47 protein-coding genes, 1 pseudogene and 1 other annotated feature (2 of these 49 cut by a window edge) are annotated in these 57,671 nt (G+C 51.2%); of the genes and pseudogenes, 12 read left to right on the plus strand and 36 right to left on the minus strand.

Annotated features, from left to right (window positions below; genetic code table 11):
* Positions 1–643, minus strand: partial view of a tagaturonate reductase gene (locus AC50YG_RS28920; protein ID WP_494832055.1) — the 5' end (the start) only. Its footprint begins 869 nt before the window's first position; the window shows 643 of its 1,512 coding nt (coding positions 1–643); its start codon is at positions 641–643; its stop codon lies off the left edge, out of view.
* On the minus strand, positions 640–1,470 hold the full coding sequence (locus AC50YG_RS28925) for an amidohydrolase family protein (RefSeq protein WP_494832057.1): 831 nt from the start codon (positions 1,468–1,470) through the stop codon (positions 640–642). The genes AC50YG_RS28920 and AC50YG_RS28925 overlap by 4 nt, the downstream gene beginning before the upstream one ends.
* A 357-nt stretch (positions 1,471–1,827) precedes the next feature.
* On the opposite strand from AC50YG_RS28925, the gene AC50YG_RS28930 reads away from it, so the two are divergent.
* Both AC50YG_RS28930 and AC50YG_RS28935 read left to right on the plus strand, forming a co-directional pair.
* Positions 1,828–2,709 carry a helix-turn-helix domain-containing protein gene (locus AC50YG_RS28930; protein ID WP_473759108.1) on the plus strand — a complete coding sequence of 294 codons (882 nt, stop codon included), beginning with the start codon at positions 1,828–1,830 and terminating at the stop codon, positions 2,707–2,709.
* A gap of 268 nt (positions 2,710–2,977) precedes the next feature.
* Positions 2,978–4,333, plus strand: coding sequence for a dicarboxylate/amino acid:cation symporter (locus AC50YG_RS28935; protein WP_494832059.1), 1,356 nt, complete (start codon positions 2,978–2,980; stop codon positions 4,331–4,333).
* Positions 4,334–4,505: 172 nt separating this feature from the next.
* On the opposite strand, the gene AC50YG_RS28940 is transcribed toward AC50YG_RS28935, so the two are convergent.
* The 3 genes from AC50YG_RS28940 to AC50YG_RS28950 all read right to left on the minus strand — a co-directional run bounded on the left by AC50YG_RS28940 (position 4,506) and on the right by AC50YG_RS28950 (position 6,189).
* A complete protein-coding gene (locus AC50YG_RS28940; RefSeq protein WP_473759112.1) occupies positions 4,506–4,955 on the minus strand; it encodes a MarR family winged helix-turn-helix transcriptional regulator in 450 nt (149 codons plus the stop codon).
* Between the two features lie 37 nt (positions 4,956–4,992).
* On the minus strand, positions 4,993–5,763 hold the full coding sequence (locus AC50YG_RS28945) for a pirin family protein (protein WP_494832061.1): 771 nt from the start codon (positions 5,761–5,763) through the stop codon (positions 4,993–4,995).
* 69 nt (positions 5,764–5,832) lie between these two features.
* Entirely contained in the window at positions 5,833–6,189 is a 357-nt protein-coding gene (locus AC50YG_RS28950; RefSeq protein WP_494832063.1) for a DoxX family protein, read from the minus strand.
* A 984-nt stretch (positions 6,190–7,173) separates the two neighbouring features.
* On the opposite strand from AC50YG_RS28950, the gene AC50YG_RS28955 reads away from it, so the two are divergent.
* The gene (locus tag AC50YG_RS28955; protein ID WP_494832065.1) at positions 7,174–7,716 is read left to right on the plus strand and encodes a hypothetical protein; all 543 of its coding nucleotides are present in this window, start codon (positions 7,174–7,176) and stop codon (positions 7,714–7,716) included.
* A 189-nt stretch (positions 7,717–7,905) separates the two neighbouring features.
* On the opposite strand, the gene AC50YG_RS28960 is transcribed toward AC50YG_RS28955, so the two are convergent.
* Positions 7,906–9,516 (minus strand): SMI1/KNR4 family protein, encoded by a 1,611-nt coding sequence (locus AC50YG_RS28960; protein WP_494832067.1) that lies wholly within the window; start codon positions 9,514–9,516, stop codon positions 7,906–7,908.
* 83 nt (positions 9,517–9,599) lie between these two features.
* Positions 9,600–10,715 carry a hypothetical protein gene (locus AC50YG_RS28965; RefSeq protein WP_494832069.1) on the minus strand — a complete coding sequence of 372 codons (1,116 nt, stop codon included), beginning with the start codon at positions 10,713–10,715 and terminating at the stop codon, positions 9,600–9,602.
* A 193-nt stretch (positions 10,716–10,908) separates the two neighbouring features.
* On the opposite strand from AC50YG_RS28965, the gene AC50YG_RS28970 reads away from it, so the two are divergent.
* Complete coding sequence (locus AC50YG_RS28970; protein ID WP_494832071.1) at positions 10,909–11,808, plus strand: YwqG family protein; 900 nt, start codon at positions 10,909–10,911, stop codon at positions 11,806–11,808.
* Positions 11,809–11,956: 148 nt separating this feature from the next.
* Here the strand turns inward: AC50YG_RS28970 and AC50YG_RS28975 are convergent, their stop codons facing one another.
* The 3 genes from AC50YG_RS28975 to AC50YG_RS28985 all read right to left on the minus strand — a co-directional run bounded on the left by AC50YG_RS28975 (position 11,957) and on the right by AC50YG_RS28985 (position 15,733).
* Entirely contained in the window at positions 11,957–13,186 is a 1,230-nt protein-coding gene (locus AC50YG_RS28975; RefSeq protein WP_494832073.1) for an aminotransferase-like domain-containing protein, read from the minus strand.
* 226 nt (positions 13,187–13,412) lie between these two features.
* Positions 13,413–14,576, minus strand: coding sequence for an iron-containing alcohol dehydrogenase (locus tag AC50YG_RS28980; protein ID WP_473759125.1), 1,164 nt, complete (start codon positions 14,574–14,576; stop codon positions 13,413–13,415).
* Between the two features lie 125 nt (positions 14,577–14,701).
* Positions 14,702–15,733: an EamA family transporter gene (locus AC50YG_RS28985; protein WP_494832076.1), complete on the minus strand. Its 1,032-nt coding sequence runs from the start codon at positions 15,731–15,733 to the stop codon at positions 14,702–14,704.
* Between the two features lie 401 nt (positions 15,734–16,134).
* On the opposite strand from AC50YG_RS28985, the gene AC50YG_RS28990 reads away from it, so the two are divergent.
* Positions 16,135–17,100, plus strand: coding sequence for an L-lactate dehydrogenase (locus tag AC50YG_RS28990; protein ID WP_494832078.1), 966 nt, complete (start codon positions 16,135–16,137; stop codon positions 17,098–17,100).
* A 53-nt stretch (positions 17,101–17,153) separates the two neighbouring features.
* Positions 17,154–17,391, plus strand: a binding site (T-box leader).
* Between the two features lie 76 nt (positions 17,392–17,467).
* Entirely contained in the window at positions 17,468–19,159 is a 1,692-nt protein-coding gene (argS, locus tag AC50YG_RS28995) for an arginine--tRNA ligase (RefSeq protein WP_494832158.1), read from the plus strand.
* Positions 19,160–19,235: 76 nt separating this feature from the next.
* On the opposite strand, the gene AC50YG_RS29000 is transcribed toward argS, so the two are convergent.
* The 5 genes from AC50YG_RS29000 to AC50YG_RS29020 form a co-directional block, all read right to left on the minus strand.
* Positions 19,236–19,514: a hypothetical protein gene (locus AC50YG_RS29000; protein ID WP_046233598.1), complete on the minus strand. Its 279-nt coding sequence runs from the start codon at positions 19,512–19,514 to the stop codon at positions 19,236–19,238.
* Between the two features lie 490 nt (positions 19,515–20,004).
* On the minus strand, positions 20,005–20,823 hold the full coding sequence (locus tag AC50YG_RS29005; RefSeq protein ID WP_494832080.1) for a hypothetical protein: 819 nt from the start codon (positions 20,821–20,823) through the stop codon (positions 20,005–20,007).
* 59 nt (positions 20,824–20,882) lie between these two features.
* Positions 20,883–21,977, minus strand: coding sequence for a TolB-like translocation protein (locus AC50YG_RS29010; protein ID WP_494832082.1), 1,095 nt, complete (start codon positions 21,975–21,977; stop codon positions 20,883–20,885).
* A 102-nt stretch (positions 21,978–22,079) separates the two neighbouring features.
* Positions 22,080–23,549, minus strand: coding sequence for a sensor histidine kinase (locus AC50YG_RS29015; RefSeq protein WP_494832084.1), 1,470 nt, complete (start codon positions 23,547–23,549; stop codon positions 22,080–22,082).
* A complete protein-coding gene (locus AC50YG_RS29020; RefSeq protein ID WP_494832160.1) occupies positions 23,546–24,280 on the minus strand; it encodes a response regulator transcription factor in 735 nt (244 codons plus the stop codon). The genes AC50YG_RS29015 and AC50YG_RS29020 overlap by 4 nt, the downstream gene beginning before the upstream one ends.
* 267 nt (positions 24,281–24,547) lie before the next feature.
* Here AC50YG_RS29020 and AC50YG_RS29025 point away from each other — a divergent pair, with 267 nt between their 5' ends.
* Positions 24,548–25,360, plus strand: coding sequence for an SDR family oxidoreductase (locus tag AC50YG_RS29025; protein WP_494832086.1), 813 nt, complete (start codon positions 24,548–24,550; stop codon positions 25,358–25,360).
* Between the two features lie 40 nt (positions 25,361–25,400).
* The gene (locus tag AC50YG_RS29030) at positions 25,401–27,146 is read left to right on the plus strand and encodes an alpha-glycosidase (RefSeq protein WP_473759138.1); all 1,746 of its coding nucleotides are present in this window, start codon (positions 25,401–25,403) and stop codon (positions 27,144–27,146) included.
* A gap of 90 nt (positions 27,147–27,236) precedes the next feature.
* On the opposite strand, the gene AC50YG_RS29035 is transcribed toward AC50YG_RS29030, so the two are convergent.
* From AC50YG_RS29035 to glgB, 3 genes are read right to left on the minus strand one after another with little or no spacing between them, the layout of a single operon-like run.
* Positions 27,237–28,118, minus strand: a complete 882-nt coding sequence (locus tag AC50YG_RS29035) for a hypothetical protein (RefSeq protein ID WP_494832089.1) — start codon at positions 28,116–28,118, stop codon at positions 27,237–27,239.
* A gap of 30 nt (positions 28,119–28,148) precedes the next feature.
* Complete coding sequence (gene glgA / locus AC50YG_RS29040; RefSeq protein ID WP_494832091.1) at positions 28,149–29,579, minus strand: glycogen synthase GlgA; 1,431 nt, start codon at positions 29,577–29,579, stop codon at positions 28,149–28,151.
* 48 nt (positions 29,580–29,627) lie between these two features.
* Complete coding sequence (glgB, locus tag AC50YG_RS29045; protein ID WP_494832093.1) at positions 29,628–31,541, minus strand: 1,4-alpha-glucan branching protein GlgB; 1,914 nt, start codon at positions 31,539–31,541, stop codon at positions 29,628–29,630.
* A gap of 163 nt (positions 31,542–31,704) precedes the next feature.
* Here glgB and AC50YG_RS29050 point away from each other — a divergent pair, with 163 nt between their 5' ends.
* Positions 31,705–32,967, plus strand: a complete 1,263-nt coding sequence (locus AC50YG_RS29050; protein WP_494832095.1) for a glucose-1-phosphate adenylyltransferase — start codon at positions 31,705–31,707, stop codon at positions 32,965–32,967.
* A gap of 524 nt (positions 32,968–33,491) precedes the next feature.
* A complete protein-coding gene (locus tag AC50YG_RS29055; RefSeq protein WP_494832097.1) occupies positions 33,492–33,896 on the plus strand; it encodes a GNAT family N-acetyltransferase in 405 nt (134 codons plus the stop codon).
* A gap of 191 nt (positions 33,897–34,087) precedes the next feature.
* Here AC50YG_RS29055 and AC50YG_RS29060 read toward each other — a convergent pair whose 3' ends face one another.
* The 7 genes and pseudogenes from AC50YG_RS29060 to AC50YG_RS29090 all read right to left on the minus strand — a co-directional run.
* Positions 34,088–35,611 (minus strand): stalk domain-containing protein, encoded by a 1,524-nt coding sequence (locus AC50YG_RS29060; RefSeq protein ID WP_494832099.1) that lies wholly within the window; start codon positions 35,609–35,611, stop codon positions 34,088–34,090.
* Between the two features lie 129 nt (positions 35,612–35,740).
* Positions 35,741–36,487 carry a UMP kinase gene (pyrH, locus tag AC50YG_RS29065; RefSeq protein ID WP_494832101.1) on the minus strand — a complete coding sequence of 249 codons (747 nt, stop codon included), beginning with the start codon at positions 36,485–36,487 and terminating at the stop codon, positions 35,741–35,743.
* 325 nt (positions 36,488–36,812) lie between these two features.
* Positions 36,813–37,559 carry an SDR family NAD(P)-dependent oxidoreductase gene (locus tag AC50YG_RS29070; protein ID WP_494832103.1) on the minus strand — a complete coding sequence of 249 codons (747 nt, stop codon included), beginning with the start codon at positions 37,557–37,559 and terminating at the stop codon, positions 36,813–36,815.
* A 96-nt stretch (positions 37,560–37,655) separates the two neighbouring features.
* Entirely contained in the window at positions 37,656–39,050 is a 1,395-nt protein-coding gene (gene thrC / locus AC50YG_RS29075) for a threonine synthase (RefSeq protein WP_494832105.1), read from the minus strand.
* A 128-nt stretch (positions 39,051–39,178) separates the two neighbouring features.
* Entirely contained in the window at positions 39,179–40,492 is a 1,314-nt protein-coding gene (locus tag AC50YG_RS29080) for a glycosyltransferase (protein WP_494832107.1), read from the minus strand.
* Between the two features lie 167 nt (positions 40,493–40,659).
* Positions 40,660–41,070 (minus strand): ArsR/SmtB family transcription factor, encoded by a 411-nt coding sequence (locus tag AC50YG_RS29085; RefSeq protein WP_494832109.1) that lies wholly within the window; start codon positions 41,068–41,070, stop codon positions 40,660–40,662.
* Between the two features lie 22 nt (positions 41,071–41,092).
* A pseudogene (locus AC50YG_RS29090) lies at positions 41,093–41,332 on the minus strand (SRPBCC family protein); the annotation flags it as partial.
* Between the two features lie 538 nt (positions 41,333–41,870).
* Between AC50YG_RS29090 and AC50YG_RS29095 the strand changes: the two are divergent.
* Positions 41,871–42,125, plus strand: coding sequence for a GlsB/YeaQ/YmgE family stress response membrane protein (locus AC50YG_RS29095; RefSeq protein ID WP_473759158.1), 255 nt, complete (start codon positions 41,871–41,873; stop codon positions 42,123–42,125).
* Between the two features lie 408 nt (positions 42,126–42,533).
* A complete protein-coding gene (locus AC50YG_RS29100; RefSeq protein ID WP_341279554.1) occupies positions 42,534–42,902 on the plus strand; it encodes a helix-turn-helix domain-containing protein in 369 nt (122 codons plus the stop codon).
* A 10-nt stretch (positions 42,903–42,912) separates the two neighbouring features.
* On the opposite strand, the gene AC50YG_RS29105 is transcribed toward AC50YG_RS29100, so the two are convergent.
* From AC50YG_RS29105 to AC50YG_RS29155, 11 genes are all read right to left on the minus strand, one after another.
* Positions 42,913–44,001: a hypothetical protein gene (locus tag AC50YG_RS29105; protein WP_494832112.1), complete on the minus strand. Its 1,089-nt coding sequence runs from the start codon at positions 43,999–44,001 to the stop codon at positions 42,913–42,915.
* A 108-nt stretch (positions 44,002–44,109) separates the two neighbouring features.
* Positions 44,110–46,287 carry an S-layer homology domain-containing protein gene (locus AC50YG_RS29110; RefSeq protein WP_494832114.1) on the minus strand — a complete coding sequence of 726 codons (2,178 nt, stop codon included), beginning with the start codon at positions 46,285–46,287 and terminating at the stop codon, positions 44,110–44,112.
* 342 nt (positions 46,288–46,629) lie between these two features.
* Positions 46,630–47,961 (minus strand): UDP-glucose dehydrogenase family protein, encoded by a 1,332-nt coding sequence (locus AC50YG_RS29115; protein ID WP_473759163.1) that lies wholly within the window; start codon positions 47,959–47,961, stop codon positions 46,630–46,632.
* Positions 47,962–48,014: 53 nt separating this feature from the next.
* Positions 48,015–49,769, minus strand: a complete 1,755-nt coding sequence (locus AC50YG_RS29120) for a phospho-sugar mutase (protein ID WP_494832117.1) — start codon at positions 49,767–49,769, stop codon at positions 48,015–48,017.
* Between the two features lie 13 nt (positions 49,770–49,782).
* Positions 49,783–51,216 carry a sugar phosphate nucleotidyltransferase gene (locus AC50YG_RS29125; protein WP_494832119.1) on the minus strand — a complete coding sequence of 478 codons (1,434 nt, stop codon included), beginning with the start codon at positions 51,214–51,216 and terminating at the stop codon, positions 49,783–49,785.
* A gap of 113 nt (positions 51,217–51,329) precedes the next feature.
* A complete protein-coding gene (locus AC50YG_RS29130; protein WP_494832121.1) occupies positions 51,330–52,319 on the minus strand; it encodes a glycosyltransferase in 990 nt (329 codons plus the stop codon).
* A gap of 27 nt (positions 52,320–52,346) precedes the next feature.
* A complete protein-coding gene (locus tag AC50YG_RS29135; RefSeq protein WP_494832123.1) occupies positions 52,347–53,654 on the minus strand; it encodes an oligosaccharide flippase family protein in 1,308 nt (435 codons plus the stop codon).
* Between the two features lies 1 nt (position 53,655).
* On the minus strand, positions 53,656–54,993 hold the full coding sequence (locus AC50YG_RS29140) for a UDP-N-acetylglucosamine 1-carboxyvinyltransferase (protein WP_473759168.1): 1,338 nt from the start codon (positions 54,991–54,993) through the stop codon (positions 53,656–53,658).
* Between the two features lie 198 nt (positions 54,994–55,191).
* A complete protein-coding gene (murB, locus tag AC50YG_RS29145; protein WP_341279563.1) occupies positions 55,192–56,067 on the minus strand; it encodes a UDP-N-acetylmuramate dehydrogenase in 876 nt (291 codons plus the stop codon).
* Between the two features lie 103 nt (positions 56,068–56,170).
* Complete coding sequence (locus AC50YG_RS29150; protein ID WP_494832126.1) at positions 56,171–57,472, minus strand: glycosyltransferase; 1,302 nt, start codon at positions 57,470–57,472, stop codon at positions 56,171–56,173.
* Positions 57,465–57,671 carry the 3' end of a glycosyltransferase gene (locus tag AC50YG_RS29155; protein ID WP_494832127.1) on the minus strand. Its footprint extends 951 nt past the window's final position, so the window shows 207 of its 1,158 coding nt (coding positions 952–1,158); its start codon lies off the right edge, out of view; its stop codon occupies positions 57,465–57,467. Before AC50YG_RS29155 ends, AC50YG_RS29150 begins: the two co-directional genes overlap by 8 nt.

Genomic DNA, 57,671 nt, shown 5'->3' on the forward strand with positions numbered 1-57,671 from the left:
TATCCTGCTCTACCCATTCATTGAACGCCTGCGGGAAGCCCCAATCCTCGCTATAGCGCAGCACACAAGCCTTCAGCTCGTCGCCATTGCGTTCCAGCAGCTCGCAAGGCAGGCAGATCAACCCGCTGGCCGCAGCGCCTTCGAAAGCGAGAAAACGGCGATACAGCAAATAAGCAAGCTTGCCCGGGTAAGACTGAATCGGTTGGCCTTCCAGCAGCGGCTCCGGCCTGTAGGCAAGTCCCGCCTCTGTCGTGTTGGAGACGACGAAACGCAAATCCTTGCTTTCCGCAAGCTTCACTAGCGACTCCCATTCCGAATAGGGATCAAATGCCTTTGCAAAAACGGTGACCACTTCCTTGCGCTCAACAGCAGCACCATTTTCCAATCCGCGAATGACCAGCGTATAAAGGCCGTCCTGCTTGGCCAAAGCGTCAATTTTCGGCTTGCCGCCTGGACGCGGCTGCGTCACCGCGACTCCGCCGTCGAACAGCCCCTGCTTATGGCATTCCTGAAGCATCCAATCCGCAAAGCCGCGCAAAAAGTTGCCTTCGCCGATTTGCAGCACCGTTATTTTGCCTGCTTGAACCGCCTCATAGCGTTCATGGTCTTCCTGTCCCAAAAGCGTCTTATTTAACTGGCTCATAGTTTATAAAACTCCTTTGCATTTAGTCCAAACAGCTTGCTTCGCTCCGCATCTCCCCACGAGGCTGGCAGCGCCTGCTCCAGCACATCCACAACCTCATCATAGCCCGCCGCCAGCAGACACACCGGCCAATCACTGCCAAACATGACTCGGTCAGGTCCGAAAGCCTCCAGCACATGGCGAATATACGCGATAAAATGCTCCGGCCGCCAGCTGTCGTGGCTCGCCTCTGTGACCATTCCCGATAGCTTGCAATACAGCTTCGGATAACGCGCCAGCTCCGTCAGCTGGCTGCGCCAAGGGTCAAGCTCGCCCGCAGCGATCCGCGGCTTCGCCAAATGATCAATAACACCGCGCAAATTCGGCACCTGCTTCATAACCTGAACGAGCGAATCAAGCTGATGCGAGGTGAGGAGCAGATCAATAGGCGTATCCCGCTGCTCATACTCCTTCAGCGCCTCAACGAACGTCTGCTGTAAAATCACACCCGCATCCTGCAGCTCTTGAATCATCACGCGGAACCCCACGAACCGCTGATGACGTTCAAATCGTGCAAAGTGGCTTAAATGCTCGGGATCGAACAAATCGAGAAAGCCGACAACCCCGGCAATCGACTCCGTGCGGTCGCTTAAGGCGAGTAAATAATCGGTCTCTGCCAGCGTTGGAGCGGCTTGGACCGAAATTGTATGGCTAATGCCATGCCGATTCAGGCTCGGCTGCAAATGCTCCGGCCCATAATCGCGGTAAAGCACGGGAACCTCTGCTGTAATCCAGCCGTAATCGCCCCGCTCAATTGCCCAATAATGCTGATGCGCATCAATCCTCATCGTTGCTGCCTCCTATAAAACGATATTTTCACACAAGGTGAAACGGCTTTCGCCGTCCTTTGGCGGCGCAGCGCGTTTCAGTCCGAGAAATATAGAGAAAGGATGGCGAAATCATATCCTTTCTCTATATTTTAAAACGAACGTGTAATTGTTAACGTTTTCAAAGCAGCAGCCGCTCTAATGCCGAAACCTGCGCCCACTGCTGTTTATCCCTTTGCTCTTATTATAAATGCCAATAATGATATTAAAAATAACGTATTCCTGCATATTTGTACTGTATTTTGATTTTTGCTATGCTGGACTATAGAAACATAACGCGCTTGGCCTAGACTGGCGCAAGGAGGAGTCGTTTCGCTTATGAAGCCGTTTCGCAAGCCGTTCGAGGTTGGCAGCTCTTTCCCTTTCGATTTCGTCTACCGTGACCGCAAGCATTGGCAGACGGAGCTGCCTGATCATCTGCATGACTGGTATGAGCTCGTCTACATTTATGAGGGCAAGGGCACTTTTTTTATCGACCAAACCTTTTACGATATGAAGCCTGGCGATTTATTCATTATCCCGGGCAATACGATACATCGCTCGTTTCCCGACAAGGAGGAGCCGGTGACGTCGACGGCGATTTTCTTCAGCACCTTATTCGTCCAAACCGCGTCGTTCGGGGACAGCTTCTCTTATTTGCGCTGCTTCGACCATGCCAAAAAGCATAAACGCTACAAATTTGAGCCGACTATGCAGGAGCAGCTTAAGCTGGAGCGGCTCATTGATGAGCTAGAGCTTGAGCTGCGTGATCAGCAGCCCGGCTATCGGCAGGCGATATTGCTGCAGCTGGAGCATATATTGCTGCTGATGAACCGCCGGATTATTGCGAGCAGCCGCGAATATGCCAAGGCGGATAGCCCGTTGATCGGCCCGCTATGGATGCGGAACATCCTTCACTATATCGATGAGCATCCCGAAAGCCCGCTCGGCTTGTCCGTATTGGCGCAAATGGCGGCGGTCACGCCGGCCCATTTTTCCCGCGTGTTCAAGCAGCTCACCGGCATGAATGTCACCGACTATGTGACGGCGAAGCGCATTATTCGCGCCAAGGAGCTGCTGCTGGCAAGCGACGAGAACGTTCGGCTCATTGCCGAAGCCTGCGGCTTTGAGAGCCTACCCCATTTTCACCGCATGTTTAAAAAAGTCACCGGACAAACGCCGGCCGCTTATAAAAAAGCGACGCCAGCCGATCAAGCGTAAACCCCATTATAAGAGGGAATCCGCAAGTAAGCGGTTTCCCTCTTTTTTCAAAATATAGGAAAGTGTATGTTTTTTCATCCTTTCTCTATATTTCTCGGAATGAAACGCGCCGCGCCGCCAGAAGTCGGCGAAAGCCGTTTCACCTTGCCAAATTTATAATTGACAGGGTGAAAGGTGAATGCTATATTACATTTCGTACTCTAATACTTAGTAAACAGGTAGGAATTATACATTATTCTTACTCGTCATAGCAGAAGGGATGTTGGCAATGGAGAACAATTTAGTATCCGCTTTTCAGAACAACTGGCTTACGCTGCTCATATCGGCAGTCATTCTCGCCGTGCTTTATTATTTGGCGAAGAAACGCGTAGGCTTCGGCACGAGGGTGCTGCTGGCGCTTGGCCTTGGACTTGTCGCCGGCATTATTTTCAATAAATTCGAGCTGCAATTTGAAGGGGTTGGCACCATCGGCTCCATCTATATTAGCTTGATTCGCATGATCGTTATTCCGCTCGTCTTTGTGCTCGTCGTGAACAGTATTATTTCCATCACCAATATCGCTTTCCTGAAAAAAATCGGCATCAAGACCGTGTCATGGTTTCTCGCTACTACGGGTGTCGCCGCTATTATCGGCCTGCTCGTCGCTGTAGCCCTGAATCCGGCCGGTACGTTTGAAGCCACTTCGCCTGAAGGCTTTGAGGCTAGAGAAGTGCCGAGCTTCTTCCAGGTTATTTTGGACCAGGTTCCTTCCAATCCGATTAATGAAGCCGCAACCGGCAAGGTGCTTCCGGTGCTAATCTTCGCCATCTTCATCGCTATTGCGATCGTCAAGGTTGGCGCGAAGAAGCCCGATGCCGTTCAGCCCGTTAAAGCGCTGTTCGCCTCGCTCACCGAGGTGCTGCATCAGGTCGTCAAATTCGTGCTTCGCTTCACGCCATATGGTGTTTATGCGCTAATCGCCGTGATGGCTGCCAGATATGGCCTTGAAACGCTGAAGCCGCTCGGCATGCTCATTATCGTCACCTACATTGCGTTGATTTTGCATTTCGTGCTCGTATTTGGCGGACTGATTTCCTTCGTCGCCAAGCTGAATCCACTGCGTTTTTTCAAGAAGGCGTATCCGACGATTGCCGTCGCATTCACGACGCGCAGCAGCTATGCCACTTTGCCAATCAATCTGGAGGTCATTACGAAGCGCCTCGGCGTATCTCCTAAAATTGCCAGCTTCGTCGCCCCGCTCGGCGCCACGATGAATTTTAACGGCTGTGGCGGTGTGTGGCCGGCAGTGGTCGCCGTATTCGTTTCGCATATTTATGGCATTCCGCTCGGCGTTACCGAATATATCCTAATTGTGCTTGTCAGCGTCATTTCGTCGATCGGCGTTGCTGGCGTGCCAGGCCCTGCATCCATCTCGACAACGGTCGTGCTCACTGCCGTTGGCCTGCCGCTGGAAGGACTTGCCCTTGTTGTCGCTGTCGAATCGCTTATTGATATGGGCCGCACAGCCGTCAATGCAACGGGAACGACGGTCACTTCCGTGCTCGTCGCCCAAGCCGAAGGCGAGCTGGATCGCGATGTGTTTAACAGCAACGATAATGATGAGCTTGAACTAAGCCCCGCTTAATGCGCCTATGAAAAATAGCCCCGCATGATCATGAAGCTTGCCTTCATAATCATGCGGGGCTATTGGCATTTACTCCAGCGATCGAAACTATCCGCTCAATGGTTTAAGCTATAAAATAACGGCAGAGGCATTCCCGGCATTAGACGGAAACAGCTCTGCCGTTATTCAAGCATCAGCTTAGCTGTTCTGCGCCAAGCCCGATTTTTTTGAGCAGCTGGATCAGCAGCTCTTTCTCCGAATCATCAATGAAGGACATGCTGCGTGAAATCATCTCCGCATGCTTGGGAAAAATTTCATTAAACAGCTGTGTGCCCGATTCGGTAAGCGCGGCATTGGAAGCCCTCCGATCGGTCGGGCTGGGATGCCGCTTGACGTACCCTTTTTTCTCCAGCTTGTCTACGACATAAGTGATGCTTCCGGTTGGAATGGAGAAGGTTTCGCTGATTTTCGTAATCGGCTGTGGCCCCTTGCTGTATAATAGCTCAAGAATAATGAATTGCTCCGGCTCAACGCCGTGGCTTGCGATGTCTTTTTTGACATTTCCAAATACAGCCATAGTAGCTTTGCTCCAAACACGGAACAGCCGCAAGTCCAGCTCGGTGCGCTCATCGGCTTGATACATATATACCCAACCTCCTTTCCCGTCTAAAATAAACCCGTTATCGCGGTTTGTTGTACAGCGGATAATCTACCTCGGCCGGAACGTCAATAATGCTGAAACGCAGCAATGCCTGACCTTGATTACTGATACGAATTTCTCCGCCATCCTCTGACTGTACCACTATAAAATCTTTATTTGCAAATGAAATCTCTTGCTCGCCTGCAAGCATGCCGTCCCCTCTGATCGCCAAAATGCCCGCAATGCGGCTTCGTCCCAGCGAATAGCTGTACGTATGCGATGCTCCAGCTTCCAGTTCCACCTCGACCATTGCAGCATCGGCTACGAGCTCAATTGGCGATTGCCCGCCCAAAATCGTTTTAACCGATACCCCGTTCTCGGATGTACGAGGAAATTGCTCATGCGTATATTTCGCATATATCGGCTCTCGTTTCACCGCCTTGCTTAGATGCGGCTCCAGCCAAATTTGGAACAGCTCTGCCGGGCCGTCCGAGCCTTCTGCATGCCACATCCCGGAGCCGGTCTGCATCACCTGAACGCCGCCTTCGCTCACGACGCTTTGTGTGCCAAGCGAGTCCCGATGGGAGCTCTTGCCCCCCAGCACATACGTTAAAATTTCAAAGCCCTTATGCGGATGCTCTCCGATTTCGCCCGCTTCCTCAATATGGGCCCATGCCCAATAAAACAAAGGGCCAAGCCGGTTAAAAATAGAGCCCTCGCCAGAAAAGCCGATTGGCTTCTGCTCTTTTATTTTGCCACCGTCAAATTCGCCTTTGCCCTGCTCGTCTGGACTTACAACCCGAATTTTCATTTGAATGCATCTCCTTTATAAGAATGAAAATGTAATAGCGTTAACGAATCAGTTACGCCCATTACATTATTAGCCCACCAATGTGCTCCAGTTGAGCAGTAATACGACCAAACCAAGCACTAGCAATACGAGCGGCATGCCGATTTTCGAGCCCGGGTCTTTGACCTTAAGGTGTGTCGCGACAGCCCCTGCCATAATAACCACGATAATCAGGCCACCCCAAGCAGCCAGACTGCTGTACCAAATACCCGCCATAACAAGAGCCGCCGCTGCAATTTCAGCCAAGCCTGTGAACAGTCGAACACCCGAAGGCAAGCCGTAACGCTTAAACTCATCGACCATTTGCTTCGAGCCCAGCTTCATAAAACCAAACATTAGAAAACCCAGTCCCAACAACACTTGAATGACAATAGATACGATACTCATTTTAATTCCCCCACTAGTCGTTTTTTATTCTTAAATTATTTAATCTAATATTAGAATATAATTACTCTAACATTAGAGTAAACGACTGTCAAGGGGCTTTGAAAAAGAAAGTGGCTGGCGCATATTAGGCTGTTTAAGCAAAGATAAGCCAGATTAGATACAGATCAGATCCTGATCAGGTCTTGAGCAGGTCTTGAGCAGGTCTTGAGCAGGTCTTGAGCAGGTCTTGAGCAGGTCTTGAGCAGGTCTTGAGCAGGTCTTGAGCAGGTCTTGATCAGATTTGGATTTGATCTGGATAAAAGGCAGCGTCTAATATACCCCCTCTTCTATCAGCAATGATCCCCCCTCATGAATGTGAACCAACGTACCGAAGTATAGCTTCATCCTTTTCGTTTCAGGGATTTGCTTACCGTACAAAAATAGATTTACTGGATACAGCAGCCGCTATTTCATCAAAATCTGGGATTATGGCACTGGCTGCGAACCACGGAGCCTCTATTCGTCAGAATCGCGGATTATGGCACTAGCTGCGAACCCAGGAGCTTCTATTTGTCAGAATCACGGATTATGGCACTAGCTGCGGACTCAGGAGACGCTATTTCCATAGAATCATAGATTTTGACATAGGCCACGGACTCAGGAGACGCTAATGCGCTGCAAATCACCACTTTGACGGGAGAATGAGGGCAATAACGGATCTCCTGTCCGCTTACGGCCTGAAATCAGATCAAAAGCCAAAATAACGGAACCTCAGTCCTCCAAAAAAGGAGGGACGTTCCGAACTTCGAGGTCTCGGCAACAATCCCATGCTGCGGTTCCTTAAGCCTTGAATTGTCAGAGGTGATTGGCCTCAAATATGCGTTAAGCAAGTTACAGCAGGCGAGTCCTTTTTTTTGCATACTCTAGAACGATTTCCTTCCATAAATTTGATATATTAATGCTTAATCCAGCTAATTAAATGAGGAATAGGCGAGGTGAACCAAGATGAAAATGAAGATGAAGCTGTATCATTATTACGATGAATCTACTGGCCCATTTCGCAATCTATCCGCTCTAGAACCGCAGGAGGCTGAAAAGGTTCTTCGACAAATTCGATCTCAGCAAAGGGGATTTGCAAGTAAATGTTCCAAGGATTACATGGATATTAGGCGTCAACTTGAATGGAGGGCAAGAGAATTATTCGTAGTTAAGGGAGGCAGGCCTTTGCAAAACTTTCCTCACTACATGACTCTTGGAGAGTGCACCTGGCTTCTGGATTGGTATCCACAAGGCAAAGTGATTCCCTTTTCCATGTCTGACTTTGAACCTGATATCCTTAGCTTTACATATGGCGATTTATTTCCTGCAATGAGATACAACGACGGAAAGCCCTATCGCGGTCAAGTCTATACGCTCAGTGAGATTGCCGATATCCTATCCAAATACGATCTGCCCCAAGCATGGAATGCCCAAGGAGACAAAGGTCCGGAAAGATATATAGAAGTGCAATTATGGGATGATTCCCTGATAAAACAGTTATATTCTTAAAATGAAACAGCGGCTGCCGCCAAAAAGCTCACTTGGCTGCAACCGCGCTATGTGATCACATTATGCTTAAGTTCATTCTAGCTATTACACTTGTGCCCGATATGGTGGCATTGTGTCCAGCATGGTGGCATTGTGTCCAGCATGGTGGCATTGTGTCCAGCATGGTGGCATTGCGCTCGCTGTGGAACCCTATGCCCTATTATATGCCAGCCAAATTTCCTCTTCTTCTTTCGTCATGCTGCCGATCATTTTGCTCATATCCACCTTTTGCACAAAAAGATCCTTCAGCACATGAAATTGTGCGAAGCTGCCGGCGAATTGCTGCAGCGAGGCCGATTTCGCCACCGCCTCCAACTGGCCGAGCTGCTCACAGCCATTCAGCTCGAGCTCCTTCAAACTTTTACACGCGGCTACAGCCGACACGTCCGTAACGGACGTATCCTTCAGCTTCAAGCTTTCCAGCTTGGAGAGCTGCGCTGCGAAAGTGAGATCATCCAGCTCCAGCTGCTTCAACTGGAGCGACTTCAGCTTTTTCAGCTTGCTGAGCAGACCGATATGCTGCTTGGCCATGCCATCAGCAAAGCCTTGTATCGAAAGCTCCTGCAGCTGCTCCAGTTCACAGATCGCACGGAGCTGCTCCCCATTGATGTTTGAGACGGCGAGACTGCGCAGGCTTTTGGACTGTGATAGGGGTGAAAAATCGACAATCGGCACATTTTCAGCCTCCAGCTTTTTAAGCTTTGGCAGCTTAGCCAGTGGGGAAATATCCACGACACCAGTTCCCGTCAAATACAGCTCCTGCAAATAAGCAAGCTCCGACAGCGCGCTCACATCCATAATTGGATTGCCGCCAATGTACAGCACCTTAAGCTGCGTACAGCCGCTGAGCGGAGCAGCATCGCTAATTTCATTGGCGCTTAACACCAGCTCCCGCACCTCGCCGCAATAAGCGAAGGGCTCCGCATCCGTCAGCCCCTCCTTTATAAAATAAAGCTGCTTCGCCTTCAAAAAGGCAGCGACCGAGCCCGACTTTTCCCTAATGCGCGCCAGCCAGCCGGCATCCAGCAAGCGCTCCAACTGCTCTGCCAAATTGGTTCCCACTGCTCCATCCTCTTCAGGTCCACTCAAACCAGCTTCTAGAGCTGAACGCCCCAGTGGCAGCGGCAAAGCACGCACGGCGTCATGGAAATGTCCACCCTCTTCCCGCCCATAGTTCCAGAATACCCACTCCTCCTCCCGATTGATGTTGAACTGCCCTTCCTTGATCGTATCCCGAATAAATTTCAGCAGCTCGCCGAGCGTTAGAGCAATCACATATTTCGTCTCCTCATCCCGGCCAAAATTAATGATCTGGCCCGTAACGCCGCTCGGCGCAGGCGCCATATCTACACCAAGATGATTGCCCCCGCCATCCTCGCTGATCGGCAGCCAGCCGCGATTAATGTATCGTTCCTCTATCCAGCCAAGCGGAACGGAATAATGACCGCTTTCCTCACCAAAGTCCGCCTCCAAATCCGCCCACACCTGCCACTGCGACGCAAGCTCCTCCAAGGACAAAAACCTAAGCCCCATGAACAGGCCCGGCCCCTCACTCTCCTCGCCGTTATGCAGCAAATACAAGCTCCGCAGCTCGTCAGGGAAAGAATGGCCCAGCCGCGACTCCACTTGGGCAATTTCCACTTCCGTTGCAGGACCGTTCAATGATGCAGCCAGTTCCGGCAGCACCTCCTTGAGAAGTTCCTTGATTTCCTCCATATATGTGATGACGCTCATCGCTTCTCCATCCTTCCGCTTGTCCATTTCAGCGCTCTATAGCTCTATAACTTTATAGCTCTACTATGCGCCTCTTTCCTTTTTCTCAGCTCCTACAACTCCTACAACTCCTACAACTCCAATTGCGCTATAAACAGCTGCTGGGCTTTGGCCGCACCATTCATCATCGGATAAATAATGACCCGATAAGCCTGATCACTGACGCGGCAAATATCGTTTAATACGAGCGATTCGCTGGCTGGAATAGGCAGCAGCTCGCCTGTCAGCTGATTCGTGTAGCCGCGTTCTCCGCTATGCGTAAAAATCGCGCGCAGCTCCTTATTTTGCACAATCGCCCACCCATTGCCCTCTTCAAAAGTAAAGCGGATAATATCCGTCCCGTCCGCAAGGCGGATGGGCTCCCACATGCTGTAAAACGGGCTTTGGAGTTCATACAGCGCATGCTTCTCCCGCCGCCCATCCGGCGCAACAACACCGAGATTCAGCACATTTCCCATCGTAAAAATAACCCTCATATCCCGTTCGCTTCCCAGCTCCAGCACCTGCAGCATGTCCGCCTCGAACCCGCTCAAACGCCGCTCTTCAATCACATTCCCTTGCTCATCTAGCGTACGGTGCAGCAGTTCCTCCTCTTGATGCAGGACAGCGAGCAGCCCAAGCCTGCCCTCCGAATCAAGGGAGATTTTATTGTTTTTGGGCATCGGCAGCTTAATGACCTTGCTTGACTGGATACTGCCGTCCGCAAATTCCAGCCGCAGCAGGCGGTCCGGCTTCTTCTCGCTGAACCAATCCTCATCGTGAAACCAAGCCAACGTCCCGCCCGCAGCGGCATATTTCCCCGGAAAAGGACGGGTACCCTTCGGAGCAGCATGCTCACTCCGCCCGTATAGCGGCAGCGCTATATCAAGCTCCTTGCCATGTGTCGTTCCAAGTGAAACCCAAACCCCGCCATCCGGGCTATGGAACAGCTCAGGCAAAACGCCCTCCTGCTCATGCTGCGTATCGAGAATAGTGCCGCTTCCATCCACATGGACATAGACGACATCATAAAGTCCGTTTTGATCGTCATGATAGGCGTATGCCGCTATCACCGTGCCGCCCTTTGGAGCGGCAATGGCTCCTTTTGGAGAGATGCCGCCCGGATGCTTCAAAAGGGTCACTTGACCAACCGAATTGGTTAACGTTTCGACATTCCAAGCTTTACTCCAGCTTTTCAATTCTTCCATCTGACTATCAGCCCCTTATTTCTATCGTACTTTGATTCAGGTAAAACATTACATAGGGAAATATACCCTTTTATCCGCAAGCTCTATCTATCGCCCATACGATTTTGGTAAGCTTTCCTCGCAGCGGGGTAATGGTTCAATACGACATGGTTTATGACAACTAACCTAATTCCAGAATGGAGTGTTCATGCTTATGTCCAATCACCTTAACGAACAGCTATCACACGCGCTAGAGCAGCTGCTGAACGAGCATCATCTTGCTCCCGCTGCCGAAAAATTGCTCCCGCATGCCCGCAGCACAGTGAAGCTGTCTGCAATAGAGCCTGATTTATATGAAAAGATCGGCAACTCCCGCGTCGGCGGCTATCCGGATCTTCCGCAGGCGATGGAATGGCCAACGGATGCGTCCGGCAAGCTGATGACCCCGCTCGTCCAACTGAATTTGGCGGACATAGCGCCTGCAAGCAGGCAGGGCTGGCTGCCGGAAACCGGGATGCTGTATTTCTTTTGCGGCATGGACGAAGGTGCTGCGAACATCGAGCATCGCATTATTTTTGTTGAGTACCCTGAGCAGCTTGCTTTCCGCCATCCCGGGACAGCAACGATTCTTGAGGATATATATGAAACGTCGTTTCAACCTTACAAAGCGGCAGCTGCTTCAGCGGTTGAGCTGCCGAACATGCCTTATGTGGATTATGAGGTCATTGATTTTGAGGAAGGCTCGACAGACCGCTATTTTGAGCTTGCCGCCGAGATGCAGGGGGATCGCAAAACCAATTGTGGAACGATGTTCGGCTATCCGGCCGGGCAGCATCATGACGCCGAGTTGGAAGCGGCGCTATTCATTTTGGCGGATAAGACGGCCGAGTATGACAGCGAGAAGGCGATGAAGCATTTGATGGACAGGCTCCGTGGAAGCCGAGAGCGTGCTGAAGCGGAAATCGAGGATATGATTATGCTGCTGGAAATTGACAGCAATGAACTTGTCGGCTACCAGTGGCAGAATGCTGGCGTCATACATTTTTTCATAAGAAAAGAAGACCTGCTGGCTCGCAATTTCAGCCGTACCTACTGCTCGCTGTATTCCAGCTAAATCTCATATTTATAGAAGCACATGGCGTATATAAATAGCGCGAAGCTTCGCCTCGCAGATTTTCTGCTGACGGCGAGGCTTCGCGCTTTATGTTGGGAATCGACAAGGTGGATTTCAAGATGATGCGGATCGCCAGCTAGGCTCGGTTCTAGGCTTGCAGCTCAGGAACAGCTTGCTGCGCCGCTCCGCCTTGCAAAGCTTCAAAATAAGCTTCTGCCAAAGCTTTAATGCCACGCTCGATCTGCTCCGCGATGCAAAAGCTGAAGCATAGCCGCAAATGATGCGAGCCCTGCCCATCGGCGAAAAAAGCATTGCCTGCCACAAAGCTGACCCCCTTCGCCAGTGCAGCTGGCGCAAATTGCCTCACATCTACCTGCTCATCAAACGTCACCCAGACGAAAAATCCGCCAGCTGGCGCCTGCACCGCAATATGCTCCGCAAATTCCCTTTTGAGCGCTCGAATCATCGTATCGCGCTGCGCCCTATACCGCTCGGTCAGCTTTTCAACCTGCTCGTCGAATCCATAATGCTGCAGCAATTCGCCGACTACCTCTTGGGTAAAAGGATTGAGCTGGCTTCCCAGCGACAGCGTCGCCATATGCGAAATGACCTCCGGTGCGGCAATTGCCCAGCCGAGGCGCAGCCCAGGACCCAGCGTCTTCGAGAACGTACTGACGTAGATGACCTGCTCCGGCGCAAACGAATAGATCGCGGGAAGCGTCTCGCCGCTAATGTTCAGCTCGGCATAAGCATCATCCTCAAGGATGAGGAAATTGTAGGCCACCGCCAGCTCCGCTAGCCTTTGCCTGCGCTCAAGCGACAGGCTGACGCCCGTCGGATTATGATAGTTCGGCATGCAGTACAGCAGCTTCGGTATCGGCTCATTGCGCTCAGCCGCCTGCTTCAAGGCTGCTTCCAGCAGCTCGACCTGAAGCCCCTCTTCATCAACGGGGATTGACCTGATGACGGCACCCGCTGCGCGGAACGCCTGCAGGCCATTAAAGAAGGTTGGCGCTTCTACCCAAGCCTCATCTCCCGGGTTAAGCAAAATTCGCGCAGTCAGATCAATGCCTTGAATGGCGCCAAAGGTCGGAATAAAGTTTTCCGCCCCGGCATGAATGCCGAACTTGCGGGAACGCGCCAGCACCCAATCCCTGACGCGCGCTGGCCCCTTCGCTCCCGAATAATGGAGCGCATCCGCCCTGTCCCATTTCAGCGCTTTCTCCGCTGCTGCTTGCAGCTCCTCAACCGGCAGCAAATCCGTTGCCGGAAAACCATAGGACAAATGAACATGCTGCGGATCCGTCACCTTCGTTCCGCCAATCGATCGTGCGGGCAAGTTGCGGGCAAAACGATACGCTGCTGCTTGATCTCCCATATGAAAAAGCCTCCTCATATATCCGATTATCCCGATTATTTTATATGAATTTAACTTATCACTCCATATATGCAGCGGTCAACGGCACGGATAATAGAGATTTTCTATTTCATCATTGAAATTTCAAGTATTCGAGAATAACGGGGTCTATCGCTGGCCAGAAAAAAAGCATTCAGGCGTGCTGCTTGCGCAGCAGTACCTGAATGCTTCTAGAAAGCTGCCTGACTTATAGGCTCGCCGTCAAGATGCTCTTGACTGCTTCCTTATCAAGGCTCTTGAAGGAGCCGATTGGGCCGAATACGGTCGCTTCCGCCGCCATCCGGTCAATGTTCTCGCCGTTAATGCCCAGCTCGCCGAGTGTTGCAGGCGCGCCAATGCGCGTAAAGTAGGCGCGTGTCGCTTCAATACCCGCAAGCGCCACTTCCTCATCGGATTTGCCGCTCGGGTCGATGCCCCATACCCGTACTGCGTATTGCACGAAGCGGTCGATACGCTCTTGATACACATGCTTCATCCAGTTCGGGAAGATGATCGCAAGCCCTGCGCCATGGGCGATATCATAAATCGCACTTACCTCATGCTCAATGCCATGCGACGCCCAGTCCGTCACAACGCCAATCGGCAGCGTGCCGTTGAGCGCAAAGGTGCCGGCAAGCAGCAAGTTCGCTCTGGCGTCATAGTCAGAGCCATTTTCGATTGCTTTTTCACCGTTTTCAATAACGGTTTGCAAAATCGATTCAGCGAAGCGCTCCTGCAGCGGCGTATCGGTCGTCAGGGAGAAATATTGCTCGAACACATGAGACATAATGTCGACGATGCCGTTCGCTGTCTGATCCTTCGGTACGGAATACGTCAGCTTCGGATCAAGAATCGAAAACTTCGGATAGACAAGCTTGCTGCCAAGACCGCGTTTTTGCTGTGTTTCCCAGTTGGAAATAACCGCGTTGCCGTTCATTTCCGAGCCAGTAGCAGCAAGCGTCAGCACGGTGCCGATAGGCAAGGCCTCTTGGATGACCGCTTTACGGATCGTGAAATCCCATACGTCGCCTTCATAGAGCGCCCCAGCTGCAATCGCCTTGGAAGCATCCAGCACGCTGCCGCCGCCAACGGCGAGCACAAATTCGATTTTCTCACTGCGGCAAATGTCGATGCCTTTATTAATCGTCGTCAGACGTGGATTCGGCTCCACGCCAGACAGTTCATGAACGGTTGCGCCAATGCTATTTAATTGGGAAATCACTTCGTCATAAAGCCCCGAACGCTTGATGCTTCCGCCACCGTATACGAGCAGAACTTGCGTCCCGTATGGCTTGACCAGCTCTCCAAGCTGCTGTACCTTCCCTGCTCCGAATACGAGCTTGGTAGGGTTGTACAATTCAAAATCTTTCATAGTAAGTGAAACCTCCCGTTAATTAAAATAAGTGAACGGTTGTATTATAACACTTCCACTGAGTTTTCTAAAGTTATAGACGTTTCGTACTTAACTCGCCTGTATTCAGCGCGGGCTGCTCCGCTTTATGAACCATACAAACGCATAAGCAGAATGCCTGCAAAGGCAGTAGATATCCCGATCGTCTCCAATTTGGAGAAGCGCTCCTTGACGACAAAGCGTGTATACAGCAGCACAATCAGTACATTAAGCGCCGTTACCGCCGACACCAGTCCCGCCTTCCCCACATCAAAAGCCGTCACAATAAACATCATGCCAACCGCATTGGTAATGCCGACCGCCATCCCGACGGAAAACGTGCGGCGGAAGCTCCAGCTCCTTTTGATCACCAAGCCTGCTGAATTGCCTGCTTTAGCTTCAGCAGCTGCGATTGGCTTAGCGTTTTGACTCGCATTCCCGTTTCTAGCGCCACCCGTGAAACCAGCATTTGCAGGAGTAACCGCCATTGCAGCGGACCCAGCGGCTATTTCTTGCGCAGCTTGGCCTGCTGCCAGGGCAGCAAAACGCATCGAGCGCATATCGCGCAGCCACCAAAGCCCGAAGCAGATCGAGCCGCTGCTGAACATGCAGACAAGCGTCGGAAACAACGGCGCATCCATCAGCGTCGACCATTTTCCCGACAGATCGTTTCCGGCAAACAGCAGCATGGCCAGCAGCCCCCATTGCGCTCCTTGCAAATTGCCACGGGTAATATCATTGGAATAACGCACCAGCAATATACCCGCGATAATGATAATAAAGGAGCTTAGCTGCGCCATATTCAGCGTCTCGCCCCATACCGCGAAGGCGACAACGACAACAATCGCCGAAGGCAGTGCGGTCAAAATCGCAACAATAGAAGCTTTGCCCACGGCAAAGCCCTTGAACATGCTCGCATTTGCCCCGAAAGAGAGCAGCCCCATCTGCACCCCAATGAGCGATGAAACGGTGAAAGCCGACCCTGTTGCCAGCGTACAAACAAGTGTAATCAGCGCTCCCGAGAAAAATACTCCACACAGCAGCGCATTGCGATTAAGCGCCTGCTGGCTCGTCCAATGATACAAAATCCCCCGCAGCCCAAAGCTCGTAGCCGCCAGCAAGGATAATACAAGCCACATGAATGCCATTCCTCCATCTCTGTCTGCCCACACATACTTTCCCTATCATGACAGCTGAAGGTTAGATTGTAAATGCACGAAAATAAGCGGTTTATCTCTATTCAACCTTAGGTCTTCCGACCTGCACATTGTGGACAATCCTCCCTGTTTACATGTGGATAACTATTGGAGGCAGCGGAAAATACTTAACTTGAACACTGTTGATAATGTGTATAACTCTGTGGATATGTTGAAAAACAGAGCCTGCACCTCCACTAGCTGGCAGATGAAAATGTGCATATTTTCACGCTTTTTCATCCATGTGACATAGACAAACATGGAATGAACATGGCCGTCACATGATGGGCTGGCTGCCGCATATAATAGCGTAAAGAGGTTAACGGCAGAGGAGATGCAAAAGGATGGCAAACAAAGCGCGCAAGGTCGCCATTGTAGGAGTCGGTCAGGTCGGTTCTAGCTGCGCGTATGCCTTAATTAACCAGTCGATTTGCGATGAGCTGCTGCTCATTGACCGCACGTTCGACCGGGCCTACGCACAGGCGCTCGATTTATCGCACAGCATGGATTTTGTCCATGGTCGGACGAAGGTCGCTGCTGGAACGCTGGAGCAGTGCGGAGATGTGGATGTGATTCTTTTATGTGCAGGGGCATATCCAGTGGGCAGCGATGATCGGCTGGATGTGCTGCATACGGTGCGCGAGATTTATGAAACGATGATTCCGCGCATTATGAACAGTGGGTTCAGCGGAATTTTTGTAGCGGCCGCCAATCCTGTGGATATTGTGACGTATGTCGTGTGGGAGCTGTCCGGCATGCCGCGCTGCCAAGTGATTGGCACCGGAACGTCCATCGATTCCTCGCGGCTCAAGACGCTGCTCTGCGAGCATTTTCCCGTTGATGCCCGCAGCGTGCAGGGCTATGTGCTTGGGGAGCATGGCGAGTCACAGTTTCCCGCTTGGTCGCATGTGACGGTTGGCGGCAAGCCGCTGCTGCATATTTTGGCTCAGCATCCCGAGCGCTTTGGACATGTGAAGCTCGGAGCGCTCGCTGAGCAGACCCGCAATGCCGGCTGGGAAATCTATACGCGCAAAGGCTCGACCAGCTTTGGCATCGGCAATGCGCTGGCGCATATTACCCGATCTATTCTAAACGACGAGCATCGCATTATTGCCGTGTCCGCCATATTAAACGGCGAATATGGCCAGCGGCAAGTATGCGCCGGCGTACCCGCCATTATCGCCCGCAGCGGGGTTAAGGAAATCGTCGAGCTCAAGCTGACGACGCGGGAGCAGCGGCTGATGGAGCGCTCATGCTCGATTATACGCCAGGCGATTGAGAGCCTGTCTCTCGTAACCGAGAAAGAATAGCCGACTAAAAACGGATTGATTTTTCTGAAAGGATTCGATATGATAGCTGTTAATTAACATCAAGGAACGGGAGAGTAACCTAAATAGGCGCCATTTCAAGCGAGCCGGAACAGTGGAAGCCGGCAATGGACGATTAGGTGAAGCGCACCCGGGAGATGGCGGCCTGAAACGAGCAATCGTGCTAGGGACGTCCGGTTCAGCACCGTTACAACGGCGAGATGCCCCTCCTTTATTTTGTGCGGAGGCGGCAACAAGAGTGGTACCGCGGGGATAACAGGCCTCGTCTCTTATTTTTAGAGACGGGGTCTTTTTTGCGTGCTGCTCTGCTCTTGCCTGAACATTTATTTTGGAGAGGAAGATGATGATGCTGTTAATGGACAAAATTGCGCTGGCTCTGGCGAATGCACTCGCTCTGCCCGAAGCAGAAATTCGGCCCTTGCTGGAATATCCGCCCGATGAGGAGCTTGGCGATGCTGCTTTCCCTTGCTTTACGTTAGCACGCACGATGAAACAAAGCCCAGCCAACATCGCTGCTTTGCTTGAGCCCCTGCTGATAGACGCGAGCTGGAGCGTTCAGGCTGCCGGCCCCTATTTGAATTTCAAATGGAATCGGGAGCTGACCGCAGCGCAGCTTATCGCAGATTGGCAAAGTGGAAGCCTTATGAAGGCAGCCATTGGGAATGGAGAGCGCGTCATTATCGACATGTCTTCGCCCAATATTGCGAAGCCGTTCGGCATTGGGCATTTGCGCTCGACGATGATCGGCAATGCGCTGTACCACATTTTGCGCAAGGTTGGCTATGAGACGGTCAGCGTCAATCATCTTGGCGATTGGGGCACGCAGTTCGGCAAGATGATTACCGCCTATCTCAAATGGGGCGACGAGCAGCAGCTTGCAGCCGATCCCATTAAAGAATATTTGGAGCTGTATGTGCGTTTCCATGAGGAAGCTGAGCAGCACCCCGAGCTGGAGGATGAGGCGCGCGGCTGGTTCGCCAAGCTGGAAGCTGGCGATGCTGAAGCGATTCGCTGCTGGAGCCAGTTTATTGCTGACAGCCTGAAGGAGTTCAACAAGCTGTATGACCGGCTCGGCGTGAGCTTTGACCATTTTCTCGGCGAAAGCTTCTATAACGATAAAATGGATGCCGTCGTGCAGCAGCTTCAGGAGCAACAGCTGCTGGAGGAAAGTGAAGGCGCACAGGTCGTTCGGCTGGATGAGCATGAGCTGCCGCCTTGCCTCATTCGCAAATCCGATGGTACCTCCATCTATGCGACACGTGACCTAGCGACCGCGATATATCGCCATGAAGAGATGAAGGGCAGCGAGCTGCTGTATGTCGTCGGCTCGGAGCAATCGCTGCATTTTCGCCAGCTGTTTCTCGTGCTTGAGAAAATGGGCTTTGCATGGTCAGCAGCCTGCAAGCATATTCCCTTCGGGCTCATGAAGCTGGACGGGCAAAAAATGTCCACCCGCCGCGGCAAGGTTGTGTTTCTAGAAGAAGTGCTGGATGAAGCGGTGCAGCGGGCTTTGCAGAAAATAGAGGAAAAGAACCCCGCGCTTGCAGGCAAGGCCGAGGTGGCCGAAGCCGTTGGTATTGGCGCCGTCGTATTCGGAGATCTCAAAAATACGAGAATGCTTGCGGTCGATTTTGTGCTGGAGGATGTACTGAATTTTGAAGGGGAGACGGGCCCATACGTGCAATATGCTTACGCCAGAACGCAGCGGATATTGGCAAAAGCGGCCGGCAGCGACGTGGCTGCTGCCCCTCAGCCTGCCGATTATGAGTATGTTACAGGCGATTATGCCTGGCTGATGATGAAGATGCTTTTGCGCTACACAGCCGCCCTGGGTGACGCTGCCAAGCGGCATGAGCCGTCCATTCTCGCCAGATATTTGATCCAGCTCGCGCAGGCGTTCAATCGTTTTTACCATCATGACAAGGTACTCGCTGGGGACGCTGGGGAGCGGATCGTTAAGCTTAAGCTCGTGCAGATTGCTGCCGATGTGCTTAAGGAAGGCTTGGAGCTGCTCGGCTTGAAAACGCCGAAGGAAATTTAGACGTAAAGCACAAAAAACAGGCATCCACCAGCCAAAGGCGGGGGTGCCTGTTTTTTAAATCTTTTTCAAACAAGTATTAGCTATTCGTCGGTTCCGGAATAAGATCCTTCTCGATGATCTGCTGATTGAAATGAGCAATGTTCTTCTCAAAGCAATTGCAGTAGTAGTCTTTCCGGCACAATGGACAAGGTACGTTCAGCATCCGCGTAACGCCTGTTAATCTCCATACTGGCTTCTGGCTGTAGAACAAACGCGCCTTGGAACCTTCACTAAGCGTCATGATGAACTGATATAACCCTGAGGCAAGATCTTTGTCGGCTAAAATAACGTTCTTAATCTGCAGTTTCGAATTCAAGATTTTCACCCTTACTGTTCGTATTCAAGATTGTGTAATAATACCCTTTATAGCGCCTTAAGTCAATATTTCTGCGGCCAGGACCATCGTTTGGGTATAAAAATCTTCATGCGAAAGTAAGGAAATCCCGCTTCGGCGTATCCATTTTTAAAACGAGACATGCATGTTTATGCTCTTACACTTTTTTTCTCAAAGCAAAGATAAATATCAGATAGGCTATGATTAGAGCAAGATTGAATAGGGGGAGGATCATTTTCCAAAGCTCATTCGGAGCCGTTACAAACATAAGGAGTCCCCCTGAAAACAGAAAGAAGATATTTTCTACTCTTCTTCGAGGCTCCCATCCTGCTTTTACGATACTGACAATAACCCATAATGTAATAAGCACATAAAAGATTAACGCAATTAAATTAAGCAAAAATTCACCGCCTATATTCAAGACGAATAATACGTCTCTATTTCTAATAATTCCGTTTGGCGTAAATGTTTATTAAAGTTTTTCAATATAACTATAAGCTTTACCTAAGTAACTCTTTGCACTACTCCATTGGTTTGCAGCTACCCCTGCTAGTATCGCAGCTGTTCCTCCACCAACAATAATAGCTCCTATCACGCTCCAAGATAATGCTGCTACCGTTCCACCCACTTCTATCCATAAACTCATTAAAGCAACATCAAACGTGCTGAATTGCATAGCGAACAAATCAACCCCATTTTTCGCGGTAGCAAACCATTGATTAGAAGCTGTAGCCTGCTTCTGAATATTGCTTCCTTCAGGATCAGGTTTTGCATGATCACCTACCCAATTATAATTCATGCTTTCATAGCAGGCAAAAGTATAGCTAGTCATTGAATTATTACTGTAATAATGACACACGGATGGTATACCCGCTTTATCAACGGCTCTCAGTCCCATGCTAGGCTCTTTATCATTCATTAGTTCCCCGTTTACATAAACCTTATAGTCATAAGTAGCAAATATCGTATTTACCGTTAGAGTGTCCGTAAATATCTCAGTATAATTTTTGTTATTCTCATATTCAGGATTAAGATTGAATTTCTTTGACTCTGTAATAACATTCTTTACACCTTGCGAGCCTTCGCTCCTTTCTATAGTCGTAACAGTGGTGACAGATCCTAAAATTTCTCCTTCGACTGTCTTAAATTCTGTTGTATCCGATATCACATGTATATTTGCATTCTCTGCAAATACTACTGAAACAGCATTTGAAAAAACCAACGTCATAATCAACAAAAAACTTATAAACTTTTTACTCAAAATCCAATCATTTCCTTTTTTACCAATCATACTCCACTCCAAATTTTAATCCAATAAGACAAAAGAACTATATTGAATTCATTGAATTTCTATTTCAACGTAATCACAAACGTAACAAAGTCGTTCTGCTCCTGTGAATAAGTCGCGGCGACGATTTTTTTGCCGGAAGGGCTCCAGCCGAGATCGTCGGATAAATACTGGACATCGAGCTTAATCGGCACCGTATCGCCGCTAATAGCATCCGCCACAAACACGCCGTTGTCGCCGCCAGTACCTTCCGATGTCAGGCTATAGGCCAGCTTCTTGCCATCTGGCGACCAGCTTGTGCCAAATACTTGCGTCGCGCTGCCCAGCTCAATTGGTTCATTGCCCTTCGCGTCCGTAAGCATCAGCGTCCGTGTCGTATTCGACGTTCGCTTCACCAACGCGAGCTGCTTGCGCTCTGGCGATGGAATGACCCAGACGACGTCCGTTGCCAGCTTCTCCCCCTGCTTGCTGCCATCAGGAAGAAAATACAGCACTTCATTCACGACATAATAAATGCCGCCTTCGCCCGGCATCGCCGTAAAAATCCTCTGCTCGCTATCGTATATCGTCTCCAATATGCCATCGACGCCCGCCTTGATCACTTTGCCCTCGATCGTCATGAACAGCACATGCGTATCATCCATCCACATGCCTGTTGTCGTATCGACCACATCTTTGCCCAGCTCCACTGACTTTCTCGTCTCCAAATTCATAATATAGCCGTGGGCACTTTCTTCGTTATTCAGCTTATAAAATAAATATTTTCCATCCGGTGACGGCTTCGCAAATCCCTGATGGGCAGGCTGTTCATACAAGGCTTCCTCCTGCTTCGTCACCAGATTATGCACATACAAATTATTGGGAAACATCATCTCCCCTTCCACCGCTATTTTCTGCTCATTCTCATTTCGCTTGACGGTGACAAGCTGATCCTCGGTAATAAAGCTAATCCCCCGCGTTCTATCCATTTGGGCAATTTGACTGACAGCTACCTTCGTATCGGTCGATTGATCCGGCTCGACGACGGTAATCGTTTTATCCGGCTTTTGTATCGTTTCGCGTGCTGGCGCATTACCGTCTCCACAGCTCGCGAGCAGCAGTGCAACAGAGCAAGCAGCCACACCTGTATTTATCCATTTAAAATAGGTTTGTTGCATCTCGTATTTCCCCTCTCCCTTATTGCTATGTGCTAATTGTAAACAGCGAATGTTTCGCCCTCGTCTCCAGCTTGTTTCGGGCCTGTAAACCTTTAACCATTATTAACCGTTATATAGCGGAAAATAGACCTTGAACGTCGTTCCATCCTCGCTCGACCTGACCAGCACAAGCTCACCCTGCTGCGCCTCAGCAAGCTGCTTAACGAGCGATAGGCCGAGCCCCGTTCCTCCCGAAATACGGGAACGATCGCGGTTGACCGTATAGAAGGGCTCAAAAATTTTGTCATGCGCCTCCGCCGGAATGCCGATGCCCGTATCCCGCACCACCACATTGGCCCGATTTCCGTCCACATGCAGCGCAACCACAATCTGTCCGCCAGGACGATTATATTTAATGGCATTATCAATTAAGTTGATGAATATTTGCATCAGGCTTTCCCGATCCGCCCAGATAACAGCAGACTCCAGCTGCGTATGCAGCATCAAATGAAATTTTGCCGCCTTGCCCTGCATGCGCGTGCACAAATCCAGCAGCAGCTCATCGAGCTTCAGCACCTCTGCCTGCTGCTCAAATTCATACTTTTCCAGCGCCGCCAAATGCAGTACCTTCTCAACCATATCGTACAGCCGCCCGGATTCCTTTCCCATGCTTTGAATGGCCTCATCAATGAGCTTCGGATCATCGCGGTACATATCCAGCAAATCCACATACGCTCGAATCGACGTGAGCGGCGTCTTGAACTCGTGGCTGATATTGCCGATGAATTGCTTCTGCTGCTGCTCCAATTGCTGCAGCTTAAGGATGGCGAGCGTAAGCTTGCGCTGCTCCTCCTTCATTTCCTCAATATGCCGTTCAATGGCGCTGCTCATGAAAAAAATATCCTGGCTTAAGTCGCCCAGCTCATCGCGCCTGCGTACGGGATTTTGCCGCAAATACCGTCCTTCGCGAATGCTGCCTGCTGCACTTCTCAGCCGGGAAATGACAGCGGCAAGCCTATAAAAATACCCATAGCCCATGGCCGCCCCTGCCACCACGGCAATAATGCCCGCGGTTTGAAACAGCTCGCGGATTGTCTGGGCGAACTGATGGTCATTTTTCAACGAGTAATGAAAGCTGACCACGCCAAGCAATCCGTCCTCGCCCTGCAAAGGTGCAAAATAAATCAAAGAATCTCCTGCCGTTTGATAGGCGATTTTGCCGTTAAGGGCGTATTGCAGCGTATCGGACAAATTTGCTCCTTTTTCTCCGCCAACGGGAATGGAGCTGCCGGCTTCTTTGCCCTGCGTGTCATAGAGCGTCGTCTGCATGCCGCTGATCATAGAGATATAGAGAGCGAGCCGCTGCCCTCTTAAGGGCATGAAGGATTCGCGCGCAAGCTGTGGTTCGCTAGTAGCGAAGCTTTGGCGAACGTATTGTGCCGCTACCTCGCTCTGCTTGGCCAGCAGCTTCTCGGTTCGCTCCTGCTGATCGCGCTCGATTCCGCTTTGCACCATCATGCTCAGTACGCTCACGGTGAGCGCCAGCAGCACGACCAGCACAATGCTCATCCGCAGCTTCAAGCTGATTTTCATGACGGCTCACCGGATTGCCCCGGCTCATTCGCTTTTATCGACAATCCTGCCTTCGATGCTTTGTAGCCGATGCCATATACGGTCTGGAGCAGCGTCTGACTCGTATCGCCAAGCTTTTTGCGCAGCCGCTGGATATGAATGTCTACCGTGCGCGTCCCGCCCGCGTATTCCATATCCCAAACCAGATCAAGCAGTTCCTCACGGGTATATACCCGTTCCGGATGCGACAGCAGCAGCGCTGCGAGATCAAATTCCTTGGGCGTCAGCTCAAGCGCAGCCTCGCCAGCCGTAATGAGCCGCTGCTGCATATGCAAGCGAATGCTGCCCAGCTCATACACACCTGACTCCTCCTCGCGGCCAGCCAGCTTCTCGACGCGCCGCATCAGCGCCTTCGCTCTGGCAACAAGCTCGCGCAAATCAAACGGCTTCGTCATATAATCGTCGGCTCCCAGCTCAAGACCCAGCACCTTGTCGACGATGTCATTTTTGACTGTGAGTAAAATAATGCCGACGCCATGACGATTTTCCAGCTTACGGCATACTTCATAGCCGTTCATGCGCGGCATCATAACGTCCAAAATAATGACATGCGGCTGGAAAACAGCGACTTTCTCCAGCGCCTCTTCCCCATCGCCAGCCGTCTCGACCAAATAGCCCTCGCGTCTGAACGCGTATGCAACGGCGCTAACGATACTCGCTTCATCGTCCACGACCAATATTTTTTTATCTATCATTTGACCTGTCATGCGTCACCGCTCCCCCCGCGTCTGTCTAACCCATATTACCCTTTAACACCTAGCATAATGCAGCTATACATCGCCAATATATCGAACTTGTTTCCAACTTGTAAACAACGGTGCATCACGCACTTAAAAAAATGAAATAGTTGGGTTTACCCAATGGGTTTAGGGTAAGAGAAATTAGATCATCTTAACAGAATACGGATTTGCAGGGTTTGTTCCCTGAACATAATTATACATTGCGGGAGGGTTTCGATAATGGCGAATGAACAAACGAAGACTGGCAGCGGCAGACTCGCGGGCAAAGCTGCCCTAATCACCGGAGCCGGCTCCGGTATCGGCCGTGCGGCGGCACTGCTGTTCGCCAAGGAAGGCGCCAATCTGGCACTGCTTGATGTGAATGAGGATGGGCTCGCCACAGTCAAGCAGGAGGCAGAAGCTTTCGGCGTCATCTGCGCAACAGCCGTGACCGATATTTCAAGCGAGGAAGCAATCGAAGCGGCATATAAAGTCGCGCTAGACAAGCTGGGCCAGCTCGACATCGTTTATGCCAATGCTGGCATTAACGGCTCCATGGCTCCCATTGAGCTAATGAAGCTGGAGGATTGGAGCAAGACGATTAACATTAACTTGAACGGCACGTTTCTAACTGTGAAGCATGCTATTCCCGCGCTCAAGGAAAAGGGCGGCAGCATTTTGATTACGAGCTCCATTAATGGCAACCGCGTCTTCTCGAATATCGGATTCAGCGCATACAGCAGCACGAAGGCGGCCCAGGTCGCATTCACACAGATGGCGGCGCTGGAGCTGGCCAATTACCGCATTCGCGTTAATGCCATTTGCCCCGGCTCGATTAAGACGAATATTGATAAAAGCACGAAACGCTCGCCCTATTTGGAGGAGGTGCAAATTCCGGTCAACTTCCCTGAAGGCGATCAGCCGCTGGAAAAAGGCCCTGGCTCGCCTGAGCAGGTCGCCCAGCTTGCCCTGTTCCTCGGATCGGATGATTCGCATCATATTACGGGCACAACGGTTTACATTGACGGAGCGGAATCCTTGCTCCACGGCTAGTTAGGCCAACCGCTTGATAGGAGAGGAGTAACGACTATTTATGCTAAGAGAAGCCATTCACCACACGCCAAGCCACAAGTGGGCCTACGCCTATGATCTAAGCACCTATCACATTCGGCTGCGCACGCGAAAAAATGATGTGGAGGACGTCGTCATGGTCGCCGGAGACAAATACGACTGGAACGGCAACCTCCAAGAAATTGTTATGGAAAAAATCGCCTCCGATCAGCTGTTTGATTATTGGGAAGGTGTTATTATTCCGAAATATAAACGCTTCTCCTACGGATTTCGCCTGCATGCCGGCACAGAGACGATGTGGAAGATCGAGACCGGCTTTTATGCGCAGCAGCCGACGCCTCCGGGCGGTTATTTTGAGGTGCCCTACATTCATGAGGTTGACTTATTCGATGCGCCAGACTGGGCGAAAAACGCGGTCTTTTATCAAATCATGGTGGACCGCTTCAATAACGGAAACAAGGAAAACGACCATGATTATGTCAGGCCATGGGGAGAAACGCCAGATATTCATTCGCATTTCGGCGGCGACATGCAGGGGATATTAGATAAGCTGGATTACATTAGCGACCTGGGCGTAAATTCCATTTATTTGACCCCCCTATTCACTTCGCCTTCCAATCATAAATACGATACGGTTGATTATCACATGATTGATCCACAGTTCGGCGATTTAGAGCTGCTTAAGAAGCTGGTTGACGCGTGTCATAAGCGCAGCATTCGTGTCGTGCTGGATGCAGTGTTCAACCATGTGAGCGAGCAGTTCCCCCATTTTCAGGATGTGCTGAAACACGGAGAAAAGTCCAAATACAAGGACTGGTTCCATCTGAATCACTTTCCGGTAGCTGTTCAGGATGGCAAGGCGAACTATGATACATTCGGCTTTTATGGCAACATGCCCAAGCTTAACACCGCCAATCCTGAAGTGAAAAAATATTTGCTCGACGTTGCCGTCCATTGGATTCGCGAAGCGGACATTGACGGCTGGCGGCTCGATGTCGCCGACGAAATCGACCATCATTTCTGGCGGGAGTTTCGCGGCGCAGTCAAAGCCGTGAAGCACGACACCTACATTATCGGCGAGGTGTGGGGAGATGCGCTGCGCTGGCTGCAAGGCGACCAATTCGATTCGTCGATGAACTATCCCTTTACGAACAGCGTGCTCGATTTTTTCTCCAGCAACGACAGACACGCATCGGATTTTGCCGAGGAGGTAAACCGCCTGCTCATGCGTTATCCGCAGCAGACGAACGAAGCGCTGTTGAATCTGCTGTCGAGCCATGACATTCCGCGCTCCTTGACCAGAATGGGCGGCGATAAGCGGCGGGCGAAGCTGGCAGCCGTGTTTATGATGACGTCGATGGGCGTACCTTGCGTCTTCTACGGCGATGAGGTTGGCATTCAAGGCGGCGGCGACCCGGATTGCCGCAAATGCATGGAATGGGATGAGGCCAAGCAGGATCGGGATTTGCATGATTTTTATCGAATCATCATTTCGCTCCGCAAAAAGCATGAGGCGCTGCGCTGCGGCCGCTTCCGTTTCCTGCAGGCGAGCAGCGAGAAAGGCACCTTCGTCTATGAGCGGATGAACAATAAGCAGCATTTCACCATTTGGATGAACAATACGGAGGAGGATGTATTTCTCGCCCACCCCATGCTGGCTGGCGGTTGGCGTGATGCGCTCACCGAGGAAGAAGTAGCGACATTTGAGAACCAGCTCCGCATTGAGCTTGAGCCGATGGGCTACCGGATTTTGTACCGGAACATTTAAAGTAGTTTGCATAGGACTTGAACAGGGCTTACAAAGGCAGCAAAAAAAGGACAGGCATCGGATTTTCCGGCCTGTCCTTTTCTTTATAGCTTAATCGCACAGATGCGAAGCATACCGTCCGCCACGTCCCTGAATAAACAGAAATTGCACATGGGGCTGAAGCTTGCCGAGTGCGATTACCTCATCCAAGGTCAGCGTGGAATGGCGCAGCTTGAAATGAAAATGCGGCTGGCGGATAAATCGGTCAGACGCGAACAATGCTTCATAGCTTGCATAAGGAATCGCATCCTCCGGCACCTCATCGATCGTTTCAATCCGCTCAGAAAAGTCCAGCTGCCGCAATTCAGAATAATAGGGACACTCGGCGAGACGGGTAATAAAGGATTCCTCTGAGAACCCTACCTGCAGTCTCAATTCGCGGAGCGGGTGGCCTTCAATCGCGAAAAAAGCCTCATCCGGCACAGTCGGCGTCTGGAAGGTGAGAACAGCTGGCATTTTAGCAAGCAGCTTCGTCACCATGCCATGCTCCTCATCATAGTCGCACCCGATAAAACGGACGTTATGATCGCCTGAATCTGTGAGCTGCACGAGGAAGGAACGCAGAGCCGAAAACTCCGCCTCGGAATGAACCATACGCGAGAAATTCCATTCATTCATGCCGTTCGCCCCTTCATCAGGCCCCGTAAAGGTGAGCGAAGCAAGATGAGGAGCAACGTCAGGCAAACAAATAAACTCCAGAAACTTTACAAAAGGATAGTTCGTCTCGTAGTCGAAATCATCTGCCGCAATCGTCGGATTTTCATCATAGCCGACGCCATAAAACAGGAGCTCGTACTGGTCGCCTACCTGGGCAAAGCTCACTTTAGCATCACGATAGGGCGACCAGACGGCATGATCCGGATCATAGCTTTGCTTAATGTCCATTTGATAATGGTAAATGCGCCTCTGCAGCTCCAATAAGCGCTCTATCATCGGCGGTCACACTCCTTTTGTCCCGAAACTTTATTGACTCAGCTCTTTATACAGGGCTATGTATTGCTCGGCCGACGCTCCCCAGCTGTAATCGCCGGTAAAGGCGGCTGCAGTCAGCTTGCTTCGATGGGACTCATTCCACCAAATATGAATAGCATAACGAATCGTACTCAGCATATCTCGGCTATTGTAATTGGCGAAGGAGAAGCCGTTGCCCTCTCCCGTCCACTCATTGTAGCTTTGAACGGTGTCCTTGAGCCCGCCAACCTCGCGGACGATAGGCAAGCTGCCATAACGCAGCGCCAGAAGCTGACTAATTCCGCATGGCTCGAATAAGGACGGCATAAGGAACATATCGGATGCCGCATAAATACGGCGGGCTACGCCATCATCAAAGCCGATCCATGAAACCATTTTGCCTGGATAACGATACTGAGCGGCGCGGAACGCGTGCTCCATCTCGGGTTCACCGGTGCCAAGCAGCACAAGCTGAATATCCTCTGTTTGCAGCAGCTCGTCCAGCACTTCCAGCACGAGCGGCAGCCCTTTTTGATCCACAAGCCTGCCGACCATGCCGATGAGGGGAATCGCATCGTTGACCGGCAGTCCGAGCTCCTGCTGGAGTGCCGTTTTGTTTTGCTTTTTCAGCTTAAGGCTGTCCTTGTATGGGAATGGAATGAACGGATCGGTCTCAGGGTTGTAGCTGCGCGCATCGATGCCGTTAACAATACCGAGGAGCCGCTCGCCTTTCGCCCGCAGCGTGCCATCCATGCCATAACCATATTCAGCTGTGCGGATTTCATTGGCATAGGTCGGGCTGACTGTCGTCACCCGGTCAGCAAGCTGAATGCCCGCCTTCATAAAGCTCACCGAACCATGATATTCGACTCCGTCCGGAGTGAACATCTCATTTTGCAGCCCCAGCCAGTCGCCCAACGCTTGATGAGGATAGTTGCCCTGATATTGCAAATTATGAATGGTGAACACCGTCTTCACGTGGGAATATTCCGGCCGATGCCAATAATGATGCTTGAGCAAAGCAGGAATCATGCCCGTATGCCAATCATGGCAATGCAGCACATCCGGGATGAAGCCCATCACCGGCAGCGCATCAAGCACCGCCCGGCAGAAAAAAGCGTAACGCTCGCCGTCATCCCCATAGCCATAAGCCGAGCCGCGATGGAAATAATGCTCATTGTCGATAAAATAATAAACGACGCCTTCATGGACAAGCTCCTTGATGCCGCAGTAAACATGGCGCCAGCCTACCGATACATAGATGAATCCAAGCTCCTTCATCTGCGCCCGATATACGTCCTTCACCGAAGCGTAAAGCGGCATAATGACGCGGACATCCGCGCCCTTCTCATTCAATGCTTCCGGCAGAGAGCCTGCTACATCAGCAAGGCCGCCCGTCTTCATAAATGGCACGCATTCCGCAGCCGCAAACAATACGTTCATGCTTTTCATCCCCTGCTCTTTGGTTTCATAATGCTGCAAGCCGATCTATCAGGAACGCTTCACCTTTACCCGCCGCAAAATAAGGACAGATAACGGCGGCAGCGGCAGCTCTACGCTGTTTTTCTTATCATGCCAGTTGATGCGCTGGGATGCAATAGTTCCACCTTCCCGCAGCAGCTCCGCTTGAAAACCCGACCCGCCATAAGCAGGCTCATCACTATTCAGCACGATCTCATAATCCCCTGCGCTCGGCACGCCAATACGATAAACCGGATGTGCGTAATCGGTAAAATTGCACAGCATGATAAGCGCTTCACCCTTCGGGCTGGCTAATCTGCGATAAGAAAGGACGCTTTGCAAATGATCCTCGTGCTCAATCCATTCGAAGCCCTTGTAATCATGATCCAGCTTCCACAGCGCTTTCTCCTGGGCATACAGCTGATTTAGCCTGCGCGTATAAGCCTGCATCCGCCAATGGGGCTCATAATCCAGCAGCAGCCAGTCAAGCTCCGCGTCGTCCTTCCACTCGATGAACTGGGCAAATTCGCCGCCCATAAACAGCAGCTTTTTGCCAGGATGGGTCATCATATAGCCGTAGAACAGCCGCAAACCGGCAAATTTTTGCTCATAGCTGCCGGGCATTTTGTTCAGCAGCGATTTTTTCCCATGCACGACCTCATCATGAGACAGTGGTAGCGCATGATTGTCCTGCCAAGCATACCAGATCGGAAAGGTCAGCAAATTATGATGATTTTTCCGATCGAAAAAAGACTGCTTCGCATAGCTTAGCGTGTCATTCATCCAGCCCATATTCCACTTGTAGTTAAATCCAAGCCCGCCTTCATCAACTGCCTTCGTAACGCCGGGATAAGCATGCGACTCCTCGGCCATCATAAGGGCATGCGGGTAATATTGAAAAACGGTCTTATTCAGCTGGCGCAAAAAAGCGATGCCTTCCAGATGCTCCTTGCCGCCGAATTCATTCGGACGCCACTGGCCTGGTTTTTTATCAAAATCATGATACAAAATGCTGGTGACCGCATCAACGCGCAAGCCATCAATATGAAACAGGTCAAACCAAAACAATGCATTCGAAATTAAAAAATTGCAAACCTCCGGCTTTCCGTAATCGAAGGCGAGCGTTCCCCAGCCGGGCTTCTCGGCAATGAGCGGGTCTTCATTTTCAAACAAAGCCGAGCCGTCAAAACAACGCAAGCCATGCGCATCCTTGGCAAAATGCCCCGGCACCCAGTCGAGAATGACACCAATCCCGTTTTGATGGCACCGATCTATCAGCTCCATTAATTGCTGCGGTTCACCGTAGCGGCTAGTCGCGGCATAATAGCCAGTCGGCTGGTAGCCCCATGATTTATCGTATGGATGCTCGGTTAGCGGCAGCAGCTCCAAGTGGGTATAGCCCATGTCCGCTACATAAGCGACCAATTGATCAGCCAGCTCGCTGTAGGAAAGCAGCGTATCATCCTTATGCCTGCGCCAGCTGCCAAGATGCACCTCGTAAATGTTCATTGGACGGGCATATGGCGTTTTTTTTCCGCGCATCCACGCCTCATCCTGCCATGAATAACCTTCCAGCGACCATACGCGGGATGCAGTTTGCGGCCTTACCTCGGCATATACGGCATAAGGATCGGCTTTGAGCAGCCTCTCCCCATTTTGGGTTACAATTTCATATTTATACAAAGCGCCCTTCGGCATATTCGGGAAGAAGCCTGTCCAGATGCCGGACTTGTTAAGCCGGTTTAGCGGCTCATTGCCGCCATGCCACCCGTTAAAATCCGTCGCCAGACGAACCTCCCGCGCCTCCGGCGCCCAAACGTTAAAGCGAGTACCTTCGATTCCATGCTCGCTTGCTTGGTGAGCGCCCATTTTTCGATAGCTATGCGCCCATGTTCCTTCATGAAACAGAAAAATTTCTTCTTCGGACAATGTGGAGATTTCCATCCATTTCACCCGCTTTATGTTCGCAATGAACGTATAGTAAAGCACACGAAAGCTAATATTAACCTTAAAAATTGGTTTTGACTCAATCGTTTCAAGCGCCCTTCAGTCGTTTAAAAATACCTTACAACAACCCGTCACGGACGGCCTGGAGGGAAAAAGCCTAATGCATAATACCGATTGCATCGCAATGCTGCTAGCTGGAGGACAAGGAAGTCGTTTAGCACCGTTTACAGGCCAAATGGCCAAGCCCGTCGTATCTTTTGGCGATCGCTTCCGCATGATTGATTTTCCATTAAGCAATTGCATTAACTCAGGCATTCGCACCATTGGCGTGCTCACTCAATATTGCTCCGATTCGGTTCACGACCACATTACGGATGGAGAAGCTTGGCTGCGCTCAACAACGACGAAGCATTCTGGCGAAATTACGATGCTGCCAGCTTCTCGGGTATCAAGCTCAGGCTGCTATACGGGCACGGCCGATGCGATTGTTCGCAACGTTGCTTATGTGGACGAGCATCATCCGGAGCATGTGCTTGTTTTATCAGGCGATCACATTTACCAGATGGATTATCGCCCAATGCTGGAATTTCACAAGGCAAGCAAGGCAATGGCCACCATTGCCGTCAAGCAGGTCCCATGGCGTGAAGCCCATCGCTTCGGCATTATGCATACGGACGAGCAGTCCCGCATTGTGAAGTTTGAAGAGAAGCCAGCAACCCCGGAAAGCAACTTGGCTTCTATGGGCATTTATTTATTCCGCTGGCAAGATTTGAGAAGCATCCTGCTGGAGGACGCCGCAAACCCTCATTCAAGCCATGACTTTGGCAAAGATATTATTCCTGCCATTTTGGCTGCAGAGGAAAACTTGAACGCTTATCCATATGAGGGCTACTGGCGTGATGTCGGCACCGTAGAAAGCCTGTGGGAAGCGCATATGGAGCTGCTTGACGGCGAGATGAGCTTGACTACAGAAACGTGGCCTCTGCGATCCAAAGAGGTTCAGCCGGTACGAAAACCCTACGTCAGCCCGCAAGCTGTGCTGAGCAATAGCATTGCCCACCCTGGCTGCACAATCGAAGGCCGGATTTCACGCTCAGTGCTGGGCGCAGGAGTCAGCATTGGAAAAGGCAGCGGCATCGCCGAAAGCATCATCATGCCCGGTGCAAAAATTGGGCGCAATGTTATTATTCATAGAGCCATTATTGGCGAAAACGCCGTTATTCATGACGGCGCAATCATCGGGGAGAGAAATCACGGAGACATAACCGTCGTCGCCCCCGGCGAAGCAATTGTGGCTCAGCTTATAACTAGCAGCGGCAGCAAATTGAAGGCGCTTGAACAATTAGAACAGTATGAGAATTCTGCGACAGAGCTTGTTGGTACAGGAGAAGAACGATTCAGCAATAGCGTCTTGCACTATTAATGTGTTGTATCGTGAGTGGATGTCTTGCAGCATGAACGCTGCTGTATCCCATTACTTTCGACAAGACGCACGCTTTACCCTGCTTGCCGAAGCAGCAAATTATATAGCGGCTTATGCAAGGTGAAACGGCTGTCGCCGTCCTCTGACGGCGCAGCGCGTTTCATTCCGAGAACTATAGAGAAAGGATGGGAAAATCATATCCTTTCCTATATTTCAAAAAATACCCCTCGGTCCACGAAGCAAGGTGGGCCGAGGGGTATTTGAGGTTGTTAAAGGGTTTTTCCTTTTGGTTAGATTAATGTTCTCTAATGTGAATAAATACAAATTTCACTTCAGTTAATCCATTTTCTATACATATTTTTAATAATATAATGAGGTAAATAAAGTGATTATTCACTTTGAGAAATCCGAAATTGCTTTGTCAGTATTATTTTATGGTTTCGCAAGGATTGCAAAACCATCTAAATATGGGCTTTTAAAACAGATGTTGTGCCATAGTTAGTTTTATGAAAGGAAGGTATAGGGTGAGTATTTATTACGCTTCAAGCACAGAGGATATCACTAAGGATGCACTCCAAGAGTTATTTCTTTCGGTAGAATGGGAGTCTGGCAAGTATCCAAACGAGCTTTTACAAGCAATCGGAGGGTCTCATTCCATTGTTACCGCTTGGGAAGGAGGAAAGCTTGTCGGTTTAATAAATGCTTTGTCAGATGGTGTTTTAACGGTATATTTTCATTATATGCTTATTAATCCGAGTTATCAGAGTAGAGGTATAGGTAAGGAAATGATGAATATAATGCTTGATAGATATAAAGGATGTAAAACAAAAGTATTAATTTCTTATCCTCATGCAGTGGATTTCTATAATAAATTTGGCTTTAATACAGAGGATGGCGCTACACCAATGTTTATCTCAGAGTTGATATGATTGAACTAACGGGAGACGTTAGTTCAATGACAACAGCGGCAGTCTAAGACTTTATTTTTCAAGTCTTGGTCCGCCGCTGCTTCTTTTAATGGATCAGTCTAAAATTTATTTTTCAAAAGCTGAAGATTCTTAATTATAAAAAAAACATTAAATTAACGATTTCAGTCTAACTCTTTATTTTCTTTCGACAACTAATTCGAAATTGTCAGCTGCTTAAGCTGCTCGTTCCATTGAACCGTGAGCCCCAAGCCTTGCTCCAGCAACTGGTACGGAACGGCCGTTGCACCGGAATAAACAATCGGAGCCTCTGGCAGCTCAAACGTTACATTGCCTGCTTTCGCCTGGGTATCGCCTATACGGAAGGTTGCTGAACGTTCCTTGTATTTAAGCGTATAAATCCTAAAGCCTTCTTTATTAAGAACGGAGCTCAACGTCATGCCTAATTCTTTGGCTACGTCTTTTATCGGCACATATACCGTCTCTCCTTGCGGAAGTGTAGGGTAAATGCTGCTTAACCATTGCCCATTTATGATGGTATCAACAGCCGGCCTTGCCAGCATAGGCGTGTAAACCATGCCATCGCTGCGCACGGATGGTCCGCCTGCTTCATAGAACTTGTTGTGGCCCCAGCCCCATGCCTTGCCATCCTCATCAATGGCAACGCCGTGGTCTTCCCCGGCTGCGATATGCTTGATCCGGGTGAGCCCTCGCACTTTGCCCTGCTTGCCAGTAGCGGTCTGTCCATAAGCAAAAACCTCGCCACCTGTCGTCAGCAAAAGCTGGCTGTCCTCATTCCCACTTATTTCCTTCAGCGTAAGTATCGGATACAGAGCTTGTTTTTCGCCATTTTCATCCATACTCCACGCTTTTCCTTTCATATCTAATGCCATCATACCGCCGCTATACGCGACGATGGAGGTTATGCCAGACAAGCCGGTTAATTTAGCCGGAGCGGTAGGCTTAATCGTCTCCATGCCCTCTCGGAGCGCCGCCACAGGCTGCCAGCTCCATACCGTTCCATCCTTCTTCACGGCGTAAGCCTTAGGATAACCGTATGCAACCTGCACGACTTGATTTAAGCCCTTCACGGCAGCTGGTTTTCCAAAGCTGAGCTTTCCGGTGTCGTCTTGCTGCTTCGTCCATGTTGAGACCGTACCATTTTTCAATAAAGCTATATCATAGCCATATCCGCCTGCCACCTTCGCTACGCCAGCAGCGCCCGCTACCTGCCGAAGCCCATTTGCATCTTTTCCGCTGCTGTCATTGTGGCCCCAGGTCCAGACCGTTCCGTCTGCCTTTACCGCCATATAGTTTTGATCACTCTTATTGATATGAATATAGACAATATCGGAAAGTCCGGCATAACGTACGGGCGCTACTGTATTGCGAAAACCTGGATTTCCCTCCAGCCCAAGCTCTCCCCACAAATTGCGTCCCCAAGCCCAAACCGTGCCGTCACTGCGCAGCGCAATCGTATAGTTATGGGCGGCTTCTATTTGCGTAAAGCTTTTGGGGACGGCCTCAGCAGCTTCGACAGCTTGCTCCTGCCCTTGCTTTTGCAATTGGCTTGCTGCTTGCTCCCCGCTGGCAATCGCTGCACTGTGCGGGCCCCCCGTCCATACAATCGCTGCTAGAAGCGTAAGCGCCAGCAAGCCGCGCCAAGCTTTCCCGCTCTTGTTAGACTTCCTTGTCGTCGTTGTGTTGAACATCTTCATCCCTACCCCCAATGACCATTTACAAGCTGTCTATATGGACGGTGTTTCCAATTGGAAGGTTGCAGCTTGATGGCTGCATGGCTATTTGTTCATTCAGTCATTAGGTTGATAGATGAGGAGGTTACAAAATCAGGCATCCATTTCCAGCACAGAGCTGTTGCTGATCAGCGTGCCGACATGGCTGCCTTGGCAAATCGCCTTCATCGAGCCCGGCTTGTCGAAATTAAACACATGAATCGGCAGATTATAGTCCCGCGCCAAAATAAAGGCCGACTGGTCCATCACCTTAAGCTGCTGATCCAGCACATCGTTGTAGTGCAGCGATTTGAATTTTCGCGCTCCCTTATGCAGCTTGGGATCGGCGTCAAGCACGCCGTCTACGCCCTGCTTGGCGACCAGCAGCGCATCGCACCCTACCTCAATCGCCCGCTGCACCGATGGATAATCCGTCGTCACATACGGCTGCCCGTTGCCGCCAGCAAAAATGACGATATACCCCTTCTCCAAATGATGCACCGCGCGCAAACGGATGTAAGGCTCGGCAACGCTGCTGACCGGCAGTGCCGTCATGACGCGCACTTCCTTCTTCGTTCTGGCTTTCAGCACGCCTCTGAGCATCAGACTGTTAATAACCGTCGCCAGCGTACCGATATTATCCGCCTCCGCACGCTCAATGCCCCAGCTCTCGCCCATATTGCCGCGAAAAATATTGCCACCCCCAATAACGAGCGATACCTCTACGCCCATCTTCACGACGGACAGCACCTCGCTCGCGATATGCTCCAGCTTTTCAGGCTCAAAGCCGAACTCGCTTCCACCTGCAACCGCTCCTCCGCTCAGCTTAATCAGCACTCTCTTATACCTGCTGTTCAACATTGATCATGCACCTCCAGTTAGATTAACGTTCGCAAGAAGCAGAACATTGGGGAGTATAAGGGGGAAACTTATAAAGTCTTATATTTTGAAAAAAGACATAAAAAAACACCAAAGCATCAAATGCCTTGGTGTTTCAAAGGAATGGAAATAGAAACGCGCTTCGGGCTGGACGGGCAAAACCGGCTGCACCATTGCCTTGGCTTTCGCTCCATACTCCCATCTCCTTCCTTTATTCCTGCTTTATTTTGTCTTATTCTACGCCAGCGCTATGCAAGTTGCAATAGTAGCTTAGGCTTAGGGCTTGCGATACGGATACGAAATGACGCTATTCCTCGTAAATCATTTTGCGCGTCATGCCGCCATCGACGATGAGATTAATGCCATTAACGAAATCATTGCCCGGATCGGTTAAATAAAAGCACGCTTTGGCGATATCATCCGGCTTGCCGACCCGCATGGACGGATGCTGGCCATGATCCTCCGGCCGCAGCGCTTCATAATCGCCGGTTTCAATCCAGCCGGGGCTGATGGCATTGACGCGAATGCGATCCGGGCCAAAAGAAAGGGCCAGTGCATGCGTCAGCGCAACAATGCCGCCCTTGGAGGCCGCATACGCCTCCGTATTGGGCTCAGACATTAGGGCACGCGTCGAGGCCATATTGACGATGGCTCCTCCTCCGTTGCCGCGCATCAGCTTAGCGGCTTCCCTTGCGCACAAAAAAGTGCCGCGCAAATTCGTATGGAGCAGCGCATCCCATTCTTCAACCTCCAGGTCGTATGGCGACTTCCACACCGCATAACCAGCGTTGTTAATCAGCACATCCAGGCCGCCGTAGGTCTCGCTTATAAAAGCGAACATCGCTTCAATTTCCGCTGGCTGAGCCAAATCAATGGTATAGGCGGCAGCTTTGCCACCCTGCTCTTGTATACTAAGCACCGCCTTCTTGGCTCCTTCGCTGTCGCGGTCTGCCGCAATAACGAAGGCGCCCTGCCTCGTATAGGCTTCGGCAACAGCAAAGCCGATGCCACGCGCGGCGCCGGTTACCAGCACTATTTTTCCACTATAGTCCATTAATCAGCTGCCTCCTCTCTACGTCCCTTTACCTCATTGTGCACAAACAGCCGATCAGATAGGCTCTGACCGGCTGCTCCCGCTGTTTAAGCGCGATTATGCGTTATAAAATTTCAACAGCTCGCTGACAATCGCTTCCTGCGTACCTTCAACGCGAGTCTGGCGCTGCGTTTTCTCGAACAAGGACGAAATTTGCTCAGGGAAGGTCTGCTCAATGCTGCAAAGACGTATCGCCTCATCAAACTTGGCGGGATGCGCCGTAGCCAGCGAAATCGTTACATCGCCGCTTTGTGCACATTGATCAGCTGCCGCCACGCCGCAAGCGGAGTGAGGGTCAAGCAAATAATCGCTTTCGGCGTTGTATTTGCTGATCGTATCGAGACATTCCTGCCCGCCAACGCCATGAGCGCCGAATTCGGCTTGAACCCGCTGCAGATCATCCCCAGAAATAACGAGCTTGCCTTCCTTGCGGAACTGGTTCATTAGCTCTGTAATCAGCTGCGGGTTTTCACCCAGCACATAATACAAATAACGCTCGAAGTTGCTTGCCACTTGAATGTCCATCGAAGGGCTGTACGTGCTGCGGAAATCTCCCGGCATGTACACGCCTTCCTTGATGAAACGCTCCAAAATGTTGTTTTCGTTCGTTGCCAAAATCAGCTTGTTCACCGGAAGACCCATGCGCTTCGCAAGGTAGCCCGCGAAAATATCGCCAAAGTTGCCAGTCGGCACGCTGAAATTGACTTCCTGCACATCCTGCTGCTTCGCAACCTGGAAGTAAGCATAGAAATAATAAACCGTCTGCGCCAAAATGCGCACAAAGTTAATGGAGTTAATTGCACAAAGATGGTTAGCGGACTTAAACTCCAAATCAGCAAACAAATCTTTAATGATGCGCTGGCAGTCGTCAAAATTGCCGTCGACCGACAGGTTCAAGACGTTGTCATCCGGCACTGTCGTCATTTGCAGCTCCTGCACCTTGCTGACTTTGCCATGCGGATGCAAAATGCAAATTTTGATGCCGTCTTTGCCACGTACGCCTTGAATCGCCGATGCGCCCGTATCGCCGGATGTCGCGCCAAGAATATGAATCGTCTTGTTCTGCTTGCGGGATACATACGTATATAATTCGCCCATAAATTGCAGCGCAATGTCTTTAAATGCAAAGGTTGGGCCGTGGAACAGCTCCAGCAAATACAGGTTGTCCTTCAAGCGGCGAACAGGCGTAACGCCTGGATCGCGGAATGTTCCGTAGCTGGCATTCACCATCGCCCGCAAGTCTTCCGCCGGAATTTCATCATTCGTGAAATAACCGAAAATCTCCAGCACCAGCTCCTGATAAGACAGGTTCTGCCACGCCTTCAGCTTTTCAGCCGAAAAAACAGGAATTTCACTCGGAACGAGCAAACCTCCGTCATCTGCAAGACCCATTAGAAAAGCGTCGATAAATCCGATTTTGCCTACATTTCCTCTTGTACTAATATACTCCACCGGGTAATCCCTCCGACATTCTTTTGTAACATCATATCATCGTTTCCAGTTAAAATCGAATGGATTATTGAAATCTCGCCTGTATTTCATCGCCTAAACGCCTTTGCTGCGCTATACGGAATTGCCTGTTATTTCCGCGCGGACGATACAATCAGCTCATACAGCTGCGACAAGGTGTCGCGGCGCTCCTCCTGCTCCATCCGCTTAATGTATGCGGCGCGATTCCGGTAGACGTCTTCAATCGCCGACAGCAGCGTATCAGGCGTCACCTGCTCCTCATGCAGCACCTCGCAAAAGCCAGAAGACTTAAACGAATCTGCGTTAAGCAGTTGGTCGCCCCGGCTCTGTGCTTTCGTAAGCGGAATAAGCAGCATCGGCTTGCGCAAATGCAGAAACTCAAAAATCGCGTTCGAGCCGGCGCGGGAAAGCACGATATCGCTCATCGCCAGCACATCGGGAAGCTGCTCATTGATGTATTCGAACTGCTTGTAATCCGCCGTTTCAAGGGCTGGCTCCACCTGTCCCTTGCCGCATAAATGCACGATGCTGAATTGGCGGGTCAGCTCGCTAAGCGCACTGCGCACCGCCTTATTAATCGCCCGCGATCCGAGGCTGCCGCCCATAATGAGCAGAACGGGCTTCGCTCCGCCCGTCTCTACGCGCGCCGCACCCTTTACCTCTACTGCTGCTATTGCTTTTGCTGTTTCTATCGCAGGCTCTTCTGCTCTCACGCTTTTTCCCGAAATGTTCACGACCAGCTTGGCAGGATTAGTCGCATAGTCGGCGCTTTCCTTTGACGCCTGCACTTGCGGCGCCTGGCTTAGCGTCTGTAAGCTGCCTGCTGCACCTGAGGCTGTTGAGGCTTCTGCATCAGCTGCTCCGGATGCGGGCAGCAGACCGCAATAGGCTCTGCCTCGCGAGGCTACGCCCTGCCTCAGCTCATCACGGATGACTGCGCCGACATAATGCGCCTTGCCTGAAGGCAAGTGCTGCGCTGTCTCGGGAAAAGTCGTACACACGCCTGTTGCAAAAGGGATCGCAATTCGGTTTGCCAGTCCTGGCGTCAGATCCGATTCATGAATAAGCACCGGCACCCGATTAAGCCACGCGCCCAGCACAACCGGGACGGAAACAAATCCGCCCTTGGAAAAAATAACGTTCGGCTTCTCCCGCTGAATGAGCCGATAAGCTTGAAAAACCCCTTTGATGACCTTGAAAGGGTCCTTCACATTTTGCCAGTCCAAATAGCGGCGAAGCTTGCCTGTTGCAATACCATGATATGTAAGCTGCTCTAGTGGAGCAGTAAGTTGCTTTTCTATGCCGTTTTCCGATCCAATATAATGGATCTTCCAGCCAGCCTCCGCGAAACGGGGAATCAGCGCCAAGTTTACAGTCACATGGCCTGCCGTCCCTCCGCCTGTAAACATAATTTTCCTGCCCATTGTCCATAACCTCCGGTTCCTTGCTGCCCATTCTCTTCCTTGCTCTATATATGTATGACGAAAAATCAGGAAATTGTCAACTCATCTGTCGTATACACCTATGCTCAGAGATCATATGGACGGAAGCATCGGACAATCGGAGCAGCCAGATGAGTGGAGCTCATGCTTCAATCCCGCTTCGCAGCTGGCTCTTTCACAACTGCTGGAGCCGAAAAAGCATCCGCTCCCTCCCCCTGACCATCTTCCTCTACGTAACGCTTAAGCGCACCGAGCCTATTTTCCCAATAACGCTCGTAGAAAGCGAGCCATCGCTTTAGCTTCTGCAAAGGCTCCGCATCGAGCCGGTAACGGGTTTCCCGGCCAACCTTGCGCTCCTTGACCAGTCCCGCCTCTGCCAAAATTCGCAAATGCTTCGATACCGCCGTCCGGCTCATCTCATAATGGCTGCTAATGACAGTGACGGGCATCTCCTCATCTACAAGCAGCCGAAGCAGGCTGCGGCGGGTCGGATCAGCAATCGCTTGGAACACCTCTGCCTTCGGCTCCTCCGCCGCCGCGTCGCTACTGCGCTTCGACATACGATGCCAGCCTTTGCTGAATGCCCCATTTGAAGGAGAGGCGGTTAGGCGGATCAATGACCGTCACCTTGCAGGAAGACTTTCCGAACGCGCCAGCTTCCAGCTGAAACTCGTAACCTTCCTCCGGCTGAAAATCATTGGGCATAAACCATGCGGCGATGCCCTCAGACGTCGCTACTGCCTTCCACACTTTGTCAATTGGCGCTTTAAGCACCAGCGTCTGCCGGATATCCGGCAGCGTATTTGCCGCTTCGCTGCTCATTGCTGATCGTCTCCTCTTATAATCGCTTTATCATCTAAGTATCATCTAAAGTTCTTGCGGACACCAAAGCCGTTATATACGCAAAATCATTGCAATTCCTATTCTCTCGGGCACCAGCGCTCTTATTTGTGTTTTTAAACGTCATTTTACGGCTCTATCGGGCAAATAACGCCTCTCCTATCCGCTGCCTTAGGGTAAGTTCACTTTCTATAACAAATAGCGGATTCTGTGTCCGTGAGGACGGGCAGACATTTGACTGCCTGTTGTCCTTTCATTCACTGCCTCATCTACGCCATCAGTTATGCAGCTAGTCATGCGTATACATACGAAACCATTAGGTTTCCCTTCGGATTATACGAAACCTTTTGGTTTCATGTCAATAAGTACGGCTCCACATAGCTTAACCAAAATCTCCCTGTATGATTTTGATTAGTGGCGCGTAAATATGGTTACATAGATAACATGAGACACTACAACAGCTGACACAAGCCACACATTGGTGAACAGCACAAACACAAAGAGAAAGGCAGTGATCAATATGGGTTTTTTATGGACATTAATTATAGGAGGCATTATCGGTTGGCTCGCAGGAATGATCGTTGGACGTGACGTTCCCGGAGGCATCATTGGAAATATTATTGCAGGTTTTATCGGCGCATGGCTCGGAGGCTTGATCTTCGGCGAGCTTGGTCCGGTCATCGGCGGCTTCTATTTCATTCCAGCGTTAATTGGCGCAGTTGTACTGGTGTTCATTCTTAGCCTGATCTTGGCTGGACGAAGAAGACGATCATAATCGTTTAAGACCAATATTTTTTGAACAAATAAATGTAGAATAACTAAACAACCTGACGCCAGAAGGCATAATGTCAGGTTGTTTGGTTTTTCAGGGTATTTTTTTCGCAAGCATTTAACGACCATTAGCGACAAAACGCCATGTCGAAAAACGAATATCGTGTCATAATTTGTAATAATATATACTTTATTTTTCACTATGCTCAAAAAATATATTTATTCAAGAAATTGTTCAAATTACAAGACTTGTGTTGCTGCTCCGAGGTTGTTAATCTAGACATAGGCCTAAATGATCAGCCGTTGAAAAATCTAGCCTTTTACGCCATTCGGTGGGGGCTGGAATCGGTTGTAATTGGTTTTTAATATCTGTAAAATGTTTGTAGTTACCGAAGGTTAATAGGAGGTCCTCATGTTTGCTAAACGCCTTAAACAACTCAGAAAAAAAAGAAAATACTCCATGCAGCAACTAGCGGATACCGTAGGCGTGGCTAAAAGTACCTATGCAGGCTATGAATCCGGCTATCGGCAGCCTACTTTGGAGACCATTCAAAGCATTGCGAAGAAATTAATTACGACATCCGATTATTTGCTAGGATTAACGGACTATCCTGACCAACAGGAGCCGAGCAACAATGCCAAGGAATTTTTCAACCATGAGCAGCTTCATTGGGACGGCGTTCCGCTGGAGCAGGAGGATTTAGAGCTTGTCCGGATGCTGCTTGAACGCGTTGTGCGCGACCGCACTTCATCCGGCGACCCTTCGCAAAATCCATCCTAGTCGGTGCCCCTTATCCGCTTGCTTGAACAGCGTTCAGTTTGTTGATGGCGCTGCTGCGAATTTCCGCTTTAATGGATTGATATTCCTGCGTCCACGTTGATTTTTTAGCAAAGGCTATACCAGCTTCCTTATATTCTGTTTCAGCCTTGTTAATTAATGCTTGGTATTGTTTATCGCAAGAAGCCTCTGCAGCAGCAATTTTCCCCAGCAGCTCCCCTTGCAACGCCTTTTCATCCAGTTCCGTGCTTTTGTTTATTGCCGCAACGACCTGTGTCATTAATTGATTGGCATTGCTGACGCATTTTCCTTTTAATGCGGATAGCTGTGACTCGTATTTGCTGCCCAGTGCTTTAGTCTTGCTTTGATCATCCTTCGCCGTGCTGGCAGTCTTGTCGCCTGTACCCGTATTCGCTTTCTCGCCTGACTGCTTGTCTGACTCATCCGTTTCAGCTGCAACGTCCGTCTTGCCTGTCGAGTCTGCCTGAGAGGAAGCCGTCTCTTGAGCATTCGCCTCCGCAGCTTGCTTGCCCTCGCCCTCCTCGTCTTTCTTAGCCTGCTTTGCTTTTTCCAAAATCGCCTTGCGCTTCGCATCGTCCTTCTCGCCAACCGCTTCAATCGGATAGTTCACATCCACAATCGCCAAATACTTTCCATATTGCTTCGTAATGGAGCGCAGGGCGTCGATTTCCTCCGTCGTCAGCTTTGCCAGCAGCAAATCGCGTATGGCCTGCTTTTCCTCCGTCGTCAGCTCCTCGTCCGATTGCCCCAGCAAAATATACATTTCGCGGAATGACAACCCGGAGTTTAGCAAAATAGCGGCTACGTCCAGCGCGTCATCGCTTTTGATTGTTTTGCCTGCAATTTGCTCCGCTTTGCCCACCGCACTATCCAGTGAGGACGGCAGCTCCACCTGATTGCCCGCCCCTCCAGAGGCTGGCGCCGCTCCATCCTGCTCAGCTACTAAAGCGGCACGTCGCTGCTGGATATCCTCCAAGCTGATTGAACTGATTTTCCAATAGAAAAAACCAACGGTGCCGATAAGCAAAATGGCGATCGTTGCTGTGGTTATTAAAATCGTTTTCCAAATGCGCTTTTTCATCCTGTATCCATCCTTTCTTACGCGAAAAGAGCCGGACAAAGGTGTTGTCACCTTTATCCGGCATTTGGGCCATCCTGCAGCAGGTTAAAACTTGAACAATAGCTTGCGCTATAGATTGATCAAACGATACAGCATGACCGCTGCTTCGGCGCGAGTCGTATTAGCATTGACCGGAAAGCTGCCCTGCTCCAGCGGCAGCAGGCTGTTTGCTGAAGCGAAAGCAACGCCCGCCTTCAACGATGGATGCAGATTGTCCGCATCTTTCAAATCGGCAAGCGCTGCTTTTACATCGGCTGGCTCTTCCAGCCCCTTCGACAGCTTCGCTGCCCTTGCAATCATCGTCGCCATTTCAGCATGCGTAATGGTCGCCTCCGGCTCGAAGCGATTGCCGCTTCGGCCTTGGACAAGACCTTTCTCCACGGCTGTGCCCACATACGGGGCATACCACTGGGTTAAAGGCACGTCTTTAAATGTGCTGGCTGATGCATCATTTTTAAAATCGAGCGAACGAACGAGCATTTTGGCAAACTCCGCCCGTGTCACCATTTTACCCGGATCAAAGCGCGAATCCTCCACACCGTCAATAATGCCTTTGGCTGCTATCGCTTCAATCTCCTTGCCTGCCCATTCATATACGCTGCCCAGATCTTGGAAGGATGGGGCCGCTTGATCTTCAATCACCGCTGCTTGCTGCGTCGGGATAACAATCGACAGCTCCGTCTCAGGCGTATCCTCCAGCACGGCTTCGGTTACGGCTTCGGTTACAACTTCTGCGGCTGCTTCAGCAACGGCCTCTGTTACGGTCTCCGTCGCAGCTTCAGCAACAGCCTCGCCAGCATCTGAAGGAGCAAGTGCCACTGTTTCATCGATCACGCTTCCCTCTTGCGCTCCCGCTGACGCTGCCCTGCCACTCAAATATTCGCTAAAATTGAAATAAGGCGTATTCACAATGTATCGGTCAATGCTGCTGCCTGTTTCCAGCTTGGAGAAGCTTTCGCCGAGCACCTTCCATACCGCTTCGCGGCGAGTCAAATAGTTTTGCATCGCCTCAACCGGCGGCTTGAAAATGATATAGCCCTTGTCCACCGTAATATATGGTGTAACATCGAATGTGTTTTCCTGCTTCCAGGTCGTCTGCAGCAGTTCTACCGCCTGGCCTAGCAGCACTTGCTGCTGCTCAGACGTCGACTGCGACCACTGCGCAATGATCGTATTCATTTCCTTGTGGTAATCGGCTAGAAGATCGTCCACCGGCACTTCGGGCTCTTCCTTGCCGAGCGTTACTTCCTTCTCGAAAAGCACTTTGCCGAGCAGGCTTGCCCGCAGCGTCGCTTTCGCAGAAACGACCGAGCCCGGTATCGTCACCACGCCCGACTGCGCAACTTTTACATCTTTGCTGCCTGCCGTTTTGGACCAGACCAGCAGCTCCTTTGGAACCTCACGACCAAAAATCGAGAGCTTGTACGTATGCTTTCGGCCCTCGTGGTCGATTTCCACCGTCTCCTTCGCACCTGAACGCATATAAGCAATCATCATGGAGCGGATAGCCGGAACTTCCTTCTTAAGCTGCTTGCGGAAGTTGGTGACCGTATCTACCATGTCTTTTTTCGTAATGTCCAGCTTGGCCAATACAGCACTCACTTTGTAGGTCGAGGTATCGGACAGAACCGTTTCCAGCGCATCGCCCAGCAGCTTCGTCTGCTCGCTCTCGCTCGCCATTAGCATCAGCAGCTCGGTATTGCTTTTCTCCGAAACGAGCGAAGTCGTTTTTTGCTCCAGCGCATTCATAAACTGCATGGCGTCATCGACTGTTAGATGATTTTGCCTCGCGAGTGCTGCTACTGCCTGCAAAGCGCCGCTATAGGCGGGATTTTTGCGAATCGCCTCCAAATTATCAAAAGAAGGATCATATTGCAGGCTTCCCGCCGCCACCATAAAGTCGAAAAGCGGCTGCTGAACGGAGGGGTCTATTTTGCCGGACAGCTTATTCCATATCGGTGCAATCAAATCGCCATTGGCTTCAAAGCTGAGCGTTGCAATTTCGTCACGCAGGTCTCTGACCTCCTGTACGTCAGCCGGATCGCCCATTTGCAAATACTGATGCAGCTCCAGCAGGCGCTTGACAAAATCACTGCTGTAAAAGGAATCAGCGGCACCCGCATGCGCCGTCTGGACAAAGCCGAGCTTCTCCAGCACGCCCCGCTCGCTGAGCGGCAATCCGGACAGCGCCGTACCCGCAACAGCTGCCGCCAGGGCAGCGGATACGATTTTTTTCGTAAACCTCATTACGTCCTCACCTCTTCTTTCGATGATTAAAAGCCTGATTAGAAGGCTGTTGAAAAGGAACTGCGCTGCGTGGAAGGTTTGGTCTCCGATCGTTATTGCCCCCTGATTTCCTTGAATTAAACCGCTTAAGCGGTGGAAATATAGGGCAAAGCACATGCTTACGAAGCTGCTTTCCTTCGGAAAGCTTTAACTCAACCCTCCCACTCCGCTTGCCTTTTCAAAAATCCTTCTAAGCCCTTTCTTTCTTAGTGCAATGGGACAGACCGTGGCGAGCAATTCTTATCGCCTGGTCAAATCTATTGAATTCGCTTGTTTTTCATCAAGCTAATCCAACTAATCTACTTAAATCAATTCATGTATCGCAATGTCTTCGATGTTCATCATAGGTCTGCCCACCGGATAGTAGGCAAACAGCGTGCCTTCCAGCTGCTCTTTGCTGATCGCATTGCGGCCGTCAATGAGAATGGGGCTCGCCATGACGCGCTCCACTTCCTTGAGATCGAGCTTCGTATAGTCCTCCCACTCCGTGAGCAGGCAGACAGCGTCGCATTGCTTCGCTGCATCAAGCGCGGAATCGCACCATTCAATAGATGGGTGATTCAGCAGGGAACGGAAATTTTCGACCGCAATGGGGTCAGTTACACGTGGAATTGCGCCAAGCGCAAGCAGCGATTCAATAATTTCAATCGCGGGCGCTTCTCTTACATCATCGGTTTCCGGCTTAAATGCAAGGCCCCAAATGGCAATGCGTCTGCCATGCATGCTGCCTAGCGCCCGCTTGAGCTTGTCGATTACGCCGTAGCGCTGATGCTGATTGACCTCTACGACCGACTTGAGCAGCTTGAAGTCGTATTCGACATTGCCGGCAATTTGAATTAAAGCCTTCGTATCCTTCGGGAAGCAGGAGCCGCCATAGCCAATGCCGGCGCGCAGGAAGGAGGAGCCGATCCGGCGGTCCAGCCCCATGCCGTGGGCAACCTCCGTCACGTCCGCGCCTACCTTTTCGCAAATGTTGGCAATTTCATTGATAAACGATATTTTCGTAGCTAGAAACGCATTGGAGGCGTATTTGATCATCTCGGCGCTGCGAATATCCGTCATAATCAGCTGGTCGGTAAACGGCTTGTGCAGGCTTGTCAGTACCTCTGCTGCACGCGTGCTCTCCGAGCCGATAACGATACGGTCTGGATTCAAAGTATCCTTGACGGCTGAGCCCTCGCGCAGAAACTCAGGAACGGAGGCAATATCGAACGGGTAATCGCTGATCGCTGCCACAATGCCGCGAACGCGTTCGTTCGTGCCGACCGGCACTGTGCTTTTCACAACAACAACCTTATAGCCGTTGAGCGCATAGCCGATTTCACGCGCTACCAGCTCGACGAACCGCATATCTGCCTCGCCATTCGGCAGTGGCGGCGTGCCTACCGCAATAATGACAACATCCGCCAGAGCCATCGCTTCTGTCAGATCATCGGTGAAGGAGAGGCGACCGGCCGCCGTATTGCTATCGGCCAATTCTTTGAGCCCCGGCTCATAAATGGGAATTTCTCCGCTGCGAAGGCGTTCGATTTTGCTTACATCCTTATCGACACAGATGACATGATTGCCTTTCTCCGCATAACATACGCCCGATACCAATCCTACATATCCCGTTCCTATCACTGTTACGTTCATCAAGCTCCAGCTCCTATCGTTTAATTTGAAATGTTCTATTATAAAATCTTCTATTATAAAATCGTCTCCATATCGTAGAGCAGCGCCGTACGAATGGCTGCCAGCCTGCGCCTGCAGCGCACCTCGCTCCATTCCTTCGCTCCGTAATAAAGCCGCAGCGACGTTCCTGCTCCGGTAGGCTGCAATGCGCACCAAGCTCCATCCTCGAAAACATATTTGATCACATTTGCTCCCAGCTCCTGATTCGCGGCTTCCTTGCTGAAGCCCAGCACTTTCACACCGTGCTCCTCGGAATCATAAATACTGAGAAGCCGCAGCGAGGAAAGCTTCTCCGGCACTTCGCCCCGCAGCCTGCGCATCACATTGCGCAGCCGCTGCGAGCCTTCAAGGCCGGGAAAGGACAGGCTGACCTGATCCTCCAAATAAAAGCCATATGCCTCATAAAGCTTGTACAGCTGATCCCATAATGTCAGGCCGCGGCTTTTATAAAAAGCCGCCATCTCTGTTGTGAGCAGCAGCGTCTGCATCGCATCCTTATCTCTGACGAACGCCTGCGGCAGGCAGCCGCCCGTCTCATCAAAGGCGAAAAAAAACTTTCTCGCCCCGAGCTGCTCTTCTTCCGCTATACGAGCAGCAATATGGCGGAAGCCCGGCGGCGTCTCTACGATATGAAGACCGTAGCGCCTTGCTATCGCTGTGCTAAGCTCCGTCGTTAGCAGCGACTTGTAAAACGTAGCTGGGTAAACCGGCTCATTGGCCCGCTTCTGCGTACAAAGATATTCAAGCAGCAGACTGCCCAGTTGGTTCGCAGACAGCAGGCGGCACTTGCCGCTTTTGTCCCTTGCCATTGCGCCAAGCTGCTGCGATTCGGGATCGGTCGCCATAATCAGATCCGTCTGCTTCCGCTCGGCCAGCAGCAGCGCCTGCCTGTAAGAATCGGGATTGTTAGGATCCGGCTCATCGATGGTCGGGAAAAGCGGGTCTGGCTGAAACTGCTCTGGCACGCTCTCCACATCGCGATAGCCCATTTGCTTCAGCAGCGCAAGCGGCGTCTGCCCTCCGCTGCCATGCAACGGCGTATAAATGACGCGCAGCCGCGTGCGCCCCGCTCGAAAGGCAGTTGGGCGAACGATGATGCCCGCAAGCTTGAGGTGGTAAGCTTTGTCCACCTCCGTACCGACGAGTACAAGAAGCCCCTGTCGCACCGCTTCCTCCGCATCCATCAGCGGGATCGCAACCTCCTCCTCGATGCCCTCCATGCGCCTTGCTACGAGCTGGTTGTATTCCGGCGCCATAACAGCGCCATCTGAGCTGAACAGCTTGACGCCATTGTAATCATAAGGATAATGGCCGGCTGTAATCATCAGCCCGGCTGCCGCATGCAGAAAACGGACAGCGAAGGAGAGCTCTGGCGTAGGACGGGCCTGCTCGAAAAGATAAACCTTCACTCTGTTTTTGGCCAGCACGAGCGCTGCCTGTTCCGCGAACACCCGCGATAAAATTCGGCTGTCAAATGCAATCGCAACACCGCGCTGCTTCGCCTCCTCGCCGCCGCTGCGAATTTCCCCAGCAAGCGCCAGCGCGATGCGGCGCACCGTATAGATATTCATCCGGTTCGTTCCTGCGCCCACCTTCTCCCGCACGCCTTCCGGACCAAGGTGAAGATGCTTGTAGAAGCGGTCGGTCAAATCGCCAGCTCCAAGCTCTCCGAGCTCTTTTCGAAGGTAAAAGGGCAGTTCTGCTTCCCTCCAGCGCTCGTATCTCCGATCAATCGCATAATCCAGTTGCTCTGCAATAGCATTCATCATCCTGTTAGCTCCTTCAAATCATGCAATATTGCATAATGTCATTCCAATCCGCTTCCAGCCTGACGCTCTCCTCTTCTACAAGCTGCGTTCCTCTCATCACCTCGATCATTTCCATCGGTGTCCGGGCAAGCAGGCAGTGTCTGCTGCCCAGAGGGATGTTAATAATGTCGCCAGCCTTTAAAGTCCGCAGTTGATCATCGAGCATCATTTCGCCTTCGCCGGACAAAATCGTCCACACCTCGCAGCGATTGTTATGATAGTGATAGCTGAAGTTTTTCCCTCTATCGAGGCAGACGCGCTTCGTCATGACCTCGCTGCCGTCCGGATATTTCAAATAATCAAGCACGATATAGTAGCCCCATCTGCGTTCCTCGTACATCGGGCGCTTGTCGCGATTTTTCAGCACTTCTTTAATACGCGGGCTGGACGCCTTGTCGGACACCAGAATGCCGTCAGGACTTGCAGCAACGATGGCATTTTTGATGCCAAGAATCGTAATCGGAATACCAAGCTCGTTAATGACATGCGTATCCGTTGCAAGCTCTGTTGTAATATGCTCGCCAAGCTCCGACGTTCCCATCTCTTCCGTCAGCGTGTTCCAGGTGCCAAGGTCTTTCCAGCAGCCGTCAAAAGGAAGCACGGCGACCTGCTTCGCCCGCTCCACGACCTCGTAATCGAAGCTTGTCTTCACCAGCGTGCTGTATTGATTGACGAGCTCATCGTATTGAATTGGAATCCGCTTCTCGATCAGCAGATTAATCAAATAGCCCAGCTTGAAGGCGAACACGCCACAGTTCCAAAGCGCTCCGCGCTGCATCAGCTCGGATGCCGCATCCTCGCGCGGCTTTTCAGTGAAGTGCCGGACAAGCCGGTACGAGCGGGCGCTACCTGTCACGGCGTTGATGGCTTCCGCTTCCGTGACGTCGCCTGCCGCATTAATAATCAGCTTAGGCTCGCCAGTCTCCGGCACGATGTAGCCGTATTTTTCCGATGGGAAGGTCGGTTTGACGCCCATCAGCGCCATATCGCAGCCAGAATCGTGAATGACCTGCGCAAGCTCGCTTATTTTATGGAAGAAGGCATCCTCCACATAGGGGTCAACCGGGAGAATCGTCACGACTTCATCCAGGCTGACTCCAGCAACGGAGTACAAATAAACCGCCGATAATGCGATAGCCGGGAATGTGTCCCGCCGCTCCGGCTCAATAATGAGCGGCACCGACAAGCCGGCATGCACGCGAATCATTTCCTCCTGCGCCTTGCCGGCGGCGATATAAGATGAGCGTTGCAGGCCCGTCTCGCCAAGCTGGCGCCATACCCGCTCGACCATCGATTCCTTAAGCCCGCCGGGCCCATCCAATATTCGCAAAAATTGCTTCGACCTTGCATCATTAGACAGCGGCCACAGCCGTTTGCCTGAACCGCCGGATAAAAGAATCAGCTTCATTGGTTTTGCTCCTCCTTTTGCAATTGAAACTGTGGTGAAAATAAAGCTGCGCTGCATGAAAAGCTTGGCTTTTTCACCACGCTTCAAAATGCTTCAATATAGCGGCACTTGCTTTACGCCGCTTTCTCTACCTTTTTCTTCACCTGCCGCAGCAAGAGCAGCATCGACAGCATCGCTTTTTTGCCGCCCTCGAAACGGGTCAGCACAGCCAGCAGCCCCGATAACACACTGCCTCTTACCGTCCAATTTTGTTCGAGACTGAGCTGTACGAGCCGCTTCGCCTTATCCATGTCCCGTTCATTTACAATGGCGGAAACACCGAGATTAAACAGCTTGAGCGCGAGACGCTTCGATCTTTTCAGGAAAAATAGGGCATGCACGCCGTAGCGGTCAATCAGATCGCGCCCTTCGCGAATACGAAGCTCAGCGCACTGTCTGCCCAGCTCAGCAAGATATTGCTGCACCATCATTTTTTCAACGGAGCCGCTTACGCCGTCAGGCAAGGTGTATCTGCGATACAGCAGCTTCTCGACGAGCGCAAACTCCGTGACGAGCCCCATCCGCAGCCATAAATCGTAATCCTGCGTGAACTTGAACAGCTCGCGGTAGCCGCCCGCCTGCTCGTAAGCATCGCGGCGGAACATAACCTCGCCGTGGGTGTAGAAGTTATTTTGCAGCAGCTGATCGATGCCCTTAATGCCCTGCTTGTACTTGTTATAAATCGTCGTTGTGTTCGTCACCTTGTTGACGTTCTCGACGATACAGCCAACGACGCCAACATCCGGCCTGCTTTGCAGCACCTTTACCTGCTCCTCAATACGCTCCGGGAACGAAATATCGCCAGAGCCATGAATGGCTACGACTTCGCCCTTGCTCTGCTTCACCGCTTCAATGACCGAACGGGTGAAGCCGCGATTGCTGTGGCTGATCAGCCGAATGCGCGGATCTTCAAAAGCTTCCAGCGCCTGCAGCGTGCCGTCCGTCGAACCGTCATCAACCAAAATAATTTCCGTATTCGCATACGTCTGGTCAAGCAGGCTTTGAATCGACTCCTTCACTTGATTGACCCGGTTGTAATACACCGTGATGATCGATACCAGCATGTCCTCATCTCCGTTATCCTTGGCCCTTTAGCGGCTTCGCAGCTTCATGAAACGAACGCCGATTGAGCCGATTTTACTTTTGATTTGCGCCCAGTCCTCTTTGTTTAAAATTAAAAGCCTGCTCAAGCTGATTGATTCACGCCTTGCGTAAAAAATAATAAAAGCGACGCCCGCATACATGTAGCTGATACTGGAGGAAATCGACGCCCCAACCGCCCCGTATTTGGGAACGAGAATGAAATTAAGCACGACGTTCATAATGAGCGCAATAACCGATACCCGCAGCGAGAACAGCGGCGCGCCTCTGCCCGACAGGTCCGAATGAATCAGCTTGAACAGCACCATCGCGATAATACCCGGCAGCAAGTAGCGAATAACCTGTCCCGATTCGGCAAAATCAGCGCCATACAGCAGGCGGATAAACAGCGGCGACATGAACCAGAAGAAGACGCCGAACACGATAAGCACAGGCATAATGACGCGTATCAGCTTTGCCGTCCGTTCTACTGCTGCCTGACTGCTGCTTGAGCTTGCGCTGCGTGAAAATAAAATGAGCCCAATAGCAGCCGGCAGCTGCCAGATCAGCTCTGCTAGATTCGTGCCAACCGAATAAATGCCGACCTCGATGACATTCGTGAACCGCTCCAAAATAATGACGTCCACCCGGTAATTAAGCTGAATAATGAACAGCGCAAGCGCAAAAGAGAAGCCCTGCCGCATCATCTGCTGCGGAATGGGGTGAATGTATTTGAACTTGAATTTCACTTCGCCCAGCAGCAGCTTCATGGAGTAGCCTAACGTGAACGCCGCCATCAGCAGCTGCGTCAGAGCCGCTCCGAGAACTCCCATGCCAAGCGCCCAGACAAAAATAAGCAAAATGATGAAATTAAGTGCCGTCTTAATAATTTCCACCTTATTAATGCTGCCAATATTGCCTTTGCCCTGCATAATGCCGCGTAAATATTGAATCGCTAGATTGACGGGCACCGTCAGCGTACAAATGACGAGCAGCTCCCAGCTGTACTCTCCTCCATACTGGAGCAGCAATATACCCATAACGACAGCCACACTGAGGGAGGAGGAAATTAACCACATAAATAATAAGGTCGATACAATATCGTTATAGTTAAATAATTTTTTACCGATGAGATAAGCAGCCGCCTGCCGGATGCCAAGATCGGCGATTGTCACAACGAGCGTAGGGATGACGAGTATGGCTGTTATCATCCCTTTGCCTTCGGGACCCAGCAGCCTGGCTGTCAGTACCGAAACGATAAAAGCTCCGAATAATACAAGCAGCCGGGTGCCGATCGTCGTTAAAATCTGGAACAGCATGCTAGTGGTTCACCTTCATAATCTGCGCGCCCAGCGCTGTGAAAATTTCAGTGAAGTTGCCGTAGCCCCGCTCCAGCTGGTACAAATTCGTAATCCGGCTTGTCCCAACAGCTGCCAGTGCAGCAACCGCGACCGCTGCTCCGCCGCGAATATCGGTTGCAACAAGATCGGTGCCATACAGCTCATCTACGCCGTGAATGACAGCTGTCTGTCCCGCTGCCCCATTGACGCAAAGGAAGCCGCCATCCTTCACCTCGATGTTCGCGCCCAGCTTGTTCAGCTCGTAGCAGTAGGAGAAGCGTCCATCGAGAATCGTCTCCTTGAGCTCGCTCGTGCCGCTTGCATTCATCATCAATACGGTATGCAGCGGTTGAATATCGGTATGGAAGCCCGGATAAGCAGCCGTCGTGACGTTCACTGCTTCCAGCGGCCGATTCCATTCCACATAAATGCCGTTGTCGATCTCTTCTATTTTCAGGCCCGCCTGCCGCCATACGGCTACTTCAGACTCCAGGATGCGGGTCGTTGCATTGCGAATCGTTGCCGAGCCTTTCGTTGCACCAACTGCCGAAATAATCGTTGAAGCGATAATACGGTCGCTCATCACTGTAAAGTCTGCGCGGTGCAGACGATCTACACCCGTAATTTGCAGGCTGTTCGATGACAGCCATTCAATATTTGCCCCCATATCGTTCAGCAGCTTGATGACATCCAGCACCTCGGGATTGCGGGCGGCGTTATGCAGTTCAACAACCGCATTCGAACGAACGGATGCGAATAAAACATTCAGCGTCCCGCCAAAGGTTGGATACGGGAACGTAATAACCGTCCGTTCCTTCGGCTGGCTCTCGCGCAAGTGAAGCCCCAGCTCGCTCTCCTCCATCGCGAAGCCAAGCTCCTGCAGCGCGCTGACGTGCATGTCATGCTTGCGGCTGCCAATGTTGCAGCCGCCCGGCAGCGGCAGGAACAGCGAGCTGCGCCAGTGCGCCGCCGCTCCGAGCAGCAGCAGGGAGTGGCGGATTTTGCCCGCCAGCTCGGCATTGAGCGTGCCGCCCATCCACGCGCTGCCCTTGCAGTGAAGCTCGTCGCCTTTGATTTCGACGTTTGCGCCGGAATCATTCAGCAGCTTGATCAGCTTGGCTACATCATTTAGCTCAAGCGGCACATTATGCAGCACGACCTCCTCATCGGAGAGGCAGGCGGCCACAATAGCGGGCAGCGCCGAGTTTTTGGCACCGGGCAGCGACACTTCACCTGAAAGGGGATAACCTCCCTCAATTAATAAATAAGGCTCCGAAATCCTTTTTGTGCCGAGCGCTCTTGAATGAGCTTGTACCATATGCTTTCTCTCCCTTTTTAAAGGGGGCAGAAAAAGGAACATCGCTGCGCGAAAAGGCTAGTTTCCGACCGCTGTTGCAACTTCATTTATTGAATCAACCGCTCTAGCGGTATAAATCAAGCTGCAAAAATCGGACGTTCCACTTCTCCAACCAGCCTTTTCACTCCGCTCGCCTTTTCCCTCTCCCTTTTGTTTTATTTATACGAACAACACTTCTGGCTCCATTTGGATGCCGAGCTGCTTGGCTACTGTCGTCTGCATCAGCTCAATGAGCCGCTTTACGTCGCTGGCTGTTGCACTGCCTTGATTAATGATCCAGTTCGCGTGCACCGTACTAATCTGTGCGCCGCCAATAACAAATCCTTTCAACCCGACCTCTTCGATCAGTCTGCCGGGATGCGGGCCTTCGGGCGGGCTTTTGAAGGTGCTGCCTACCGTTTTGACATTGATGGGGAACTTGCCCTTGCGGATGTCCGCCGCCCGCTTCGTTGCTTCCATCACCTGCGCTGAATCCGTTGCGGGTTCAGCCCGGAAGCGCGCGCTCACAATAATGTGCCGCCGATCCAGAAACCAGCTCCGGCGGAAGGAAAACTGCAGCTCCTCGGCGCTGCTCGTAATCACCTCGCCCGTGTCGCTGACATGCGTGACGCTGCTGACGACATCGCCGATTTCCTTGCCGATGCAGCCAGCATTCATGACGAGCCCGCCGCCTACACTGCCGGGGATGCCAGCCATAAAATCAAATCCGGCGATGCCTTCGTTCGCCATGGAATACGCCAGCCTTGGCAGCGCTACTCCAGCTTCGGCGTACAGCTCGCCATCCTTAAGACCGTATTCCTTCAAGCCTTTGCCGACATGCATGACGACGCCATCAAAGCCCTCGTCGCCTGCAAGCACATTCGAGCCATTGCCGATAATGAGCAGCTTCCAGCCAAAACGCTCGCAGATCGCCGTTACAAAACGAATGTCCTCCACGCTTTTCGGAACGACGTAATAACGGCAAGGGCCGCCAACGCTCATCGTCGTAATGCGGCTCAGCGGAACATTCGCTTCGTGCACAATATGTTCGAACAAGCTCTCCACTCCTCTGTCCTCGTCTTTTTCGATTAATATCGCTGCGTGATAGGGCACAGCTAGCACAAATACAGCAGCTGGCCGCTGATGCTAGGCTGCAAGACTACGCTTTGCTGCCCAGGCTGCGAGCGGCTTTGCTAGTTTTGCTGCTTCTTGGTGAAGCAGGTGCGCCCAGCGCCGCTGCTCCTGGCAAGTTCGCTGCCCGCAGCGCCTCTGGTGCGCCTGCACCTTTGATATGCGCCTCCACGACGGCAAGCATCGTATCAATGCGCGCTTCCCAGTCATGCTTTTTCGCTTCGGCGACGCGATCCATGATCAACTGCTCGTAATTGCCAAGCAGCCCCTCATTCAGCGCCAGCCCCAGCTGCTTGTCGAAGGCATCAGCATCTGCCGCAACATAGCAGTAGGAGTAATAATCCCGAACCGCTGGCAGCGGCGTCATGACAACCGGCTTGCCTGCTGATAAATATTCAAAAAATTTCATCGGAAACATATTCGTCGTGTATTCGTTAATGACGTTTGGCAGCAGGCAGGCATCGAAGCCTTTCAAATAACCCGGCAGCTCGCTGTACGGCTTCGGCCCGATCAAATGAATGTTCGGCGTCTGGCCAAGCCGATCTGCATCGGTCCAAGGATCGCCCTCTCCCACCTGTCCAATGAACACAAAATGCACATGAGGGTTGCGGGACGCGACCTTTTCAATCAATGCCAAATCCAGCTTATAGCCGCTAATGGCTCCAATGAAGCCGACCTTGGGGCCCTTCATCTGCAAAAGCTCCGCGGGAATGTCCGTATCCGGTGACAACGCCTTGTTAAAATGATTGAATTCCGCTACATTCGGGCTATAATAGGTGCTTTCGTTAATCGCCTTGCGCGTCTCATACAGATTGGGAGCCGTAGCAAACACGACATCAACATCCTCCACCAGCCGCGCTTCCTGCTCCTTAATAATTTGCTCGGGCATGCCGGGCTGCGCGGAAATTTCATCTACACAGTGGTAAACCGACAGCTGCTCGCGCATATTCAACAGCGGCTGCGTCAGCGGATTGTATGTCCATAGCACGTAATCCTCCATCCCAAGCTTCCGGGCGAAATGCTTCACATACTGCCGGACAATAAAAAAGTTCAGCTTCCGAACGAAGCTGAACCGCTGATAAGGGATGACAACTGGCGACCATACCCATAGATTTGTTTTTTTCTGCTGCAGCCCGCTAAAAAATTGACTGAGCCGCTTTATAATGCGCTTAATATCCTTGCCATTGCTTGAAGGCTTGCGGAGGCCGAGCGAATTCAGATACAGCACCTGATGTCCGCGGCCCGCAAGCCTGTCGGCAATATGCTGCTTATTCGTCCAGAAGGGGTTATCCCAATCGGCGGTTGACACAATAATAAATGGCTTAGACATGCTGCTTCTCTCCAATATATTGTTTATAGAGCTGCTCCAGCTTCTCCGTCTGCAAGCGCAGATCGAACTGCTGCTCAACAAAGGCGCGGCCATTTTGTCCAATGGCTGCGCGCAGCGGCTGGCTGGTTACGAGCATATCGAGCTTTTCTTCCAGCTGGGCGGCGCTGCGCTCCTCTACCAAATAGCCGGTTTTTCCATT

This window comes from Paenibacillus sp. J31R34 (assembly GCF_059383715.1).

What these genes read in the sequence shown, in the direction of transcription:
- AC50YG_RS29030 (WP_473759138.1), top strand. Translation starts at nt 25,401, where the DNA reads ATGCTAAGAGAAGCCATTCACCACACGCCAAGCCACAAGTGGGCCTAC.
- AC50YG_RS28950 (WP_494832063.1), bottom strand. Translation starts at nt 6,189, where the DNA reads ATGAGTATCGTATCTATTGTCATTCAAGTGTTGTTGGGACTGGGTTTT.
- glgA (WP_494832091.1), bottom strand. Translation starts at nt 29,579, where the DNA reads ATGAACGTATTGTTTGCGGCTGCGGAATGCGTGCCATTTATGAAGACG.
- AC50YG_RS29080 (WP_494832107.1), bottom strand. Translation starts at nt 40,492, where the DNA reads ATGGGCAGGAAAATTATGTTTACAGGCGGAGGGACGGCAGGCCATGTG.
- AC50YG_RS28985 (WP_494832076.1), bottom strand. Translation starts at nt 15,733, where the DNA reads ATGTGGCTTGTATTATCCTTGCTGGCGGCTACGAGCTTTGGGCTGCGG.
- AC50YG_RS28930 (WP_473759108.1), top strand. Translation starts at nt 1,828, where the DNA reads ATGAAGCCGTTTCGCAAGCCGTTCGAGGTTGGCAGCTCTTTCCCTTTC.
- glgB (WP_494832093.1), bottom strand. Translation starts at nt 31,541, where the DNA reads ATGGAAATCTCCACATTGTCCGAAGAAGAAATTTTTCTGTTTCATGAA.
- AC50YG_RS29050 (WP_494832095.1), top strand. Translation starts at nt 31,705, where the DNA reads ATGCATAATACCGATTGCATCGCAATGCTGCTAGCTGGAGGACAAGGA.
- AC50YG_RS28980 (WP_473759125.1), bottom strand. Translation starts at nt 14,576, where the DNA reads ATGAAAGATTTTGAATTGTACAACCCTACCAAGCTCGTATTCGGAGCA.
- AC50YG_RS29150 (WP_494832126.1), bottom strand. Translation starts at nt 57,472, where the DNA reads ATGTCTAAGCCATTTATTATTGTGTCAACCGCCGATTGGGATAACCCC.
- AC50YG_RS29105 (WP_494832112.1), bottom strand. Translation starts at nt 44,001, where the DNA reads ATGAAAAAGCGCATTTGGAAAACGATTTTAATAACCACAGCAACGATC.
- AC50YG_RS29005 (WP_494832080.1), bottom strand. Translation starts at nt 20,823, where the DNA reads ATGATTGGTAAAAAAGGAAATGATTGGATTTTGAGTAAAAAGTTTATA.
- AC50YG_RS29140 (WP_473759168.1), bottom strand. Translation starts at nt 54,993, where the DNA reads ATGGTACAAGCTCATTCAAGAGCGCTCGGCACAAAAAGGATTTCGGAG.
- AC50YG_RS29060 (WP_494832099.1), bottom strand. Translation starts at nt 35,611, where the DNA reads ATGAAGATGTTCAACACAACGACGACAAGGAAGTCTAACAAGAGCGGG.
- AC50YG_RS29110 (WP_494832114.1), bottom strand. Translation starts at nt 46,287, where the DNA reads ATGAGGTTTACGAAAAAAATCGTATCCGCTGCCCTGGCGGCAGCTGTT.
- pyrH (WP_494832101.1), bottom strand. Translation starts at nt 36,487, where the DNA reads ATGTTGAACAGCAGGTATAAGAGAGTGCTGATTAAGCTGAGCGGAGGA.
- AC50YG_RS29035 (WP_494832089.1), bottom strand. Translation starts at nt 28,118, where the DNA reads ATGATAGAGCGCTTATTGGAGCTGCAGAGGCGCATTTACCATTATCAA.
- AC50YG_RS28955 (WP_494832065.1), top strand. Translation starts at nt 7,174, where the DNA reads ATGAAAATGAAGATGAAGCTGTATCATTATTACGATGAATCTACTGGC.
- AC50YG_RS29135 (WP_494832123.1), bottom strand. Translation starts at nt 53,654, where the DNA reads ATGCTGTTCCAGATTTTAACGACGATCGGCACCCGGCTGCTTGTATTA.
- AC50YG_RS28965 (WP_494832069.1), bottom strand. Translation starts at nt 10,715, where the DNA reads ATGGAAGAATTGAAAAGCTGGAGTAAAGCTTGGAATGTCGAAACGTTA.
- AC50YG_RS29010 (WP_494832082.1), bottom strand. Translation starts at nt 21,977, where the DNA reads ATGCAACAAACCTATTTTAAATGGATAAATACAGGTGTGGCTGCTTGC.
- AC50YG_RS28935 (WP_494832059.1), top strand. Translation starts at nt 2,978, where the DNA reads ATGGAGAACAATTTAGTATCCGCTTTTCAGAACAACTGGCTTACGCTG.
- AC50YG_RS29025 (WP_494832086.1), top strand. Translation starts at nt 24,548, where the DNA reads ATGGCGAATGAACAAACGAAGACTGGCAGCGGCAGACTCGCGGGCAAA.
- AC50YG_RS29125 (WP_494832119.1), bottom strand. Translation starts at nt 51,216, where the DNA reads ATGAAGCTGATTCTTTTATCCGGCGGTTCAGGCAAACGGCTGTGGCCG.
- AC50YG_RS29095 (WP_473759158.1), top strand. Translation starts at nt 41,871, where the DNA reads ATGGGTTTTTTATGGACATTAATTATAGGAGGCATTATCGGTTGGCTC.
- AC50YG_RS28970 (WP_494832071.1), top strand. Translation starts at nt 10,909, where the DNA reads ATGTCCAATCACCTTAACGAACAGCTATCACACGCGCTAGAGCAGCTG.
- AC50YG_RS29120 (WP_494832117.1), bottom strand. Translation starts at nt 49,769, where the DNA reads ATGATGAATGCTATTGCAGAGCAACTGGATTATGCGATTGATCGGAGA.
- AC50YG_RS29070 (WP_494832103.1), bottom strand. Translation starts at nt 37,559, where the DNA reads ATGGACTATAGTGGAAAAATAGTGCTGGTAACCGGCGCCGCGCGTGGC.
- AC50YG_RS29130 (WP_494832121.1), bottom strand. Translation starts at nt 52,319, where the DNA reads ATGCTGGTATCGATCATCACGGTGTATTACAACCGGGTCAATCAAGTG.
- AC50YG_RS28945 (WP_494832061.1), bottom strand. Translation starts at nt 5,763, where the DNA reads ATGAAAATTCGGGTTGTAAGTCCAGACGAGCAGGGCAAAGGCGAATTT.
- AC50YG_RS28990 (WP_494832078.1), top strand. Translation starts at nt 16,135, where the DNA reads ATGGCAAACAAAGCGCGCAAGGTCGCCATTGTAGGAGTCGGTCAGGTC.
- AC50YG_RS29100 (WP_341279554.1), top strand. Translation starts at nt 42,534, where the DNA reads ATGTTTGCTAAACGCCTTAAACAACTCAGAAAAAAAAGAAAATACTCC.
- AC50YG_RS29115 (WP_473759163.1), bottom strand. Translation starts at nt 47,961, where the DNA reads ATGAACGTAACAGTGATAGGAACGGGATATGTAGGATTGGTATCGGGC.
- AC50YG_RS28925 (WP_494832057.1), bottom strand. Translation starts at nt 1,470, where the DNA reads ATGAGGATTGATGCGCATCAGCATTATTGGGCAATTGAGCGGGGCGAT.
- AC50YG_RS28960 (WP_494832067.1), bottom strand. Translation starts at nt 9,516, where the DNA reads ATGGACAAGCGGAAGGATGGAGAAGCGATGAGCGTCATCACATATATG.
- AC50YG_RS28975 (WP_494832073.1), bottom strand. Translation starts at nt 13,186, where the DNA reads ATGGGAGATCAAGCAGCAGCGTATCGTTTTGCCCGCAACTTGCCCGCA.
- AC50YG_RS29085 (WP_494832109.1), bottom strand. Translation starts at nt 41,070, where the DNA reads ATGTCGAAGCGCAGTAGCGACGCGGCGGCGGAGGAGCCGAAGGCAGAG.
- AC50YG_RS29015 (WP_494832084.1), bottom strand. Translation starts at nt 23,549, where the DNA reads ATGAAAATCAGCTTGAAGCTGCGGATGAGCATTGTGCTGGTCGTGCTG.
- AC50YG_RS28940 (WP_473759112.1), bottom strand. Translation starts at nt 4,955, where the DNA reads ATGTATCAAGCCGATGAGCGCACCGAGCTGGACTTGCGGCTGTTCCGT.